This window comes from Pseudomonas sp. GW821-FHT09C10 (genome assembly GCF_059418085.1).
In genome coordinates, this window is sequence record NZ_JBWKPE010000006.1 from 57,672 (window position 1) to 115,342 (window position 57,671).

A 57,671-nucleotide genomic window follows, 5' to 3' on the forward strand; every position below is an offset into this window, starting at 1 on the left:
CCGGGCAGATGCCGAACTGAACGTTGGAACCACCGGTTTCAACGCCGATCTCACGCAATACCGCCAACGAGGCGTTACGCATGATCTGGTATTCCTTGTCCGTCAGGGTCTGCGCCGGAGCAACGGTGATCGAGTCACCAGTGTGCACACCCATCGGGTCGAAGTTTTCGATGGAGCAGACGATGATGCAATTGTCCTTTTTGTCACGGACAACCTCCATCTCATACTCTTTCCAGCCAATCAGGGATTCGTCGATCAGCAGCTCTTTGGTCGGAGACAGGTCCAGGCCACGGGCGCAGATTTCTTCGAACTCTTCACGGTTATAGGCAATGCCACCACCGGTGCCGCCCATGGTGAAGGACGGACGGATGATGCACGGGAAGCCCAGCTTTTCGAGAACTGCGTTGGCCTCCTCCATACTGTGGGCGATACCAGAACGCGGGCAGTCAAGACCGATGGACTTCATGGCCTTGTCAAAGCGCGAACGATCTTCAGCCTTGTCGATGGTGTCGGCGTTGGCGCCGATCATCTCTACGCCGAATTTTTCCAGGACGCCTTCGCGCTCCAGGTCCAGGGCGCAGTTCAGTGCAGTCTGGCCGCCCATGGTCGGCAGCAGTGCGTCCGGACGCTCTTTCTCGATGATCTTGGCAACCGTCTGCCACTTGATCGGCTCGATGTAGGTGGCGTCGGCCATGTCCGGATCGGTCATGATGGTGGCCGGGTTGGAGTTCACCAGGATGACGCGGTAACCCTCTTCGCGCAGGGCTTTACAGGCCTGGGCGCCGGAGTAGTCGAACTCGCAGGCCTGGCCGATAACGATCGGGCCAGCGCCGAGAATCAGGATGCTTTTTATGTCTGTACGTTTTGGCATGGGTTTGTCACTCAAATCCGCAGGTCAGTCGGCAAGCCGTCTTGAACAATCTTCGAAGAGCCTGCGGGGGCCACCAAGGCAGGGGCCGCCCGCAGGCCGCTCAGTCAGCGTCGCTTGGCCATCTCATTGATGAAACGGTCGAACAGCGGCGCTACGTCGTTCGGGCCCGGGCTTGCTTCAGGGTGGCCCTGGAAGCTGAACGCGCTCTTGTCAGTACGTTCGATACCCTGCAGGGAACCGTCGAACAACGACTTGTGAATCGCGCGGACATTGCTCGGCAAGGTCGCTTCATCCACCGCAAAACCGTGGTTCTGGCTGGTGATCATCACAACGCCGGTGTCCAGGTCTTGCACAGGGTGGTTGGCGCCGTGATGACCATGACCCATTTTCAGGGTCTTGGCGCCGGAGGCCAGCGCCAGCAGTTGGTGACCGAGGCAGATACCAAATACCGGAATCTCGGTTTCCAGCACTTCCTTGATGGCCTGGATGGCGTAGTCACAAGGCTCCGGATCACCCGGGCCGTTGGACAGGAACACGCCGTCAGGTTGCAGGGCCAGCACGTCGCTGGCAGGCGTTTGCGCCGGCACCACGGTCACGCGGCACCCACGCTCGACCAGCATACGCAGGATGTTGTACTTGACGCCGTAGTCGTATGCGACCACGTGATACGGCAGGTCAGCCGCTTCGATAGTCTCGTGGCTGTCGGTCTTCAAGTCCCAGACGGTGGAGCGCCACTCGTACTGCTCCTTGGTGCTGACGACTTTCGCCAGGTCCATGCCTTTCAGGCCTGGGAAGCCTTGCGCTGCAGCGATCGCCGCTGCTTCGGAAATATTCTCACCGACCATGATGCAGCCGTTCTGCGAGCCCTTTTCACGCAGGATGCGCGTCAGGCGGCGCGTATCGATACCGGCGATCGCCACAACGTTGTTGGCTTTCAGGTAATCGGACAGCGACATCGTGTTACGCCAGTTGCTCGCAACCAGTGGCAGATCACGAATGACCAGACCTGCCGACCAGACACGATCAGACTCAACGTCTTCCGGCGTAGTACCGGTATTGCCGATGTGCGGATAGGTGAGGGTAACGATCTGTTGGGCGTAGGAAGGATCGGTAAGGATTTCCTGATAGCCGGTCATGGCGGTGTTAAACACCACCTCTCCAACGGTTTGACCGTCGGCTCCAATGGCTTCGCCGCGAAAAATGCTGCCATCAGCAAGGGCGAGTATGGCTGGCTTAGTCAAGAAGACCTCCCGTAAATAAAGCCTGAAAGGGCGATCGCAGGTTGTAAAAAAGCGGAGTGACGTATGGACACGTCACCCCGCTTCTTCACTGAATTATTCTGCGCGCTTTTAGTGGACACACTAAAGCTGTAGCTTACAGAAAAAGGCTTTTTTGGTCCACCGCTAATGAGCCTTAAAGGCAGGAGAATGCGACAGGACGTCGCTTAGCGGGTAAAAACGGGGCCTTAGGATAATCCTGAGGCCCCGTTTTAGCTACTGATTAGTGCAGATCCAACACATCGCGCATGTCGTACAGACCAGGCTCGCGACCTTCCAACCACAACGCGGCACGCACCGCGCCTTTGGCGAATGTCATACGGCTGGAAGCCTTGTGCGTGATTTCCAGGCGCTCACCCTCGGTAGCAAACAATACCGTGTGATCGCCCACCACATCACCGCCGCGGACAGTCGCAAAACCAATGGTGTCACGTGCACGTGCACCGGTATGCCCTTCGCGACCGTAAACCGCCACCTTGGACAGGTCACGCCCCAGCGCGTCGGCAATAGCCTCACCCATGCGCAGTGCGGTACCCGACGGCGCATCGATCTTGTGGCGGTGATGCGTCTCGATAATCTCGATATCCGCCTCTTCCCCCAGCACCCGCGCCGCCATGTCCAGCAACTTGAGCGACAGATTCACGCCGACACTGAAGTTGGCTGCGAAGACGACGGGAATATCCTTACCCGCCTCCTCAAGCAACTGCTTCTGCTGCGCAGTCAACCCCGTAGTGCCGATCACCATCGCCTTGCCCGCCTTGCGGCAGAACGCGAGGTTTTTCAGCATTACCTCCGGCAGGGTGAAGTCGATCAGCACATCGAATTCGTCAGCCACCTGCTCCAGGCTGCCTGACAATGAGACACCGATACGCCCCAGCGAAGCCAACTCACCCGCATCCGCACCGATCAACGTGCTACCGGGACGAACAATCGCTGCGGTCAGCCCAGAGGCCGGGGAGCGCTGCTGCACTGCCTCGACCAGCGTCTTGCCCATGCGCCCGGCAGCGCCCATTACGGCTATACGTCGCATACTCACTTCCTTACAGGTCGCCGAAGAAGCGCTTCACGCCTTCGAAAAAGCCAGTGGTTTTCGGCGAATGCGTGTCATCGCCCTCCAGCGAACTGCGGAATTCCTCAAGCAATTCACGCTGACGGCGCCCCAGATTGACCGGAGTCTCCACGGCCACACGACACATCAAGTCGCCAGCACCGCCACCGCGCACCGGCGCTACGCCCTTGCCACGAATACGGAACTGCTTGCCGGTCTGCGTACCTTCAGGGATCTTGAGCTTGACCCGACCGTCCAAGGTCGGAATCTCCAATTCGCCACCCAGGGCTGCATCGACAAAGCTGATCGGCACTTCACAGAACAAGTGCTTGCCGTCGCGCTGGAAGATCGAGTGCTCGCGCACATTGATCACCACGTACAGGTCGCCCGTAGGACCGCCCTGGGTACCGGCCTCACCCTCACCCGACAGACGAATACGGTCTCCGGTATCGACTCCCGCCGGCACTTTTACCGCCAGGGTCTTGTACTCTTCCACGCGGCCTTCGCCATGGCAGGAATCGCACGGATCGGAAATGATCTTGCCCTGCCCATGGCAACGCGGACAGGTCTGCTGCACCGAGAAGAAACCCTGCTGCATACGGACCTGGCCGATACCGCCGCACGTCGGGCAAGTAATCGGCGCGGAGCCTTTCTTGGCACCCGAACCATCACACGGCTTGCAGTTAACCAGCGTCGGCACGCGGATATTAACGCTGGTGCCGCGCACGGCTTCTTCCAGGTTCAACTCCAGGGTGTAGCGCAAGTCGCTGCCACGCTGGGCGCCGCCACGCTGACCACCACGGCCACCGCCGAAGAAGTCACTGAACACATCGCCGAAAATATCGGAGAAGTTCTGACCGCCAAAACCGGCACCGCCGCCTCCCATGCTCGGATCGACACCGGCATGTCCATACTGGTCGTAGGCCGCACGCTTGTTGGGATCAGACAGGCATTCGTAGGCCTCATTGGCCTCTTTGAACATGTCTTCGGATTCTTTGCTATCCGGATTACGGTCCGGGTGGTGCTTCATTGCCAGGCGACGGTAAGCCTTTTTCAGGTCCGCCTCGCTGGAGCCGCGCTCCACACCCAACACTTCGTAATAGTCACGCTTTGCCATAAGTCTTTGCACTCTTAAGGACGTCCAGCCAGACCCTCCTGAGCCTGGCTAAACTCGTTGAGCCCCAATACAGGCCCGGACCCAACTCACGTCAATTCAACGATCCTGGTCGTTACTACTTTTTAGCCAGGGACCCGGCCAAAAACGCGGTATTCATTGCTCGGAAAGCAGGAGCATCCCCGATCACACCGCCAACATCCGAACGCAGTCGCATGCTGTAAAAATTCGCATACCCCAGACACGCCAACGCGGGAGCAAGCTCCCGCGCGGCGACATCCTACCAGTCACCGCTTGATAGCGGTCAACCGGACGACCAACTTACTTCTTGTCGGTAACTTCTTCGAACTCGGCATCGACAACATCGTCTTTAGCTTCTGGCTCTGCCTGTTGAGCAGCACCGTCAGCCGGCTGAGCCTGTTCGGCGTACATTTTCTGAGCCACTGGCGCGGAAACTTTCGACAACTCTTCAACCTTGGCTTCAATGGCAGCCTTGTCGTCGCCTTTAACAGCGGCTTCCAGGGCAACGACAGCAGCTTCGATCGCGGCCTTCTCTTCAGCGGTCACTTTCTCGCCAGCATCAGCGATCATTTTGCGTGTCGAGTGAACCAGTGCGTCGCCCTGGTTACGGGCACCTGCCAACTCTTCGAACTTCTTGTCAGCTTCAGCATTGGTTTCAGCATCACGGATCATCTGTTGAATTTCTTCATCAGAAAGACCGGAGTTGGCCTTGATGGTGATCTTCTGCTCTTTGCCGGTAGCCTTGTCTTTCGCACCTACGTGCAGAATGCCGTTGGCGTCGATGTCGAAGGTCACTTCAATCTGTGGCACGCCACGCGGTGCTGGTGGAATCTCAGCCAGGTCGAACTTGCCCAGGGATTTGTTCTGAGCAGCCTGCTTACGCTCACCTTGCAGCACGTGAATGGTCACAGCACCCTGGTTGTCATCAGCCGTCGAGAACACCTGGGATTTCTTGGTAGGAATCGTGGTGTTTTTCTCGATCAGCGCAGTCATCACGCCACCCATGGTTTCGATACCCAGGGTCAGCGGGCTTACGTCCAGCAGCAACACGTCTTTCACGTCACCGGCCAATACCGCGCCCTGGATGGCAGCACCCATGGCAACGGCTTCGTCCGGGTTCACATCTTTACGTGCTTCTTTGCCGAAGAACTCGGTAACCAACTTCTGAACCAGTGGCATACGGGTCTGACCGCCTACCAGGATCACGTCGTTGATCGCACCAACATCAATACCGGAGTCTTTCAGCGCAATGCGGCATGGCTCGATAGTGCGTTGAACCAGGTCTTCGACCAGCGCTTCCAACTTGGCGCGAGAAATCTTCACGTTCAAGTGCTTAGGACCGGTGGCGTCTGCGGTGATGTACGGCAGGTTAACGTCGGTCGACTGAGCAGAGGACAGCTCGATCTTGGCTTTTTCAGCAGCCTCTTTCAGGCGCTGCATCGCCAGCGGGTCACCCTTGAGGTTCATGCCGCTTTCTTTCTTGAATTCGTCAACGAGGTAGTCGATCAGACGAATGTCAAAGTCCTCACCACCCAGGAAGGTGTCGCCGTTGGTGGCCAACACTTCGAACTGGTGCTCGCCGTCTACTTCAGCGATCTCGATCACGGAAACGTCGAACGTACCGCCACCCAGGTCATAAACGATCACGGTGTGATCGCCCTTGGCCTTGTCCATACCGTAAGCCAGAGCAGCTGCGGTCGGTTCGTTGATGATACGTTTTACATCCAGGCCCGCGATGCGGCCGGCGTCTTTGGTCGCCTGGCGCTGGCTGTCGTTGAAATAGGCTGGAACGGTGATCACCGCCTCAGTCACTGTCTCACCCAGGTAATCTTCGGCAGTCTTCTTCATCTTCTTCAAGATTTCAGCCGAGATTTGCGGTGGCGACATTTTCTGGCCATTTACTTCAACCCAGGCGTCACCGTTGTCAGCCTTGGCGATCTTGTAAGGGACCATTTTGATGTCTTTCTGTACGACTTCTTCGTCGAACTTGCGACCGATCAGGCGCTTCACCGCGTACAGGGTGTTATGCGGGTTGGTCACAGCCTGGCGCTTGGCCGACTGGCCAACCAGGATTTCACCATCGTTGGCGTAAGCGATGATCGACGGCGTGGTACGCGCGCCTTCGGCGTTTTCGATTACTTTTGCAACGCCGTTTTCCAACACGGAGACGCAGGAGTTGGTGGTCCCCAGGTCAATACCGATAATTTTGCCCATGATTTACTCTCCCGAAACTTGAATTTGGTTGCCGCAGCAGTGGTGGCTAACTGCGGTAGCACTTAAACGCTTGACTTATAGATGGGGGCCTTGCGGCGGATTTCAAGCCTGCTCATCAATAGAAGGTGCAACGGGCGCAGGAGCCTTGCTCACTACCACCATTGCAGGGCGCAACAGGCGACCGTTGAGCTGATAGCCCTTCTGGAACACTTTCAACACACTGTTGGGTTCGAGGTCGTGGCTTTCTTGCATAGCCATGGCCTGGTGAAGCTCAGCGCTGAACGGTTCGCCGCCTTGCGGATCAATGGCTTCCAGCTGATAACGCTTCAGGGTGTCCTGAAACATTTTCAGGGTCAGTTCGATCCCTTCGCGCATCGGGCGGATGTTTTCGTCATCCGGGTTGGACAACTCAAGGCCACGCTCCAGGCTGTCAATAATTGGCAGCAGGTCGCCCGCGAACTTCTCCAACCCGAACTTGTGAGCTTTTTCTACGTCCTGCTCGGCACGGCGGCGGACGTTCTGCAGATCGGCGGCAACACGCAAAGACTGATCCTGCGCAGCGGCCAACTGCTCTTCGAGCACTTGCACACGAGTTGCCAGTTCATCACCGACAGCCGAATTGGCGTCCGGAGTTTGCGTATCCTGCGTCTGTTCGTCAGCCATAGATTTCTCCTTTCAAAATCATGCGCGAACTCAACTCGCGCTTCTGTTCCGGTATATGGGGCCACAATTTCCAGGTTCAAGGGTACAGGCGCTACCAAAAGTCTTTCGCCTGCCCCAGATCAACTTCAGCCTGATCATTCTTCTTTGCACTAAAAAAGCTGAATGACCGAGCAAATTGAGCTAAGCACCAGGATTGTCAGCCCAGAACAAAACACTGTATAAATAACCAGACCTAAAGCCTGGGAGCGGCCGTCATGCTCGTGCACCTGTCTGTACACAACTACGCCATCGTTGAACATCTGGATCTCGAACTGGATCGCGGGATGAGCGTAATCACAGGCGAAACCGGCGCCGGCAAGTCGATCATGCTCGACGCCCTGGGCCTGACCCTGGGCGACCGCGCCGACAGTGGCGTGGTGCGCCCCGGCGCGGACAAGGCCGACATTCTGGCTACCTTCGACCTCGCGGACATCCCCGAAGCCGAAGCCTGGCTGGTCGAGCGCGACCTTAATAACGACGGCCCGTGCATCCTACGCCGAGTCATCACCGCCGAGGGCCGCTCGCGCGGCTATATCAATGGAACCCCCTGCCCCCTTGGCGACCTGAAGGCCCTGGGTGAACTGCTGATTGACATCCATAGCCAGCATGAACACCAATCCCTGCTCAAAACCGACACCCATCGTCGCCTGCTGGACGAATACGCTGGCGCCACCGACCTTGCCCGACAGGTACAACTGGCTGCCCAGCGCTGGCGCCAGACCCGACAGGAGCTGGAGCGACTGTCCAATTCCGGTGACGAGCAACGCGCTCGCCATCAATTGCTCAGCTATCAGCTTGAAGAGCTGGAAAGCCTGGGTCTGGGCGAAACCGAGCTGGAACAACTGGAACAGGAACACAAGAACCTCACCAACGCCGAAACCCTGCTGTCTATCTGCCGCCAGGTGGTGGAGCAATGCAGCGAGAGCGATTCCGGCAATGTGCTCAATGCGCTCACAGCCAGCCTCAACCGACTATCCAGTGTTAACAGCGCCTCAAGCTCACTGAATGAAGCCACCACCCTGCTGACCAGTGCGCAAATCCAGGTAGAAGAAGCCGTCGGCGAACTCAATCGCTTTCTCGATCATTTCGACGCCGACCCGGCGCGGCTGCAGGAAATAGAAGAGCGCCTGGACACCATCTATACGCTGGCGCGCAAACATCGAATCCAGCCCACCGAAGTGGCAACCATGCAGCAGAAACTGCTGGATGAAATCGAGACCCTGAACGCGAATGACGAATCCATTGAGCGACTGGGCGAAGAGCTCGACTCTTTTGCCCGACACTATCAGGAGAAGGCCCGCGAACTGAGCGATCTGCGCCAACAGGCTGCCACCAGCCTCGCTGGCGCCGTCGAGCAGGAAATTCAGCGCCTGGGCATGCCGGGCGGGCGCTTTACCATCGAGTTGCGTACCAACGCCAGCAACGAACTGCAGCCCTACGGCCTGGAGCAGGTAGAGCTACTGGTCAGCGCCAACCCTGGGCAACCGCTCAAGGCGCTGGCAAAAGTGGCGTCTGGTGGTGAGCTGTCGCGAATCAGCCTGGCGATCCAAGTGATTACCGCGCAAACCTCACGGGTACCGACACTGGTGTTCGATGAAGTAGACGTAGGTATCGGTGGCCCCACGGCGGAAATTGTGGGTCAGTTACTGCGCCGCCTGGGGGATCGCGGCCAGGTGCTGACCGTCACTCACTTGCCGCAAGTCGCGGCCCAAGGGCATCAACACTTGTTTGTGCACAAGGTCAGAGGCAGCGAAGCGACACACACGGCAGTATCCAAACTGAACAAGTCGGAGCGCGTGGAAGAAGTGGCACGGATGCTCGGAGGGATAGACCTGACCAAAGAGTCTTTGGCACACGCGAAGAAAATGGTCGTAGCCACCAAGGCCTGAGCCGAGCTTTTCCTTATTATAGAAAGCACGAAGGCGACCCTAGGGTCGCCTTCGATCGTTTCGCAGAGCAATTCTGCGTCGCTTTTTACTTTTTCTTACGGATGTACAACACAAGATTGTGGTCGACCAAATCGAAACCATGCTCCTCAGCAATTTCGTGCTGGAGCTTTTCGATTGCCGGGCTGGTGAACTCGATAACCTCATTGGTATCCAGGTCAACCATGTGGTCGTGATGACCACCGTCAGCCAATTCGAACACAGCATGACCGCCGTCGAAATTATGACGAACCACCAGCCCTGCGGCTTCAAACTGGGTCAGTACACGGTAAACCGTGGCCAGGCCGACGTCCTCGTTAGACTCCATCAGCGCCTTGTAAACATCCTCGGCACTCATGTGGCGCTGCTCAGCAGAATCGAGCATTTGTAGAATCTTGACTCGTGGCAGAGTCACTTTAAGACCGGCTTTGCGTAGTTCGCTATTTTCAACCATGGTTAGCTTTCTCGCGGATGCTGCTTCGCAGCTTCTCTTAATACGGGTATGATCGGCGTTTACGTTGTCCCAGCCAAGATAGTGGAAGTCGCCCACCGATGCAAAACACCAAGCTCTTGCTAACCAGTTTCACCTTTGTGGGACTGCTCGCACTCGCCGGTTGTTCATTCCCCGGGGTTTACAAAATCGACATCCAGCAGGGCAATGTCGTCACGCAGGACATGATAGACCAGTTACGCCCGGGAATGACCCGACGGCAAGTACGGTTTATCATGGGCAACCCCCTGCTGACCGACACTTTCCACGCCGATCGCTGGGATTATCTCTACAGCCTGCAGCCTGGTGGCGGCGAACGCCAACAGGAGCGCGTCAGCGTCATTTTCAATGGCAATGACCAGCTTGTCAGCCTGTCGGGCGACTTCATGCCAGGCGTGAGCCGTGATCAAGCGCTGCTCGGCAACGATAACGGCACCAACGTGACTGCACCTGTGCAGGAAAGCGAGAAGCCGAAGTCCGAAGTACCGGCCAAGCCAGGTTCCTTGCTCGACAAGATCCAGAAAGACGTCGACGGGGTCGAAACGGTCCCTGTCCCGACGCCTCAGCCTCTGGACACCAGCCCGCAGTAACATTGCGGCGCATATAAAAAGCCCGGCATGCCGGGCTTTTTGTTACCTGTCATTCAACCAGCCTATGGATGCTGCCGCTTCGCCAACGCCGCTTTGGCCGCTCGCAGCCTGCGCACTTCTTTAGGGTCCACAAGCAAGGGCCGATAGATTTCAATGCGATCGCCCGATTGTACGGTGCGCACCTCCGCATCCGTGACGACCTTACCGAATACCCCCAAAGGGCAATCAGCCAGATCCAGTTCAGGAAACTGCATAGCCATCCCTGACAACTGCACTGCTGCACGCAGACTGGTTCCCGAAGCCACAGTCAGCGCCAGCAGAACCTGGCGATCCTCGGCGGCATAAACCACCTCGATCTCAACCATGCAATTGCTTGGCTCGCTGGCAGAATGCATCCACCAGGGTATTGGCCGCCTGGTTGAACAACGGCCCCAATGTCGCCCGCACAATCGGCCCAGCGTAATCAAACGACAAATCCAGGCTGATCTTGCAGGCCTTGTCGGTAAGCGCCTTGAAAACCCATACACCATGTAGCTGGGTAAACGGCCCTTCCTGCAGATTCATTTCAATGGACTTGCCCGGCACCAGCGCATTCCGCGTAACAAAGTGCTGACTGAGCCCGCCTTTCGCCACCCCAACACTGGCAACCATATGTTCATCACTGCTTTCCAGCACCTCGGCAGTTGAGCACCAAGGCAGGAATTCCGGGTAACGCGCCACGTCGTTGACCAGGTCATAGAGCGCCTGCGCCGGATAGGGCAACAGGGCCGAACGTTGAATATGCGTCGTCATGTGTGCGTGATTTCCACAGCTGAGCGGCAAACATCGCGAAACAACAGTCCGATCCGCGAAAGAAAAAAACCAAAGAACTGCCGGTATTGTCCGGGATTCGACCAACACGCTCAAGCACGCAGGTTGACCGTAGCCGACACGCTCGCAACTCCCTATAATGCCGCCCCTATGGCTAAACAAAAGAAACACCCCACAGGGACCATCGCGCAAAATAAAAAAGCGCGACACGATTACTTCATCGAACATCGGTTCGAGGCTGGTCTGGTCCTGGCCGGCTGGGAAGTAAAGAGTCTGCGTGCCAGCAAGTTGCAACTGGTCGACAGCTACGTATTGCTCAAGGATGGCGAGGCATGGCTGCTTGGCAGTCATATCACCCCGCTGACAACCGCGAGCACCCACGTGATTGCCGACCCGGTGCGCACGCGCAAACTATTGCTCAATGCCCGTGAACTGGAAAAGCTCGCCGCAGCCGTACAGCAGAAAGGCTACGCCTGCGTCTGCCTGTCCTGGTATTGGAGCAAACACCTGGTCAAGTGCGAGATCGCACTGGGCAAGGGCAAGAAGGAATACGATAAGCGTGATACTGAGCGCGAACGCGATTCCAACCGCGAACTGCATCGCGCGGTGCGCAACAAGGGCAAGGAAGAATAATCCTTGTAACGATGTAGCCTCGGGAGGTCCCCCGGCTACATCCCCTTGCGCCGCTCCGCCCGCGCCACGCGCTGAACCTCCTGACGCACCTCCTCCAACACTTCCTGCACGTATTCCAAGTGACGTGTCGAGACTTCTCGCGCCTGTTCTGCCCGGCCCTCGATAATCGCCATGTACAGCTCCCGGTGCTGACTGATCAGCATGTCGCGCGTCTCCGTACGTTGCTGATACATCCCGCCAATATTGGTCACCACGTTCCGCTTGAGCAGGTCGAACAAGCCGCGAATGGTGTGCAGCAACACCGCGTTATGGCTAGCCTCCGCAATGGCCAGGTGGAACTGTGCATCCGCAGCCCCTTCCTCGACCCGGCTCACTTCATCAACGCGGGCATAGCAATCCTGCAAGGCTTTGAATGCAGCGGTCAGCCGCTCACGGTCGACCTCAGTAGCTCGCAATGCTGCGTAATAAGCACAGGACGCTTCAAGGGTCTGACGAAACTCCAGCAGGTCACGCTGGGCCTCGGGATTGTTTTCCAACAGGTGCAGCAACGGATCGCTGAACGTCGAGCCCAGTGACTCGGCAACATAGTTGCCACCCCCCTGACGGCTCACCAACAAGCCCTTGGCCGCCAGCTTCTGAATCGCCTCCCGCAACGAAGGACGCGACACACCAAACTGTTCAGCCAAAGCACGCTCGGCCGGCAAGCGCTCACCCGACTTCAACGTGCCCTCAAGGATCATCCCCTCAAGCTGCTCGACTATATCGTCAGACAAACGGCGCTGACGCACCTGATCAAACCCCATAACTCACTCCCCACCATCCCGACCACTCGCCGGGCCCTCTATTCTGGCCTATCGCCGCCCTTCCAGCACCTATCAGAACCGCTTCGATTCACCCGATCAAACCACCTCGCCTGCCGGGCTACGACCAAAGTTTCGCAAGCGGCAAATTGACACATACCCCGAAGACTTTTAACCTAGCCTCCAGCGATTGTAAATTGGTATTACCAATTATCCAAGTCGACTATGAAGTGCCTGACCAACAACAATTAGGGGCCACCCCATATGCAAACCTGGCAACAGCTCTACAGCCCGCTCGGCAGCCTCGGCCTGTCCGCACTGGCCGCCGTTATTCCGATCGTGTTCTTCTTCCTGGCTCTGGCCGTGTTTCGCCTCAAAGGTCACGTGGCCGGCAGCATCACCCTGGCACTCTCAATACTGGTGGCGATCTTTGCCTTCCACATGCCGGTGGATATGGCGCTGGCCGCCGCCGGTTACGGTTTTGCCTATGGCCTGTGGCCTATTGCCTGGATCATTGTCGCGGCGGTGTTTCTCTACAAACTCACCGTCAAGAGCGGCCAGTTCGAGATCATCCGCAGCTCTGTCCTGTCGATCACCGATGACCAGCGCCTGCAGGTGCTGTTGATCGGCTTCTGCTTCGGCGCATTCCTGGAAGGTGCTGCCGGTTTCGGCGCCCCCGTAGCGATTACCGCCGCACTGCTGGTAGGCCTGGGCTTCAACCCGCTGTACGCAGCCGGCCTGTGCCTGATTGCCAACACCGCACCCGTCGCCTTTGGCGCCCTGGGAATTCCGATCATCGTTGCCGGGCAAGTGACCGGAATCGATGCATTCAAGATCGGCGCCATGACTGGCCGCCAACTGCCGCTGCTGTCGCTGTTCGTGCCGTTCTGGCTGGTCTTCATGATGGATGGCCTGCGCGGCGTTCGCGAAACCTGGCCAGCTGCGTTGGTCGCGGGCCTGAGCTTCGCCATTACGCAGTACTTCACGTCCAACTTCATCGGCCCGGAACTGCCGGACATCACCTCGGCCCTGGCCAGCCTGATCTCTCTGACCCTGTTCCTGAAAGTCTGGCAACCCAAACGCACTGCGGGCGCGCAGATTACCGGCGCCACGTCCGACGCAGCGATTACCGCCAGCGCCGGCGGCTTCGGCCTGCCGCGCAGCACCGTCGCCTCACCTTACAGCCTGGGGCAGATCTTCAAGGCCTGGTCACCGTTCCTGATCCTCACCGTGCTGGTCACCATCTGGACCCTCAAACCGTTCAAGGCGATGTTCGCCGCAGGCGGCTCGATGTACAGCTGGGTATTCAACTTCGCGATCCCGCACCTGGATCAAATGGTGATCAAGGTTGCACCCATCGTGACCAACCCGACTGCGATCCCAGCGATATTCAAGCTGGACCCGATTTCGGCGACCGGCACCGCGATTTTCTTCTCGGCACTGATCTCGATGCTGGTACTCAAGATCAACATCAAGATTGGTCTTACCACTTTAAAAGAGACTTTCTACGAGTTGCGTTGGCCGATCCTGTCTATCGGCATGGTGCTGGCATTCGCCTTTGTCACCAATTACTCCGGCATGTCTTCGACCATGGCGCTGGTATTGGCCGGCACCGGCGCAGCCTTCCCGTTCTTCTCGCCTTTCCTGGGCTGGCTGGGGGTTTTCCTGACAGGCTCCGACACATCGTCCAACGCCCTGTTCAGCTCGTTGCAAGCCACCACGGCGCACCAGATCGGCGTCAACGACACGCTTCTGGTCGCTGCAAACACCAGCGGCGGCGTGACCGGCAAAATGATCTCGCCGCAATCGATCGCCGTGGCCTGCGCCGCTACCGGACTGGTGGGCAAAGAATCCGACCTGTTCCGCTTCACCCTCAAGCACAGCCTGTTCTTCGCCACGATCGTCGGGCTGATCACCCTGGCCCAGGCTTATTGGTTTACCGGCATGCTGGTGCACTAAAGCCGTAGCAATAGGGTCATAACCGACGCCGGGCTATAACTTCGGCGTCGGCTTTGCGCAATCGTGTCAATACGGCGCCCAGGGGGTGCTGATCCTGGAGGACCAATGAGTCTGCCTGCCGCTTTCCTTGCTGACGTCGCACAGCTGATCCCACAAGATCGACGTTTCGACGACCCACTTTCCACCCTCGCATTCGGCACCGACGCCAGTTTTTACCGATTGATCCCACAACTGGTGATCCGCGTCGAATCGGAAGACGAAGTGGTGGCGCTGCTGCAACTGGCCCAGCGTGAACGTGTGCCGGTAACCTTCCGCGCAGCCGGCACCAGCCTGTCCGGACAAGCGATAAGCGACTCGGTACTGATCGTGCTGGGGGACAATTGGAACGGCCGTGAGATTCGTGGGCAAGGCACTCAGATCCGCCTGCAACCCGGCGTCATCGGCGCACAGGCCAACGCCTGGCTGGCGCCATTCGGGCGCAAGATCGGCCCAGACCCGGCGTCGATCAATGCCTGCAAGATCGGCGGAATCGTCGCCAACAACGCCAGTGGCATGTGCTGCGGTACGGCGCAGAACACCTACCACACCCTGGCCGGAATTCGTCTGGTCCTGGCCGATGGCAGCCGCCTCGATACAGAAGACGCAAGCAGCGTAACGGCGTTTCGTGAACAGCACGGCGCACTGCTCGAGCGCCTGGCGACACTCGGCCGTGAAACGCGGGCAAACGCCGAATTGGCAGCCAAAATACGCCACAAATACCGTCTGAAAAATACCACCGGCCTGTCACTCAACGCCCTGGTGGATTTTGATGAACCGCTGGATATCCTCAGCCATTTATTGGTGGGCTCCGAGGGAACCCTCGGGTTCATCAGCGCAGTCACCTACGACACCGTGATCGATCACCCAAACAAGGCGTCGGCGTTGATCGTGTTTCCGGATGTGGAGACCTGCTGCAACGCAGTCAGCATCCTGAAGACCCAACCGGTGTCGGCCGTCGAGCTGCTGGACCGACGCAGCATGCGCTCGGTGCAGGACAAACCGGGCATGCCCGCATTCGTACAACACTTGTCAGAAAATGCCTGCGCTCTGCTGATTGAATCCCGCGCCGCATCGCCGTCATTGCTGCATGAACAATTGGCGCTGATCATGGCGTCGCTGGCCGGTTTCCCGGTGGAAAAACAGGTCGACTTCACCGAAGACTCGGTGGAAAACGCCCGCCTGTGGGCCATCCGCAAGGACACCTTCCCCGCCGTAGGTGCAGTACGCAAAACCGGCACCACGGTGATCATCGAAGACGTCACCTTCCCGGTCGAGCAACTGGCCATTGGCGTGAACCGTTTGATCGAACTGTTCGACAAGCATCACTACGACGAAGCCATCCTTTTCGGACATGCCTTGGAAGGCAATCTGCACTTTGTGTTCACCCAAGGCTTCAACAGCGCGGAAGAAGTCACACGCTATCAAGCGTTCATGGATGACGTCGCGCAATTGGTGGCCGTGGAGTTCGGCGGTTCGCTGAAAGCCGAACACGGCACCGGCCGCAATATGGCACCCTTCGTGGAGCTGGAATGGGGCAGCGACGCCTATCAATTGATGTGGCAACTCAAACGCCTGCTCGACCCCAACGGCATTCTCAACCCGGACGTGGTGCTCAGCGAAGACCCGCAGATTCACCTCAAGCACCTCAAGCCGCTGCCTGCGGCCGACGAGCTTGTGGATAAGTGCATTGAATGCGGCTTCTGTGAACCGGTATGCCCATCGAAGGGGCTGACGTTGAGCCCGCGCCAGCGCATCGTGATCTGGCGAGATATTCAGGCGAAAAAACGCGCCGGCGTCGACACCACCGAATTGGAGGCGGCCTACCACTACCAGGGCATCGACACGTGCGCCGCCACCGGCCTATGCGCACAGCGCTGCCCAGTAGGAATCAATACCGGCGACCTGGTGAAAAAACTGCGAAGCCGTGACGCCGACCGTACGAAAACCGCCGAATGGCTGGCCACCCATTTCGCCACGGCACTGCAAGGCGCGCGCTTTACCCTGCATGTAGCCAATGGTGCACGCATGCTGCTGGGGGCGCCTCGCCTGGCGAAGCTGTCGGCCACCATGACCAAGTTGTCCAAGGGGCAGATCCCGCAGTGGACCAACGCCATGCCACAACCGGAAAAAGCCATTCGCTTCAGCCCGGCGGTGACGGATGAGCGGCCACGAGTAGTCTACCTGGCGGCCTGCGTCTCACGCGCCATGGGCCCGGCGGCAGGTGATAAAGAGCAGATGTCGTTGTACGAAAAAACCCAGGGCCTGCTGGAAAAAGCCGGTTACCAAGTCGTGTTTCCCGACAACCAGGACAACCTGTGCTGCGGCCAGCCTTTCGCTTCCAAAGGCTACGCCGAACAGGCAGAACACAAACGCCAGGAACTGATCGGCGCCCTGCTCCATGCCAGCCGCGGCGGCCTGGACCCGATCTATTGCGACACCAGCCCCTGCACGCTGCGCCTGGTGCAAGACCTCGGCGAAACGCGCCTGGACCTTTACGACCCCGTACGTTTCATCCGCACGCACCTGATGGACCGTCTCGACTTCACACCGCAGGACGCACCGATCGCCGTACACGTCACCTGCAGCACCCAACACCTGGGAGAAAGCCAGGCCCTGATCGACCTGGCCCGTCGCTGTGCCAAAACCGTGGTGATCCCGGAAGGCATCCACTGCTGCGGGTTTGCCGGCGACAAAGGTTTCACCACGCCGGAACTCAACGCCCACTCGCTTCGCTCCCTCAAGGATGCAGTGCAGTATTGCAGTGAAGGGATCTCCACCAGCCGCACCTGCGAGATCGGCCTGAGCCAGCATGGCGGCATCGACTATCACGGATTGGTGTACCTCGTGGATCGCGTGACCCAGGCCCGCGCCCATTGATCCCGCAAAAAAACAGAACCCCTGCGCGCTGGCGTAGTCATCTGCATAGGCCTCGACGCACGAGGCCCATCTGTGATGTCGCTGGCAGCCCATGAACGCCAGCAGCGTCGAGCCTTTTTTGCGCGAGGAGATACCCTATGAAGCGTTCCGCTCTTGCTGGCTTGTTCATTACCGCTGCGATGTTGGCCTCCCCTGCTTTCGCCGCTGGCGAGCCCGACCTGTGTAAGATCAACCTGGACAAAATCAACAACGGTAAAGCGCTGCTCGCCACCGACACCAGTGGCAAAAGCGGCGAAATCGACACAGCCGTCTCCCAAGCCAAGGCCGCCCACGCCGCCGGTGATGACAAGAAGTGCATCGAAATCACCTCCAAGGCCCTGCAAGACCTGCAGAACCTCGAAAAAGGCGGCCAGTAAACGATAGGGCCAACCTTCGGGTTGGCCTTCCGTGACCGTTTGGCGTACACTGCACAGGCTTGTCACTCACTATGAAACAACGAGTTACAAGCACGGGGCCGTTTAGGATTCGACGCCGGTCGCGAAACTTTAGGTGCATGCCGAGTTGGTAACAGAACTCGTAAATCCACTGTTGCAACTACTTATAGTTGCCAATGACGAAAACTACGGCCAGGAATTCGCTATCGCTGCGTAAGCAGCCTTAGACCTGAGCTTCTGGTACCTTCGGGTCCAGCAATCACCAGGGGATGTCTGTAAACCCAAAGTGATTGTCATATAGAACAGAATCGCCGTGCAGTACGTTGTGGACGAAGCGGCTAAAACTTACACAACTCGCCCAAAGCACCCTGCCCTTCGGGTCGCTGAGGGTTAACTTAATAGAAACGGCTACGCATGTAGTACCGACAGCGGAGTACTGGCGGACGGGGGTTCAAATCCCCCCGGCTCCACCACTTCAACATCTAAAGACGTCCATGGACGTCTTTTTTTGTGCCCGAAATCCAGTAACCACGGGGTTTTCAGCGCTACTGGAGGCTATCCAATTTTTTTGAGTTCCAGGCGGTTTGGTATTCCCAATGGTATTCCCGGCTACCCGGCGCTAATCTTGGGAATACCAAAAGGTGTCATGGAGTACTTCTCATGTGCGCTCAAACCTCCCGCCTCTCCGACCGCCAGCTCAAGGCGGTCAAACCGAAAGACAAGGATTACGTCCTCACCGATGGCGACGGGCTCCAGCTGCGAGTCAGGGTTAATCGCTCGATGCAGTGGAATTTCAACTACCGGCATCCTGTCACCAAGAATCGAATCAACATGGCACTCGGCTCCTATCCCGAGGTTTCTCTTGCGCAAGCCAGGAAGAAAACCGTTGAGGCCAGAGAGCTGCTTGCGCAGGGCATCGACCCCAAAGCTCAGCGCAATGAGCTGCTGGAAACCAAACGGGCTGAAACGGAACACACGTTCGAGAACGTGGCCACCGCCTGGTTCGAATTGAAGAAGGACTCCGTCACACCAGCGTATGCCGAAGACATCTGGCGCTCGCTCACACTGCATGTTTTTCCAAGTATGAAATCAACGCCGTTATCGGAAGTGAATGCCCCGATGGTCATCAAGCTCCTTCGCCCGATTGAGGCCAAAGGCAGCCTCGAGACTGTTAAGCGAGTGAGCCAGCGCCTTAATGAGATCATGACCTACGGCGTCAACTCCGGAATGATCTTTGCCAACCCTCTCAGCGGCATTCGAGCGGTGTTCAAGAAACCCAAGAAAGAGAATATGGCCGCGCTACCACCTGATGAGCTTCCGGAGCTCATGATGGAAATCGCGAACGCCAGCATCAAGCGGACGACCCGCTGCCTGATCGAATGGCAACTTCATACAATGACCCGCCCTGCCGAGGCGGCTACCACTCGATGGGCAGACATCGACTTCGACAAACGCATCTGGACCATCCCTGCGGAGCGAATGAAAAAGCGTCGTCCGCACACCATCCCACTGACCGAACATGCACTCTCGTTATTGGAGACGCTTAAGCCCCAAAGCGGCCACAGGGAATATGTGTTCCCGTCAGATAGAAACCCGCGCACTCACGCGAATAGCCAGACAGCCAACATGGCGTTGAAACGAATGGGCTTTCAGGACCGCTTGGTCAGCCACGGCATGCGCTCCATGGCCAGCACAATCCTCAACGAGCATGGATGGGATCCGGAGCTAATCGAAGTCGCGCTGGCGCATGTCGATAAAGACGAAGTTCGAAGCGCCTACAACCGGGCGGATTACATCGAACGCCGGCGGCCAATGATGGCTTGGTGGAGTGAACATATCCAGAAGGCGGCCACCGGCAGCCTATCGGCATCCGCCATCAATCAAACCAGGGACCGCAACGTCGTGCCGATACGCTGAGAACTCACCGGATGGCGACAACCCGCGTAATCCGTGGCGTGCAGCGTGGCGACAGAAGTGGCGAATGTCGCCAAGCGCTTAGCCAACAACGCTACAACCCCGACGCCAGCGCAAACCGGGCAGCGCCCATGATTGGGTCAGTCACCATCAGGCTGCCGCACTGCGTTTGATTGAGGCGATCACCGAAATGATCGCGTTGGCATCCGCGTCGCCAAACGCACCGTCTAATCCCTCGTGGTGCAGCGCGGTAAAAGGCGGTTCATATAGTTGACCCGCTTCCATCACGCCCTGCCGGGTTAGACGCTCGATGATCATTTCAACAAAACGAATCTGCTGACTGCTGTAGCGGTTCTCGTCGAGGAATAGACCGAAAGCCTCTTTTGCGGCATTGCGATCCAAGCCTACCAATGATCGGATCAACAGTGTCAGCGGTTGGTCAGTGCCGTAGCACTGTTCGAACTGCTCGCGACTCTGAACCGGTTCCGACTCGTAGACAAAATGCTCTAGCTCGCTCAGATCGCTCGGCGTCAGCGGCCGGTTAAACTTGAGCTTGGCGATGGCCACATGGTTCTCATTGCCACGGATATAGGCTTCGACCTTTTTCTTGTACTGCTCCAGGTTGATGCCGGTATTGAAATCTTTCAGGTTTACTACAGTCGCTTCGCCAATCTCGTCGCTCAGCACGCTATAAACGGGGTTGCTCGGGCGGCGTTCGATAAACTTGATCAGCTCACGCATCTTGCGCCGCAGTTGCTCAAGCATTGGCAAGCGGATGTCCTGCCAGTACTCGTCGGTTTGCACGTCCTGAAGCAACGCAAGTTCAGTATGCACTGCCGGAATGCTGTCCATCACTTCTAACTGGCTGGCCAGCTCGACCACCTTGTCACGATACGCCACGAAGTCGCTGGTCGAGCGAAGTAACGCCAGCTGCAAATTCATGCACAGGAGATCGAACAACTTGGCGGTGATGTGCTCAGGAGCGCGCTCACTCGGCAAGCCGGCGACGTGACTGCGCAGATCACCCAGCGCTGCATCATCCAGCGCATTCCAAACTTCACGCTCGGCAAAGCGGATTACGTGCTCAAGTTCGGTACGCACGATGAAGTTGTCCTTATTCATCGCCGCGACTTCGTCGTGCAGCTCGTCGGTCAACTCCGTGCGCAGCTCGACAAAGGCATCGTACCGGCCTCTGGTTTCTGCCAGATCTACAGGTTCGCGAACGTCCCTCGGCGCTAACAACGACAGAAGATCCAGCCTCGCTTTGAACAACCGCTTGCCTAGCGGTTCGGCCGTACCGCCCAAAGCGCCTTTGGGGTTTTCGTTGAAGTATTCGAAGTTGGCGCAGAAATCGAAGATGGCGAACTCGCGCTTGTGCACACCCGGCGCAAACAGGTCCGAGCATAGGCGCGTGCCGCGGCCAATCATCTGCAAGAACTTCACCTTTGAGCGGACGGCCTTGAAGAACACTAAATTCAACACCTGTGGCACGTCGATGCCGGTATCGAGCATATCCACAGAAATGGCGATCTGCGGCTGCTTGTTCAGCTTGCTGCTGAAGTCATCGATCAGGGTCTGCGCATAACTCACCGCATGGGTGATAACCCGGGCAAACTCACCCTTAAAGTGCGGGTAATGATGATTGAAGCGCCGGGCGATAAAATCGGCGTGCTTTTGGTTCACTGCAAAAATAATGGTCTTGCCGAGCTTGTCGCCACCCTCCACTGTCAGGCCATTTTGCATCAAGTGCTTTAGCATCAGGTCAACGGTTGGCTCGTTGAATAGCTGCTTGTTGACCTCAGACGCTAGCACTTCGGTAGGTGCATCACCTTCGGCACTGTAATCGCCCCAATCCAGCGACTCCCAGTGCTCTTTCTCATCATCGCTGAGCTGGTCGTAACGGATGCCTTCGCGAACAAACTTGATCGGCACCGAATAAGCCTTAGGCGGCACCAGATAACCATCATCCACCGCTTCACTCAGGCCGTAGGCATCGGTCGGTACACCGGTTTCCAGACCGAACAGGTGATAGGTATCGCGATCCACTTCGTCACGCGGGGTAGCGGTCAGGCCCACTAGATAACTGTCGAAGTAACGGAAAATCGCGCCGTACTTCTGGTAAACACTGCGGTGCGCCTCGTCGATCACGATCAGGTCGAAATGGCCAACGCCGTACTTGCGACGGTCGCCCTCCATCTGGTCGATCAACCCCATCATGGTCGGATAGGTGCACAGATACACCCGACCTTGGCCATTTTTGTCGGTAACAAGATTGACAGGACTGGAGTCCGGCAGGAACTCCTTGAAGGCATTTGCGGCTTGTTTTACCAGGGCTACCCGGTCAGCCAGAAACAGCACACGTTTGACCCAGTTGCCGCGCATCAACAGCTCGATCAGGGCAATCGACATCCGCGTCTTGCCAGTGCCGGTGGCCATGGTTAGCAAACCGGCGCGGCGGCCCTGACTCAGTGATTCGGTCATCGCTCGAATCGCCCGGTGTTGATACGCCCGCTCAACAATCTCGCTATTGATCGGCAGTTCGCGCAAGTCGGTTTGCAGGCTACGCCGCTGAATCGCCAACTCCAGCTCATCGCGGGTGTAAAAACCCTGAACTTCGCGTGGCGGCGCACGGCGGTCGTCCCACAGCCAGGTGTGGTTACCGTTGCTGTAGAAAATCAGCGGGCGCTGGCCCTTCTCGGCTTCCAGGCAATCGGCGTACAACTTGGCTTGCTGCTGCCCCATGTCCGGGTCTTTCAGGCTGCGCTTGGCTTCCACCACCGCCAACGGTTTGCCGTTGGACCCCCATAGCACGTAATCGACAAAACCCTCGCCTTGCCCATTGGGCATGCCGCTGACTGGCACTTCGGCGTCAGCGTTTTTGCCCAATTCCCAACCAGCCTCCCGCAGCAGCACATCGATAAACAAACGGCGGGTGTCGGCCTCGTCGTAATCATGGTTGTCCGGCACTGCGATATTGGTCGCCTTGGCCTGGGCCAGCGCTGCACGGGTGGCAACCATCTCGGCATCCAGTCGCGCCAGCAACGACTCGCGTTCACTTAGGCTTGCGGCTTGCTCGGCAATCGCCGCCTCTCGGGCTTCGAGGGTGCCGTGCTGGGCCGCAATCTGTTGCTGGAATTTGGCTTCCTGCTTTTTCAGCTCAGCACGAGTAAAGGCTGCCGCCTCGCTAACGCTGACCAACTGCGGCACGCGTTTTTCGTCAAACGCGGCGTCGATGCTTTTTGGTTCGCTGGCGCGAGTATAGGTGCGCGCCAGCCAGAACAGCACATGAAACAGCTCGCGCACCAACTTCATCGCATCGCTGTAGCCAATCGGTTGATTGGAGTGCACCGCCTGATTGCCGAACTTCTGAATCAAGCGCGCCTTCTGATGGATTTGCGGCGGCAACAGGCGCACAAACTCCACCTGAGTCAACAGCAAATTAAGGCCGTTGTCGTAAGGCATGCGCAGGTCACGGTCATGCTCGTACAGCCAATGCACCGTCTGCTCCAGAGCATGCCGGGTACGCATGCAACAGGCACGAGGGTCGGAATACACCAGTTGTTCCGCGCCCTTGGCCGGCTCAAACAGCGCTTTAAATTCGGGGATGAGAAATTCAAAGTTGCTCATATCAACCGGCTGCCTTCTGTGAGTCCATCTCGTCCAGGTGCTGGCGCACGCTGCCTATTGAATCCTGAATCCTGAGGGTAAAGCTGGAAGGGGCGCGATAGGTCATCACCAGCCGATCAATCGCGCGAGTCATGGCCACATACAGCAAACGCGCCTCGTCGACCTCGTCTTCGCCCTTTTTCGGCATGTCACCTAGGCCAGGAATCAGCACCATGCCAAACTCCAAGCCCTTGCTCGAATGCATACTGACGATTTTGACTGCGTCCTCGGCTCCATACAACGTGCTGCGGCCCTTGGCTGACTGGCCCGAGGCGAAGGCGATGCCAGCCTCACTCAAAGCCCGCTCGATGTGTTGGGCCTGGGAGGTGCTTCGGTAGATTACCGCCATGTCATCCAGCGCACGGCCCTGACCTTGCTCATCGCGGATACGCTCGACGATGCAGTTGTATTCTTGCCAATCGGATTCACAACGTAGCAGCTCGGGGAACGCCCCCCGTCGACCAGCGCTTTGAGGCGCGACAATTGGCACGCCATCCTCGGCAGCATCACGGGCGGTAAGCAGCTCGACGGCAAAAGCGCGCGCCACCGACAATACCTCCACGGTATTGCGGTAATTCAACCGAAGGATGGTAGTACGCCCCTGGGCCTGAATACCGACGCTGGCGAAGCTGAAATCCATGCCTTTTTTACTACCCTTGCTGCGATAGATCGACTGTGCATCGTCATATAGCACCAGCAGCGAGTTACTCTCTGGGTCGATCATCTGCACCACCAGCTTGAACCACTCTGGCTGGAAGTCGTGGCCCTCGTCGATCAGCACCGCCGCGTATTGAGCCCGTGGAATTTGCCCTCGGTCGACACCGTCGATGGTGTTCTCAACCATCTGCGCCATCTTCGCGTCGACCGACAAATTCTGCGCCGGACGATCGACGTTAAACGCGGTGAGCATGTCCGAACACCAGGCATGAAAATTACGCACCTTGACCTTATCGCTCAGGCCGCGCTCGGCCAGTACCTGTTGCAAGCGACCTGCCAGGGATTTGTTGTAACAGAGTACCAACACCGGCTTATTCGACACCTGTGCCAGATGCGCACAGCGATACCCGAGGATCATAGTCTTGCCGGAACCTGCCGCGCCGTGAATCACCCGATGACCGTCGCCAAGCGAGCGCGCCAGTTGCTCCTGCTGCAAGTCCATGACCTTGATCAGTGTTGGAAGTGGCGCGTGCTGTTCTGCGAACAAACCGAACTGCCCCGGCAGCATGTTCACTCGTACCTCGGGGTACAGGTGATAGCGCACGCGGTCGATCTGGGGCAGGCTCAACTGGCAAGGGAAGATATGGTGAAACATATTCCACAGCCTTTGCTGGAAGACTTCGGCGTCCACCGTCTCGGTTATTTCGTCTTGAAAAAGTACCTGTTGCGGATTCAGCACCTCGGCCAGATTAGTCCCCTCAAATTGCTTACGGGTAATCGCCGCCATTACCACGCCCCAGCCGAAGGGCATGATCAGGTTGCCAGCATGCGGCGAACCGGCGGGCTGTTTTAGCGCTGGATCCCTCTGCAACATCATCACCACTTCCATGGCATACGCCCGCGCCTGCAGCATGGGGTTCTTAAGAGTTTTCAGCAGCCCGTCGGCATAAATTTTCGCCTGGTCGCGATCCATACCCTGGATGGTGTCGAGCTTCCAGTCCTTGACCTCCAGCACCAGCAGCCCGCGTAACGGATGCAGCAGCACAAAATCCGGCTGCAACGCCTTTGGCCCCACCGGGACATTGAACCAGCACAGGTAGTCGTCTTCGAGCTTCTTCTCCAAGCGCTCCGCCAAGCGGCGTTCGCCGGGCGTTTCGAAGCGGCAGGTGGTGCGGGCGGGGAAAAATTGAGCCATATGGGGTTGCCTGTTCCTTGGCGTGCTGGGAAACACCTGTTGACGACGGGGTTATAGTTTTCCTTCGAATACGTGTTGCTGCAGACCTGCGAACAAAGCTTCTTGTTTTGCTAATGCCGCATCCGCCAATAAACGATGCGTGTGCATTTCAAGAAAAATGCGAGAAAACTCTTTTTGCAGCTCGATTGGTGGTGCGGGCAGCTGAATCCCGCTGAACTTCGATTTGTTCACCATACCTTTCATCCCATTAGTAGATGCGCCTTGTATCAATGGTTTGGAAGTTTTCAGCAAGAAGTAAAGAAACTCCGACGGCGTACTATGCGGTGTGATTGCGTTAATTTGTTGATTGAAGGCAACGCGGCGATCAGCAATGGCAAGGTTGCCAATACAGCTTAAGCTTCCAGCAATGCAGGTCACGAGTATGCTGCCGGACGAGACGACTCTTGCAGTCCTCTCCCCTGCATGACTGAGCTGCTCATCTGCTTGGGTGACGTAATCATGCCGCGTATTGAGATTGTCGGATTTGATCCACTCGATGCCGGGACCGTAATTCTCAGGCAAAGACCGAGGCGGGGTATTCCCAGTAGCAACGGTGCCATACGTGGATAAAGCGACTATTGGCCAGCCCTTCGGATTTGTCACCGAGTCGCCGAACATTTCTAAAAATACGGATTGCAGCAGTTGATCGAGCTTGCTAATGGTTTCGCGACGCTTGGCGCGCAACGCGTCGGCTTTGTCCAGAATCGCCGCGATGCGACGTTGTTCGGGAAGCGGGGGGAGCGGGACAGGTAGCTCGGCAAGCCTGCCAAATGAGATTGCAGCGCGCCGGTGTACTGAACCTTTAGAAAGTGTTGGGTAAGCTGAGAGAGCCTTTGGTGACTTCAGAAAGCGCTCAAGGTAAGTAGCGTCTGCTTTGGTTTCATCGACGCTAAAGACCGTATACATCGGACTTATTAGTGAGAGTTCAGGGCAAACCCCGATAGAACCTTCGTCCAGATGGATGGTTGCATAGGCCAGCTCACCCGCAGCAACCATCTTGTACCCTTTGGTGTCTCGACTGAAAACCTGCTTCTTGAAGTACTCCAGACTTGGAACAAACCCTTGATGCTTAGTGACTGAGTAAACGGGAAGGTTCGCCTCTGAAGGAGCCCTGCGACTTATTTCTTTGGCGAAATCGCCCAGCCGGGTGAAATAGGTTGAGGTCACAGCAACATCCCCTCCAACTCATCCATCCCCCGCATAATCTCCACCTCCAGCTCCTTCAACTCGGCCAGAATTTTATGCGGCGCTTCGTGCTGCACCTGTTCGTACACTACCTCCTTGTAGCGGTTGATTGACAGGTCGTAGTCGTTGCCGACGATTTCCGCCTTGGGTACCAGAAAGCTCTGCTCGGTACGCGCGCGGCCGGTTTCGTCGGCACGGTTATGCCAGCGGGCGATGATGTCGGGTATGTTGTTGCTGTCGTGTTTACTCGTATCCAGCTCGCTGCGTTTATCGTCCAGCGAGTAGCCGTCGGCCTGCATGTTGTAGAACCAGACGTTATCGGTGCCGCCGGAGTTGGTTTTAGTAAATAGCAGAATCGCCGTGGACACTGCGGCATAGGGGCGGAACACGCCGGAGGGCATGGAGACAATACCGTCCAGCTTGTGCTCTTCCACCAGCATCTGGCGCAGGGTTTTGTGCGCCTTGCTGGAGCCGAACAACACGCCGTCTGGGACGATCACCGCTGCGCGGCCTCCGGCTTTCATCAGGCGCAGGAACAGCGCGAGAAACAACAGCTCGGTCTTTTTGGTTTTAACGATCTGCTGCAGATCCTTGGCGCAGCTCTCGTAATCCAGGCTGCCGGCAAACGGCGGGTTAGCCAGAATTAGGCTGAACTGCCCTTCAACACCGGCGTGGCCTTCGCTGAGCGAGTCACGATTTTCAATCGCCGGGTTTTCCACGCCGTGCAACAGCATGTTCATGGAGCCGATGCGAAGCATGGTGCTGTCGAAGTCGAAACCGTGGAAGGTGTCATGGTTAAAGCGTTTGGCGCTGGCGTCGTCTTGGTACAGCTCGTGGCTGTAGTGGATATTGAGGTACTCGGCAGCGGAGACAAGAAAGCCGGCGGTGCCGCAGGCCGGATCACAGATGGTGTCCGACGGTTTGGGCGCCATCATCTCGACCATCATTTTGATGATGTGCCGGGGCGTGCGGAACTGACCGTTCTTCCCAGCACTGGCGATTTTACCGAGCATATATTCGTAGAGGTCGCCCTTGGTGTCGCGATCTTCCATGGGGATGGCATCGAGCATGTCCACCACCTTGGCCAGCAGCGCCGGGTTGGGAATGGTGAAACGCGCATCCTTCATATGCCCGGCGTAGGTGGACTCGCCATCCTCACCGCCCAGCGACTTGATAAAAGGGAATACCTTGTCGGCAATCAGCGCGTACAAACTGGCGGGATCACCCAGCGCCTTGAACGCAGCCCAACGCAAATGCGCCTGGTAGGGACTGAAAATCGGATTATCAATCGGCTGCCCGGTGCGCGCAGCCTTGCGCTCTTTAACCGTCTGCAACTCGTCGAGGCGTTTGATAAACAGCAGGTAGGTCATCTGCTCGATGACTTCCATAGGGTTGGAAATACCGCCGCTCCAGAACGCATTCCAGATCTGGTCAACTTGGGATTTGATAGCGCCTGTGATCACTGCTTATGACTGCCTGAATTGAGTAATAGGTTTACTGCCCAGCGCAGCAACACTGCGTGCAATAAGCCAAGCCGGGAAAACGCCGGCTTGACAAGGTGCACGCAGTGTAACGATTAGCGGGTGAGGCTGTCAGGTACAACCGCGCGGACGACATAGAACGCCGCCGCCCGATGATGGCTTGGTAAAGTGAGCATATCCAGAAGGCTGCCACTGGCAGCCTGCTGGCATCTGCGATCAATCAAACGCAGGACCCCAACGCCGTGCCGATACGCTAAGCACTCAACGGATGGCACCGGTAGACGTAACGCCTCAAACGCAGTGACAGTTCTGTTGGCGACAGCGGCGACACCGGCGACAACCCACGTAATCCATGACCCGCAGCATGGCGACAGAAGTGGCGACTGTCGCCAAACCTCCTGCATGTCTGCGCTCCTCCGGCCAAGCCCCAGCGCATAGGAAGGCTCCGCATTCCCATGCGCTGGGGCTCACATTTAAAAGACGACGAACGGCTCATCGTCCATCCAACGCCACTCACGACCAAGGCATTCCAGCTCCGCTGGTTGGCGCAATCGACTGCGCGCAATCTGGTTGACCCAACTATACGCGGACGATAGAAAGAAGACTCAAAGCGCTGCCGTTGGCAGCTCCCAGGTGACCCGAACCTTTAAGGTCACGCCGCTCTAGCGGTGGTTCAGCCCAAGTGCGATTAGCGCCCGGAGGCTCGCACGGTTACTCGCCAGAGTGATGGATGCCTACTCAACATCTATGCCCACGGCGGCAACCACTTAACGATACCGCCTTGCAGCAGCCATTCTGCTCGGCCAACTTTTTGCGCCAACCGTTCGCCCGTCTCTTTCTCCTGGAAAGAGACGGGCGTCGAAACCACTGCCGCAGCCCTTACCGCACAACGCATTGCGGCTTTTGTCCCAGTGACAATCGGCGTGACAAACCCCGATGTCACCGGCAACAGCGATGCAGATGATGGTGCCGTAGCCAATGGAATGGACTGCACCTGACTGACAGTCAGGAACGCCCCGGTCATCGCCTCACGGCCCCCATCCGACTCAGGATCTCGCGGCGCTGGTCTCGTCAGCCAACGCAGCCTCCACCCGCCCACTTCACCCGAAGTGCTCAGGGGGCCAGATCATGAGATGCCCAAGCTCCCGGCCGTAAGGAGCCGCCCGTCCCGCGTCAGTGGACAACCCTCACAGGCAGCAGGGGCCTTGATCCCTGATAACACTCAACAACCGAGGCGGGAAGAGTGAGGGAAAATCCAGAGCACCAGGAGAATGGCGATGCAACTGTGCGAAGCGCTCGACCTACCACGGCCGCTGCTGGAATATCAGTCCGAACCATTGGCTTACCCGGTCGAAGCGTTGGGACAGATTCTAAGCCCAGCCGTCGAACGAATGGCTGAGGTCATCTGCGTTCCCTGCGCCATGGCTGCGCAATCGGTGTTGGCCACGGCTGCTCTGGTGAGCCAGCCTCACGCCAATGTGCATCTCGATGGCCGCACCTACCCGTTGTCCCTGTACATGCTGACGGTGGCGTCGTCGGGAGATCGCAAAAGCGCGGTGGATCACTTGGCGCTGACAGCCGCGCGGGAATGGGAGCGACATCAATGGACCTTGTATTCGGATCAGCTGAAAACCTATCGCGTAGCTATTCGCGGAAAACCCGAAGCTCGTGAGCTACCCGAACCCGTACCGCCCAGGCTAATCGTCGCCGAGCCCACCATCGAGGCGCTGATCAAAAGCCTGTGCCATGGATTGCCCAGCATGGGGTTATTCAACGATGAAGGTGGCCAGTTCCTGGGCAGCAGCACCATGAGCAAAGAGAACCAACTCAAAGCTATCACCACCCTATCGTCGCTGTGGGATGGCAGCCCAATTGACCGAGCTCGCTCCATGCCTGGGGAAAGCCTGCGGGCCTATGATCGTCGTCTCAGTCTGCATCTTATGCTGCAACCTTACTTGGCCAACCAGCTACTCAAAGATCGAATGTTCAATGGTCAAGGCATCCTCGGCCGCTGCCTGATCAGTTGGCCCGAGCGCCTGGTTGGTCGGCGGCTGTACAAGGCAATCGACCTGACGCGAGATGCAAAGGTCCAGCGCTACCAAGCACGCATCACTGCCCTGCTGGATGAGCCGTTGTCGCGGCATAAGGACGGCTCACTCAACCCAGCCAGACTGGAACTGACACCCAGCGCTCGTAATGCCTGGATTGATATTCACGACACCATCGAATGCCAGTCTGGCGAGTTCGGCGAGCTGGCGGGCATCCAATCCGTCGCGGGAAAAGCGGCGGCCAACGTGCTGCGCATCGCTGGAGTGCTGGCGGTAATTGAGGACGCCAATGTGGTGGGCGAACACCATATTCAACGTGCCTCGACGCTGATGGATTACTACCTGGCTGAGATCCAGCGCCTGACCGAACAAGAACCAATCAACACTTTGCGTGAGGAAGCGGATCGACTGCTGCGCTGGCTGAAGCAAAAAGGCTGGACCCAATTCACCATTCGCGACCTCAATCGGAACGGCCCTCGCTTTGCCCGCAAGAGCAGTCATCACACCGCCACGCTGCTCGTCGAGCTGATCACGCATAACTGGTTGAACAGCCGCGATGCAAAAACTTTCGTGGTGCGCCATGTTCCGCCTCAATGACGCAGTGCGTCGGTATCAGGCGCAGCACCAAACACGACCAGTGTTGCAGTGTGTCGCCACTTCTGTCGCCGACTTGTCGCCATGCGCTAGGCCAGCAACTGCGGGGGTTGTCACCACTGTCGCCGCAGTCGCCACATCCACCCTAGGTCCTGACGACATCAGCTTGCTGATCCAGCAGTTGCGCGAAGAAGGGGTAATGCTGCGGCACCAGCAAAATGCTCTGCTGATTCGACCCACACATTGGCAACAGGTGAACAAAATCAGCGCCCACTGGAAATCCGTGCTGCGTTTTCTGCAAGACAACAAAAACGGTGAAACAGATGGCATTGGTCGGTCGACGTGATGGGCGCAACTTTGGCTACGGTCGCCAGCTCAGCTACGCCGGCCCGAAAGCACTGAAGGATCTGTTTGTCGGCGGCCACTTCGCCACGGTCAAAGCGCATAGCGATCGCTGGCAGGCGTTTGTGAAGTGGTGTCGGTCAGAGGACGGCCCCGGTTACAACGATGCCCGCCAGATAGATCGCAGTACATTGCAAAGTTACGCCGCGTATCTTCGCCAGCAGATCCAACAAGGTGAACTCTGCATCTCTACCGCGCAGAACCGCCTCAGCAGCGTCAACCGCACTCTCGCTGCGCTACGTGGTGATCAGTACGTGAAAATCACCAGTCCGAGCAAGGCACTCGGCATGCAGCGATCAAGCGTACGCAGCCGTGCACCGGATGGCCAAGATCTTCAACAGGTAAAGCGAGTAATTGAAGCGCTTCACGAACGGCAACACGACCGCGTAGCCGCGATTGTCTGTTTGGCCCGAGCAACCGGCATGCGTCTGCGAGAAGCGATTCTGGCTGACCTGCCACGCTTGCAACGTGAAGCACAGCGTCTCGGCCACATCAACATTCAGGACGGCACTAAAGGCGGACGTTCAGGTACATCAGCGCCGCGATGGATCGTCGCTAATGAAGAGGTGAAGGCGGCTTTGCAGGTAGCTCGTCATGCTTCGCCACCCCACAGCCGCAACTTGCTGACCCGAGACGAAAGCTACGCCAAGTTCCTGCAACAGACCGTACGCCCCGCCCGTGAATTACTACAGGAGCAAGGGTTGAAGGGATTCCATGAGTTGCGAGCGGCCTATGCCTGCGAACGTTATACACAGCTCACGGGCCACCCCGCCTCCATCAATGGCGGCCAATGCTATCGCATTGACCGCGACCTTGATCAGCAGGCGCGACGACAAATCAGCCTTGAGCTTGGGCATCACCGAATCGATGTGGTTTCGGGCTACATTGGAGCTCGAGCATGACCAAGCCCTTCGATATGGGGCTGTTCCTCAGCGGTGTCTTAACTGGCTCAAAGGCCACTCAACAACGCCATCTACGGCAAGCCCGAATCATGCAAACGGCCATTCACCAGCGATGGCAACGACATAATCCCTGGGCCTGGCAACTCAAACATGTGCACTGGTTTCTTACTCAGCACCTAAAAGGCCATTCATACGCCACCCGGTATTACTATCAACTCACCGCTCTTATTATCTGGAAGCGAATGAGGAAAAACCCGTTCAAAGTTAATCCCCACCCTAAATGACGCCTTTAAAAAATCAACACCAATCAGCTTGAGTTCTGATAACACGTTAATTTATTAGCAAGATGAATCACGCATCATCAATAAGGCCCTTATCAAACTTATCACTATTTTTCTGAAACCTCTTCACCAAATGATATTTATCGCTGTATGGTGGCGTCGTCAAAATATCTGGAAAATCATTATCGACTACAATTATCTGGCAAGGAATTTGTTTTTCCTCAGCATAATTAACAGCATCTAATAGCTGCTGATAGATTTTCTCATAAACATCTGGATCGGAAACGCTTGCATCCCCATCATCCGCTGAACGCTTTCGACCGATATTCTGCCCAGGAGTATCAATCATAAGAAGCGGAGGCAAATTACTTTTATGATCCAGCGTGTATAAGAAACGCGTCAGATACATCCCAATTGAAGTAACAGTTTTTATACCACCCGAAAGATGATCGTAATAAGAAACACCTCTCAAGCTAGCTGTAAACGTTTTATTATAACTGGCCGCCTGAACATTCTGAACCGCGCTACGGCTCATGTAATTACGAAACATGGCGCCTAATTCAGTTACTACATTATCCAAATCAACCAGACCACCCTCGACGGTAGAAATGGCGTCATTAAGGTTATCAATCACCGCCTGCTTATTTCGAATCTTATCTTTTATTTCGGTATATTTATTATATATTGATAAGTTTCGTTTCAATTGGGAAAGCTCAAGATGAGCTTGTATTTTCGTTTTCTCAGAAGCTTCAATCATCGAGATTAATGGAGAGATGCTAGACAGATTACTCTGATCGAAAATCTGAGTATTTTCGTTGATCAGGCTTTCTATGTGAGCAGCCTCAGTTTTTATACTCTCGATTTTCTCTAAAGAATTCTTGATTGATGCATCTAACCCCGCCAAACGATTTTTAAGAGAACGCTCAAGAGCTGCTATATCTTCCTCAGGGATCACCTCCGTATCGAGCGACAACTCGGAAGTGCACAAAGGACACGCAATTGTCTGACCGGATTGCATACTAAAAATATGAGGTCGTGCCAGCTTGGAGTACTGAAGACTGTCATATTCAAGCCGATAAGTACTTTTCAATTTTGTAAAATTGTCAATTTGCTTTTTTGCAAGATTGATCGCTAAATTTTGAGCGTCAAGCTCCGATTTAAGATTTACTATAGTTTGGCGCAGAGCCAATGAGGCTTGAGTGCTAAAACCCAAGTCATTTTTTAACTCTTGAGTCGCAGCATTTAGCTCTTGGATTTTACTCTTCGCTTCATCAATCTGATCGCCAGCAGAAAATCTATCAAGAGGAATTTTTACATCTTTTAAAAATGCAGAGATTGTTTTTTCGCTTTTTTGGAGTTCATTAAGTATCGTAGATTCTAGACTCCGTTGAGTTTTTAGATTGGAAAGCTGTTCATCATGAACATTAAAAACAAATTTTTGAACATTAACATTCTTAAAAAATACCGACTTATTCTTATAATCTAACAGACCGTCAGAACCGACTTCGGTTTGTTTTAAAAACATTAATTTCATTAGATCACGAAAGCTAAGGCGATCTTCGCCTGCGTTCGGATTCCTAGAGGACTCAGTGATTTTTACACGAGCAATCCCCAAGCTTTCGAGAATGAAGTCTGACAGCCAGCCGTCAGGCATAGAGCCTTGCGAATCAGCGGACATAAATTGAGGAAAAACCTCATCGCGATTATCGTAAGGGCAAGCATAAACTTTGACTGCAGCTTTAGAATCGAGCAATTGGCGCTCGAAAGTAAAAACTTGGCCGTTGAGCGAAACCTGAAGAGATATTATACGAACCTTTGCTCTTACCTCATCATATAGAATTTTCCTATTTGACCCACCGAGGCAATAATTGATCATGTGAAGAATTGTAGATTTTCCAGAGTCCATTGCACCACGAACGATATTCAGTCCTGGCTCAAAAGTAGACTCATAATTCTTGCTTACCCCAGCCAAAACCAATCGCTGGATGATTAAAGACGGTCTATTGCTCATTCGGCACCTAAAATCATTTTCTCGATAATTGCATCCGATTTACTGAGGATGCCTTTTATTGCAACAAGCTGACTCTTGAGGTGAACAAGACTCTCATCTTCACTAATCGGCAACGGTTGCAAGCACTGCAAGTAGTAGTCCTCTTCCTCACGAAAAAAGTTAACTGCTCCGTCTTTGTGAAGGAGAAGAACTTTAGCTAGAAAGTCTTTTTGACGAGCTCTATGGCTTTTATCGACGTGAGTACTATATAGAACATCCCCCACCATTCGGGCAGTTCCTTTCCCGCTCAAAAACTCGCAGGCTCGCCGAAACAAAGATGGGTTTTTCACTATTAAGTCAATGAGCAGAGCCTTATTCAAGGTCAAGACATTGCGCCCCTTACTATTGCGGTCTAATGTCTCAGCAATCGCCCATATTCTGAACATACTCGTATACTGTTCTTCCCGATAATCGAAGAACATGTAGTCGATGCTCATTGAGTCATCCTATGCAATTCGTCAAGATCGGTGTCGTCGTGCCAAACAACGGTAGTGCATAGTTTATTGGCAACCTGATGAAGCAACCCCTTCTTATGCAGGAAGTTTACATACTTAGCACCAACTTCAAGACTTTGTCTGTCTTGCGATAGAAGCTTCTCATGCACTTGTGCAAAGACTACATTTGGTGAATTCTGGATTGCTGTGTAGTGATTGTACGTTTGGCGGTAGAGGGATATAACCTTCGCCCGCAAGTCACGTAACATTTCCTTGTCGGCGTCGTCGGCTGCCTTGGTAATTATTTCCGCATTAAAAAACGACTCCTTCGCATCATCTATCCCCTTTGGCCCAATTTCAGCAAGAATCATTTTTATGACGAAAATCTCTTTATCATATTCAGGGGCAGCTTCGTCATATGAAACATTTAAAGCTGCCTCCATCATTTTCGCTTTAGCGATTTTTGAGATAAATTTAGCAACTGCTTTGAATGATCCATCAGCAGGACCTACCGGCTTGGAAATAGTGTTGTGATCGTGCGCCAATGTAAAGTGCTTGGTATTGAAAGGAAGTGCACTGGTACTAGGCACGTATTGATCATGCTGCCCTACTAAATACAAAGACTCAGGAAGACTACTCTTTTGATCTATCCATCTATTATTTAGCTGATCATTATACTCATTAAGAGGAGTAAACTCTTTGGCGTTAGTGTTCACACCTGAAAGAAGCATTGCATTGAGAGATCCCTTATGCGGAACTGCTACAGACACATAACCAACTATCTCTGGAACCTCTCCTCTCACTTGTGATAAAACCACTTCCTTACAGATTAGTCCGCCCATGCTGTGGCCTATTAATACTATACCTTCATAAGCATCAGCATTAAGCTGGATAAACGTTTGAAGCTCTTGGGCCAACTTGTTAATTGGCCTATTATATCTGACAGCACTACGCCCCAACCCCAAAAAGCCTGCAGCCTTCTGCAAGAGGTTTGTATTAAAGATACTTACTACCTTAGTAAAGTATTCGAACTCTACAAAATCGAACTGTTGGTTGATTTCAGGCTCTGCTGCGAGCAGGCTCTTGAAAGTTAAGCCGCTAGGGTTTTTCCACGTTTCGCTGCCGCCGGTGAAGCCATGCACGAAAACGCCCAGCATGGGCTTTTGATGATTAGTCATGCCATTCTCTTGGTGATGGTATTGGAGAGTGCTGGAGCGCAAACATGGAACGCGCAGCCAAATTCTGGAGCAGAATTGATGCGCTGATCGATACCTAGCGAGTCCATTCTCTATGGCCTTTGGAAAAGATCTGAAATGTTAGCATTCAGAGAGGCAATGAGCCATCAAGGACAGGAAGCAATTGCCGATGATAGCCAGCGGCTTATGTCCTTCAACACGAGACAGTAGCCGTTGAGCCGTTGAGCCGTTGAGCCGTTGAGCCGTTGAGCCGACTGAAGCTTGATGGATTTGGCGAAAAAATATCCGTCGCCAGCCGATACATTTTGAATTCTTTAAATCAGTAGTATTCCAATTGGTATTCCAAAAAAAATAGCTAATTAGAAATAATAAACAAAATCAACGTGATACGCAGACGGTTCAACTTACCCCGGCCCAAATGATCAATCAAAGACGTCCACGGACGTCTTTTTTTGTGCCTGGAATCCAGAAAAACCAAGGGTTCGGAGTTATTGGCTTCCGTATAGGCTTTTTGCGTTCCAGACGCCTTGTTACCCCGGCTACCCAGCACCCGTCTTGGGAAAGCCCCTGCACCTTTGCAGACGACGCCCTCCACACCATCCTCCGAATTCATCTCCAGTAGGAGCACAAGCGGAATACGGTGCTGAACAAGGGTATCGGCGTAATTCACTCTGATGCAGGAGTTCTGCGCAAAGTCCACTTGATGTTCGCCAAATCCTCGCTTCACCCAACGCCACGACCAGGCCTTCGAACTCGAAGGCGCCAACCGTCACACGCTACTGGCCACCCACCAATCGACTGTGCTGGGTGAACTGTTGGTCGAAGGCGTGTTGCTACTCACCGGAGACGCCTGCGCAATCCAGTAACAAAAGTAGTCATACGCGCGCACCCTACGCTTTTCCAACCTGAATCATTCTCAGCTGCAAAAATAGCAAGTTAGCCAACTAACTATTTTCAAACATCCGCCTGAATAGCTACTCATCCGCATCGCTGCTGCTTTAACGATAAACCCCTCGATTATTTTTATTTCACATATATTTTACATTCCCTTACATATGCTAATGTCATTACGACATCAACGCTGTTCCAACCAGAATCAAGGGGTGTGTATGGCAGGTGTAATGGCATCCGTTAACAGCCGTACACAACTGGTCGGTCAGAACAGGCTGGAATTATTGCTATTCCGCTTCAACGACCAACAGCTGTACGGAATCAACGTCTTTAAAGTTCGGGAAGTTATCCGCTGTCCCAAGTTATCTCTACTACCAAAGTCTAATAACAACATTTGTGGCGTTGCCAATATACGCGGCGCTTGCATTCCCATTCTAGACCTCGCGATGGCAACAGGGCTGCCCGGGATCACGGATAAAGAAAGCGCCTTTATTATACTTACGGAGTACAACAACCGCGTTCAGGGTTTCCTGGTGTATGCGGTTGAACACATCGTCAATTTGAACTGGGAAGATATTCATCCGCCCCCCAAGGGCAGCGGCGACAACAATTACCTGACGGCCGTTACCCGTACCGATGATCGTCTGGTCGAAATCATCGACGTGGAAAAGGTGCTGACGGAAATCTCGCCCTCGTCCGAGGAAATATCCGTCGGCGTGGTGGATGACACGGTCACCCGACAGGCCAGGCATCTGCGTGTGTTGACCGTGGACGACTCGATGGTGGCGCGTAAACAGGTGACCCGCTGCCTGGAAACGGTAGGCGTCGAGGTGGTCGCCTTGAACGATGGGCGCCAGGCGCTGGATTACCTTCGGGCCATGCTTGACGAGGGGCGCAACCCGCATGAGGAATTCCTGATGATGATTTCGGACATCGAAATGCCGGAAATGGACGGTTATACCCTGACCGCCGAAATCCGCGGTGACCCGCGCATGGCCAAGTTGCATATCGTGCTGCACACCTCCCTGTCGGGCGGTTTCAACCAGGCCATGGTCAAGAAAGTCGGGGCCGATGACTTCCTGGCGAAGTTTCGCCCGGATGACTTGGCAGGCCGCGTAGTCGCGCGTATCAAGACCGCGAGCCCGACCTGAAAGGCAAGACAACACTGCTCAAGCCAAGGAGGCTGATGAGAAAGGTATAAGAAGAACATCAACAGAGGGCATACCATGTTGAAGTGCAATGAACTCAATCTGCAGGCGCCTGACGGCGAGGCAAAGCCATTCTGGCGGGACGGCGCACCCTCAGAAGGGCCGTGCGCCCTGGGCTGCGGCACTCAGCCAGCCACCCAGGCCCCGACAGCAGCGCCAGCCGTCCCCAGATCCATGCAAGACGAGTTGGTGGCCGCACAGCAAATCTGTAGCCGCGCCAAGACCGCCGTTGTCGAAATGTTCGGCCATGCCCGCATGGGCCGGGCCCTGGAGCTGGAACACATCAGTGCACTGGTGGACGACATTTCGAGCTCCATCGCCCGCCATCCCAACGCCTTTATCAGCCTGGCACGCCTGAAAAGCATCGACGACTACACCTACATGCATTCGGTCGCCGTGTGTGCGTTGATGATTGCCCTGGGTAATCAATTGGGCCTGTCCACCGCACTGATTCGTCGGGTCGGAATGGCCGGGTTGCTGCACGACATCGGCAAAATGGCGATACCGGGCGCCATCCTCAACAAGCCTGGCCGGTTGAGCAATGACGAATTGCAGTTGGTGCGCACCCATCCACTGGAGGGGGAGAAAACCCTGCTGGCGGCCTCGCAGATGTGCGAAATGGTCGTGGATGTGTGCCTGCATCACCACGAAAAAGTCGACGGTACCGGCTACCCCCATCAGTTGGCGGGTGACCAGATCAGCCTGGTAGCCCGGATGGCGGCGGTATGCGATGTCTACGATGCAATCACCTCGGACCGTTCCTACAACCAGGGCTGGGACCCCGCCGTCGCCATCCAGCAGATGTCCACATGGGACGGACACTTTGATGACGAAGTATTTCGTGCATTTTTGAAGTCCGTGGGTATTTACCCGGTCGGTTCTATCGTTCAATTGAAAAGTGGCAGTATCGGTGTCGTCATAGAGCAACATCCCGACTCTTTATTGACGCCAAAAATCAAAGTGTTTTTCCTGCCCGTTCTAAATATCTATGTAACGCCGAAAATAATAGACCTGAGTGATCCCGCACACTCCGACCGAATTGTCGCGAGAGTACCGCCCCAGCGTTACGGTTTTAAAAATACCGAGCATTTATGGCTCGATGAAGAGATGCCAAAAGAGCATTAAGCAAACTCAGCGCTGTACCGCATGCATATGCCTAAGCAGCCAATGATAGAACACTATGCCTTGCGCCAAGAAAGTACCGGAATGTCGACATTCGATGATGTTGGCAACTATTAGCATGGGCAGGAAACATCATGAAATTCAACTCATTGCAGACTCGAATCTGTTTCACGGCCGGGCTCTGCCTGTTTATCTCTTGCGCGAGCCTGGTGTTATATGGCCTGTATTCCTCGAATGCCAACCAGGCTTTTGTAGGTGCTGAAGTTTCAACCCTGATTGAAAGCGCCACTATCCGCGAAGTGCAAAACCTGGCTGAGGCGCGTGCCAATGCCATCCAGGCAAAACTGCAAAACGCCTTGGATTCGGCACGCACAATGGCCAATACCCTGGGAGCGAGTAAAAGTGCCCAGAGCCCGCTGACCCTGGGCCGCGAGCAGATCAATGCGATGCTGCTCAGCGTGCTCAAGGACAACCCTGACTTCAACGGCACCTATTCATGCTGGGAGCCGGATGCGCTGGACGGCCAGGATCAAGCCTTTCGTATCAATGAGAGCGGTAACAACCCGCTGACGGGCCGCTTCACGCCTTACTGGACACGCAGTTCAGACGGCCATATCGCCGTGCAACCGCTGGTTGAGTACGATTCCGATGCCCGCCACCCCAACGGTGTGTTGAAGGGCGGCTGGTATTCCGGCCCGCGGGACACCCAGAAAGAAAGCGTGCTCGACCCGCTTCCCTACGTGGTGCAGGGCAAAAATGTATGGCTGACCACGCTGTCGGTACCGATCATCGCCAATGGCAAGTTCTACGGCGTGGTCGGTGCAGACTTCGACATTTCGTTTATCCAGAAACTCAGCGAGCAAATGTCCGCCGACCTGTATGGCGGCAAAGGCTCGGTGTCGATCCTGAGCAATCAAGGGTTGGTGGTGGCCGACAGTAAACGCCCGGAACTCATCGGCCAGTCACTGAAAGCCTTGCTGCCCGGCACGTGGGAAAAAGTGTTGGCCAATGTGCAGAAGGGCCAGGGAGACAGCCGGCTCAACCCGGACTCCCAGGAAATCGAAGTGCAGATGCCGATCAACCTGGGGCGCACCGGCAAGCCTTGGGCGATCGTGATCCATCTGCCCAAGGCGGTGGTCATGAGCCAGGCCATGGCCCTGGAGCAGGAACTGCAGTCACGCGGTGTCAAAAGCAGCATCTGGCAGGTCTCGGTCGGCGTCGGCATCTCCTTGCTGGCATTGCTGGCGCTGTGGTTGGCCACGGCAAAAATCGTCGGTCCGATTCGTGAAGCCGCGGCCCTGGCCGCCAACATCAGCCTGGGGGATTTCTCGCGTCGGCTGGTGCAAAAATCTGAAGATGAAGTGGGCCAATTGTCCTTTGCCTTGAACGATATGTCGGAAAGCCTGCAACGCCAGGTGCGCGTAGCCGAGCGAATTTCCGAGGGGGACCTGGATCTGGAAGTGCGCCTGTCCTCGCCCAATGACACCCTGGGCAAGTCGTTGGAAAAAATGGTCGGCAACCTGAACACCTTGATTTCCCAGGTGCAGGCCAGCGCCACGCAAATCACCGGCAGTTCCGCGCAGGTCACCGAGTTGAGCCAGTCGCTGTCCGACGGCGCGTCCAACTCTGCATCGTCCATCACTGAAATCAGTGCGGTGATGACCCAGATGGCAGCGCAAACCACCGACAACGCCGCCAATGCGAAAAAGGCCGATGAGCAATCCCAGACCTCCCGCGCCGACGCCGGGGAAAGCGATAAGTTGATGAGTGAATTGATCGCGGCCATGGCGGAGATCGACAACTCGGGCAAAGACATCACGGCCATTATCACCACCATCGACAACATCGCCGCTCAAACCAACCTGCTGGCGCTGAACGCGGCCATCGAGGCCGCGCGTGCCGGCGAACTGGGCCGTGGCTTTGCGGTGGTCGCCGATGAGGTCAGGAGCCTCGCCGCCCGCAGCGCCGAAGCCGCCCAGCAAACCGCCGCGCTGATTGCCGACTCCTCGACCAAGACCCAGCGCGGCATGATCATCGCCGGCCGCACAGCCGACTCGTTGAGAAATATCGTCAGCGGCACCAGCACGGTGTCCAGCCTGGTGTCGTTGATCTACCAAGCCTCCAGTGAACAGGCTTCCGGCCTGCAGCAGGCGAGCATCGGCCTGGAGCAGATCGACGAAGTCACCCAGCAGAATCAGGTCAACTCCCAACAATGCGCGGTGGCGGCCAAGAACCTCTCGGAACGAGCCAACGCCATGCAACAGGGCCTGAGCCGCTTCAAAGTCAAAGCCTCGTAATGCCTCACGCAAAGCCAGGGGGTACATCAACCTCCTGGCCCAGCGATATAAACCCACTCCCATTCATGAAATATTAAGAATCGTCTCCCTATACTCACCGATTGCGAGCCGTTCCCCCGAACGGCCTTCTGCCTCGGTAGCCAGACTCCATGACGCGCCCCGCCCCCCTGCTGCTCCTGCTTGCTGCTCTGTTGTTTTTCTTTGCCCTGGGTAACCACGAACTGCAAGGCTCCACCGAGGCCCGCGTCGCGGGGATCGCCATGGCCATGCACCTGGACAATGACTGGGTCGTGCCGCAACTGTTTCGTGAACCCTTCCTGGAAAAACCGCCCTTGAGCCTGTGGCTGGACGCCGGAGCGATTCGCCTGTTCGGCGGCACGCCTGGGGCGGTCCGTCTGGCCTCGGCATTTGCCGGTCTGTTCAGCGTGATGCTGTTCTATGGAATGCTGCGCCGGTTCGGGCGCCCGAAAACATTGGCCTTCAGTGCGGCGCTGATCCTGGCGACCATGGCCAGCTACTGGAGCAATGTGCGCGGCGTGGGTGAAGACTCACTGCTCAGCCTCGGCGTGACCACCGCACTGCTGGCGTTCTACCAGGCAATGCGGCCTGAGTCCGAGCGCCAAGGCTCCACGACCTGGGCCTGGGCGCTGTTTACCGCCGGCATGGTGATCGCCACCTTGAGCAAAGGCGTACTGGGCCTGGCGATGCCGGGCATCGTGATCTTTGTGTACCTGGCCAGCACCAGCCTGATGGACAAGCGCCTGCGCCTCGCCGACTGGCTCAAGCCGGCGCTGTTCACCCTGTTGGCATTGGTGCCGCTGATGATCTGGTTGTGCTTCCTGTTCCAGCGCGGCGGGATGCAGGCCGTGGGCGAAGTGCTGTGGACCAACAGCGTCGGGCGCTTCAGCGGCTCGTTCGTGGAGGCCGGGCATTACGAACCGTTCTATTACTACATCGCCAAGCTGCCCGAGGCCTTCCTGCCGTGGAACATCCTGGTGTACCTGGGGCTGTGGCATTTCCGTAAAAGCCTGGTGCGCAACCGTTACCACCTGTTCTTCAGCGTGTGGCTGGTGGCGCAGTTCACCCTGCTGACGCTGGCCTCAAGCAAGCGCACGGTTTACCTGATGGCCCTGACACCGGCCGCCGCTGTACTGGCTGCGGAATATGTGCGGGTGCTGCTGAAATGGCTGAAGGATCACAAGCCGGCGTTGTACGCCTATCACCGCCGCGTGATTGGCGGCGTTTTCACCCTGGCAGTGGCTTGCTACCTGATCGCTGCTTTCTGGTTCGCGCCCAAAGCCGACGTGCGCCAGTCGTTCGTGCCGTTGATCAGTCAGATCCAGGCACTGCAAGCCGAAGGCAAGGAGGTGGTGTTGTTTCAGCCCAATGAGCGGATCGCCGGCGCCAGCGTGTTCTACACCCAGGCCTACCTCCCGATCCTGCAGACCGAAGCCGAGCTTCAGCGCTTTTTGACCGCCAAGCCCGGCAACGTTGCGCTGCTGGACCATACCAACGACTTGACCACCAAGGTCACAGTGATCAAGGAGATGGCCATCAACCGCCAGCCCTACTACTTCATCGAGCAGTAAGGCCAGCGCGGGGCATCAGTGCTTGGTGACCTTGTCCAGGTAACCCATGGCGAACGCCGAGATCACGAAGGTCATGTGAATGATCACGTACCACATCAGGTGTTGCGGATCGACGTTCTTGGCGTCCATGAAGATGCGCAGCAAATGGATGGAGGAAATCGCCACGATGGAGGCCGCCACTTTCATCTTCAGCGATGAAGAGTCCATGGTGCCCAGCCAATTGAGCTTTTCCTTGCTTTCATCGATGTCCAGCTGCGAGACGAAGTTCTCGTAGCCGGAAATCATCACCATCACCAGCAAGCCGCCGACCAGGGCCATGTCGATCAACGACAGCAGCACCAGGATCAGCTCGGACTCGGCCATCGAGAACACGCTCGGCAGCAGGTGAATCACTTCCTGGAAGAATTTCAGCGCCAGCGCCAGCAACCCGAGGGACAGGCCGAAATAGATAGGCGCCAGCAGCCAGCGCGAGGCGTACATAGCATTTTCGATAAAGCGTTCCATTGGATCTCACACAGCATGGCTAGAAATGGCGGCGAGTATACCAGCCGCTATAAGACACCTGTAACCACGAGAAAACTGACCTGGGCGGCATCTGTAAGAGAATTTTTCTGCTAGTGTCGAGCCCAATAACTCGGCTCGATGACGTCGGACAGGAAAAACTCAGATGATGGATGTGCGATCCCCTTTGGCCAGCGTTGGCCTGTGCGCCGCCTTGTTGCTGGCCGGCGGCTGTTCCCCAAGCGATGAGCAGAAACAGGCCACCCTCGAAGAGAAAACCGCGAAGTTCGAGCAGTCCCTCGACAGCATCCAGGATCCGAAACTGCGCGACGCCATTGCCGACCTCGGCGGCTCGCTGCTGCTGCTGGAACGGGCGCGGGTCAAGCTCGCCACCAAGCCCATCGAGGCCGAATACGGCGAGGACACCCTCGCGCTGCTCAAGCACTACCCCACGCCGCAAGGGCTGGTGGACACCTACATCAATGGCTTGTTCGTACTGCGCAAAGCCTCACATTCCGACTACCTGACCGATCTGCAGCCGGTCTTCCCGTTCAACTTCAATGTGCCGGACCAGTTCCCCTTCCCCCACGGCCTGGAATGGCAGTCCGTCACCTTGAGCAACAACAAGGTCGTGCCGTTCCAGCCGGAATGGTCGGAAACCGATCCCGGCATCCAGTTGAGCCCCAGCAGCTCCAACCTGACCAACCCGGATGACCTGACGGTCACCTATCCGTTCATCGATGGCATCGAGACGGAAAACAAAAGCCAGCCGCAACCCGTTCGCCTCAAAGGCGCAGTGGAAGTGATCGCACCGGGCAAAGTGCTGACCTTCGACTTGTCGAAAAAGGACGTCGGCCACAAACGCACCGAAGGCAATATCACCGTCAACCTGCTGCTCCTGGAAAAGAACTACGCCGAAATCGAACTGACCAACAGCCAACCACTGGCACCCGAAGTGGGTGACGAATCGCCCAACCCCTTGCTGGTACAGGCGCAGGACAGCACCGGGCAATTCCTCACACGCTCGGGTTCGATCAACGAAAGCAGCGCGCAAGTCGAGTTCTACCAGAAGCAGTTGGCCGAGATGCAAAAACAGAAGGCCTGGTCCGAGGCATTTGAAAAGCAACTGCTCGATGAGCAGAAAGCCTTCGAGCACAAGCAGAGCAGCCATTACGCCAAGGTCTATTTCAATGGCCTGATCGACACCCTGCAGATCAATGTGCTGGATTTCTCCACGGCCACGGTCACCCGCAAGGACCTCGACCTGCCGGTCCTGCGCTTCGACAAGAACAGCCTGGAAAAAACCGTACAAGCCTTGCCCATGCCGGTCACCGTGTACGACGACGGCGCCGCCAGCTGGCTCAAGGACGCTTCGTTGACCGAGGAGCAACTGAAGAACAGCGTCACCATCAGCCAGTCCGTCGAAGACGCCAGCGCCGCCCATATCGTGTTCGACCACCCATTCACCTTCAATGACGACCTGGTGGGCAGCGAGCGCAACAGCAGCGAATCACCGGTGACGTTCTTCACTGCCGATGAGAAAGGTGAACGCGGCGAGCCCATCGAATTGCCGACCGAGGCGTATGAATTGAACCCGGCCCGCGGCACCCTCACCTACGATCTCAACCTGTTCCCGGAAAACCCGGCGTTTGTGGTGGGTTCGATCCCGCTGTTCCTGGCGACTATCGAGAAAGGCGACATCGATGCGGCCAAGCTGCCCAAGGGTTTATCACTCAAGGACAACGCACTGATCGTCGACCAAAAGGAGTTCCCCGCCGACAGCTGGCGCTTCTACGCCAAGGACGCCAGCGGCAACTACCTCAAGGAAATCCTCGGCGTCAGCCATCGCGCCGAGGAATACGGCACGGCCTTGTTTGACGTGCATTACTTCTACGGCCAGCCGACAGCACTGGAAAGCTACCAGCGCACCGACCTCAGTACCGTGCAATACGGCTTTGAGGTCAAGCTGGACAAAACCGAGAGCAAATAACCGCGCCTACAGCGCCAGTTGCTCATGGCTGCCATTGAGCTGCCGCAGATGGGCCTGCATGTGCAGGCACCAGATCTGCGGGTCACCCGCCAGCTCATAGCCATGCAGGGTCAGGCTGTCGACGATCGATTGCAGCATGCTTTCTGCCACGAAGGGCCCATGAAACGGGCCCTGGGACTTGATTGTGGAAGGCTGCTCACCCGTCATTCCGGCGGCAAACAACAAGGTCCACATCCCGTTATCCCCCGCGAGCGGGCGAACGGAACATTCGATTCGGGTAACCAGGCCGAAGCACTGGCGGGTAAGGCAAAGGTTGCGCGGCATGGCGGCGACCCTCGGTAGATCGGTGTTCAGCCTCAACCTATGGCGAGGCTGTTTCTATCCAGCGACTCCTGTGGATATCCCTAAGGCTCAGAATAGAATAAAAACATGACAAACCAAGGCTGTAGGGACCAACGGACGTTGGCCCCTCGGAAGGACGTCAATTTAGTGACGTAACCAGATCCAAATGTGTGGGGGCTTGCTCCCGATGCCGTGTGTCAGTCGACATCTACATGACTGACCTATCGCAATCGGGAGCAAGCCCCCTTCCACATGTTTGATCCGGCCTGGCCTCAGAACTCAGGTGGGCTTGGCTTCGGCCAGCGCCTGCTGCGCCAGCTCCTTCTCCGCTTCCTTCAGGTCTTCCTCGCTGATCATCTCGGCAATCGCGCGCAAGCGCTCGACCACGCGGGCATTGACCGTGCCTTCCGGGAACTGCCCCTCGGCGTCCGGCTCACCGGCATCCTCGCCCACCAGCAGGCTCAATGCCTCGTCGGCCTGACGCACCGCATAGATGTGGAATTGCCCGGCGCGCACGGCCTGCAACACCTTTTCATCCAGCATCAACGTGGCCACGTTGGCCTGGGGAATGATCGCCCCTTGCTCGCCGGTCAAACCGCGGGCTTCGCACAGGCGGAAGAAGCCTTCGATCTTCTCGTTGACCCCGCCCACAGCCTGCACTTCACCAAACTGGTTGATCGAACCGGTGATCGCAAAGCACTGCTTGAGCGGCGTCTTCGACAAGGCCGAGATCAAGGTACAGGCCTCGCCCAGGGACGCGCTGTCACCATCCACGTAACCGTAGGACTGCTCCAGCGCGATACTCGCCGAGATCGCCAGCGGAAATTCCTGGGCATAGCGGCTGCCCAGGTAACCGGTGAGGATCATCACGCCTTTGGAGTGAATCGGCTGTCCAAGGTTAACTTCACGCTCGATGTCGACGATTCCGCTGCCGCCCGGGTACACCGTGGCGGAAATCCGCGCCGGCACCCCGAACGCCGAGTCGCCGACCTCCAGCACCGTCAGCCCGTTGCACTTGCCGACCGCCGCGCCGGCGGTGTCGATCAGGATCACCCCGGCGAGCATATCGTCGAGAATCCGCGCCGACACACGCCCGGTGCGCGTGGCCTTGGCCTTCAGCGCACGCTCGATATGGCCCGCATCGGTCATCTCATCGCCCGCCAGGTGCCGGATAAAGTCCGCTTCGCTGACCAGTTGGAACAAATCCCCAATACGCGCCGACAAACGGCCCTGGTGCTCCGCCAGCCGTGCGCTGTAGGTGGCCAGGCGCGCCACCGCGTCAGAGGTCAGCGGCGCCATGCCTTCTTCCGAAGTACGGGTCTTGAGCAACTGGGCGAACTGCTCCAGGCTCTCGTCCACCATCGGGATGTCTTCGTCGAAATCCACCAGCACCCGGAACATCTCCTGGAAGTCCGGATCGGCGTCCTGCAGCGCGTAATACAACTGGCGAGAACCGATGATGATGACCTTGACCTGCAACGGGATCATCTGCGGGTTAAGGGTCACGGTGGCCAGGCGGCCCAGTTCGCCCAGGGGCGATTCCATCTTCAGCTTGCGCGACTGCAGGGAACGCTTGAGGGCGTCCCACACAAACGGCTCGCTGAGCATCTTCTCGGCTTCAAGAATCAGAAAACCGCCGTTGGCACGGTGCAACGCACCTGGGCGTAACTGGCGATAGGTGGTGTACAGCGCACCCTGGTCGGTGCTGTATTCGATACGGCCGAACAGGTTGTCGTAGGTCGGGTGCGGTTCAAACACCACCGGCGCGCCACCGTTGACCGCATGGCCCACCACCAGGCTCGGGCAGTATTGCTCTTCGAGCAGCTTGCGGGCCTGGGCGTCGGTCTTGGCGTCGTCCACCAGTTGCTCGACCACGGTTTTCAGCAGGTACACCTGCATGGCCTGCAGGTAACCGCAGACACCGGCGTTTTCGGCGTACTTTTCCGACAGCGGTGCGAGCAAAGGCTGCAAGGCCAGGGTGATGGTTTCTTCGTTGAACTGACGCAGTTGGTTATTGGACTCGCGCTTCCACTGAGGCAGGCTGGCCAATTCCTCGTTGAGGCGTTCTTCCAGCTCGGAAATATCCGTGTGGAAACGCTCGCGATCCACTTCCGGCAGCTGGGAGAACTCGGCCTCATCCAGGGCCTTGCCGTCGAGCATCGGGGTGAAGGCGATATTTGAGCTGTCGCGGTACAGCGCCACGTCCTTTTCCAGGGCCAGGCGCTCGATCACGTCCAGGGCCTTGTCATAGCGCTGGTTGAAGGCGCGGTCGATGGCACTCTTGCGCTGCTGATAAGTCGGGTGTTCGAACACCGCCGGGAAGGTCGCGACGAGGTTGTCGACCAGGCCATTGATATCGGCAATGAACGCCGCCGCACCGCCGCCTGGCAATTCCAGGGCGCGGGGTTCGCGAGGTTCGTCAAAATTGTTCACATAGACCCAATCCGCCGGGGTCTGCAGGCGCTTGCCCTCGGCTTTCAGGTAGCGTTTGACGAACGAAAAGCGGCCGGTGCCCGGCTCGCCCATGACAAATACGTTGTAACCGGGGCGCGGCATGGCCACACCGAACTGCAACGCTTCAACCGCACGTTCCTGGCCAAGCACACCGCGAAAGGGCTCCAAATCATTGGTGGTCGAGAAGCTGAACTGTTCAGCGGAGAAAGGGCGAGTCAGCGCTTCGGGCGCTAGACGCAAGCTGGCAGCAACAGGATCAGGCATCGGGCTTCCTTACATCAGGCGGGGCAGATGACGGCATTCTGGCTCCCTGTTGCGCGCTCTGGCAAGGCGCGCCGTTGGGAAACCCTGGACACGGGAGGCACCCTGCAAAAAAATCGCGACATTGCCGCTTGTTTTATAAAAACACACGGAACCCTTGGAACGTGCCTAAACTCCAAACTGCGCGGGTTGGACTAATAACCGATCCCTAGGGCGCTATGAAGTGCCTGAACCCTTGTCCATTGGTTTGCACACAAAGAGAACAAAGCTATGAAACGGATCCTTCTCGGTACTCTCTTCACCGTCGTCTCCCTCAATGCAATGGCTGAAGCACCAGGTGGCCCGAACTGCGGTTGGGGCAACATGTTGTTCGAAGGCCAGCGCGGTACTCCAGCTCACTTCCTGGCTTCCACCACCAACGGTACTTCGGGTAACGCCACCTTCGGCATGACCTCGGGCACCAACGGTTGCAGCACCAACAGCGCGCTGACCTACGGCGGCAAGTCCTGGATTGCCATGAATGGCATGATGAACGAGCTGTCCGAAGACATGGCCAAGGGTAATGGCGAAGCACTGACCACCTACGCCGTGGTACTGGGCGTTGCTCCGGAAGATCGCGAGCACTTCGCTGCCGTGGCTCACGAACACTTCCAGCAAATCTTCAGCAAGGCCGATGTGACCGCTGAAGACGTGCACAACAACACCCTGGCTGTACTGAAAGGCGATGCCCGTCTGGCGAAATACGCTACCCAGGCTTAAGCTCGTCCTGCCCGCGCCTACCCAGGCGCGGGTTTTATTTTTGGACCCGCCTCTCCTTGGGTCTCTCTAATTTCCGACTTAAGTTGCCCCTATGCTCAAACGCTTTGCCTGGATGGCACTCTTTGCCTGCGCCCCGCTGTACGCGGCACCGCATCTTGATGATCAACGTTTGCAGCAACTGGCCAATGATCCGTTCTGGCTTTCTCTGGGCCATTACGAAGCCGGCAAAGTCAGTGGCTGGCGCAGCTATGTCAGTGAAAAGAAATTCTTCCTCGCCGCCGATGGCGCCCACCACCCGGATGCAGAACTCAAGGCCACCGTTGAAGCGCTTTACGCTCCGGCCAGCCTGGGTGAAAAACACGCCCAATGCGTTTACCCCGCACGTACCCGCTGGCTCAAGGATCAGTTGCACCTCACTGACCTGCCCGCCGTGGACTGCAAGGAATTCAAGCAATGGTTCAAGGACGTCGCGCCCCATAGCGCGGTGATGATCTTCCCGGCGGCCTACCTCAACAGCCCGTCGTCGATGTTCGGTCACACCCTGCTGCGTATCGACCAGGCCGACGTGCAGAGCAACAAGACTGCGCTGCTCAGCTACGCGATCAACTTCGGCGCCTATATCGAAGGCTCGGACAACAGCATCCTGTACGCCTGGAAAGGCCTGATGGGCGGCTACCCCGGCCTGTTCGCCCTGGTGCCCTACCAGGAAAAACTCTCCGAATACCGCAGCCTCGAAAACCGCGACTTGTGGGAATACCGCCTCAACCTCACCCAGGTCGAGACCGAGCGCATGGTCGAGCACGTGTGGGAGCTCAAGCAGATCCAGTTCGACTACTTCTTCTTCGATGAAAACTGCTCCTATCGCCTGCTGGAACTGCTGCAAGTGGCCCGGCCCGGCCTGCGCCTGACCGAGCAATTCCCGCTCACCGCGATCCCCACCGACACGGTCAAGGCCGTGAAGGACGCGGGCCTGGTGGAAAAGATCGACTACCGTCCCTCCCGCGAGCGCGAGTTGCTGGAGCGTGCCAAGCCGCTCGACAGCGACGAACAGCAATGGGTACTGAAAGTCAGCGACGACCAGCAGCAATTGCAGGCGCCAGCCTTCAAAGCATTGCCTCGCGACCGCCAGGCGCTGATCATCGACGCCGCCTACCGCCTGGGCCGCTACCGTGCCAATGGCCTCGAGCGCGACACCGCGCGCTCCCAACGCAGCTTCGAACTGCTGCGCGCGATCAACCAGAACCCCGCGCCCGACCTGACGATCACACCCCCCGGCCTGCCCGAAAACGGCCATGAATCGCGCACCTGGCAAGCCGGCCTCGGCACCCGTGGCGACAAGGCCTTCGGCGAATACGGCCTGCGCATGGCCTACCACGACCTAAACGACAACGCCGAAGGCTTCCCCCTCGGCGCCCAGATCGAAATCCTGCAGATGAAACTGCGCCAGTACGAAGGCAACCACTGGCAACTGCAGCAACTGGATCTGGCCACCATCCGCTCCCTGACCCCGCGCAACGCCTTGCTGCAGCCGTGGTCCTGGCAAGTTACCGGCGGCCTGGAGCGGGTACCCGGTAAACACGACGACGAAACCCTGGTCGCCCACGTCAACGGCGGCGCCGGCGGCACCTGGCAACTGCGCGACGACATGCTCGGCTTCGCCCTCGGCACCGTGCGCGTGGAACACAACAACGACTTCAACGAAGCCATCTCCCCCGCGGCCGGGTTCAATACCGGCGTGCTATGGAAAAACCCCCTGGGCAACTTGAGCCTGGAGGCTAAAGGGGACTTCTTCACCAATGGCGAGGTACGTCGTAGCCTCAGCCTGAACCAGCAGTGGGAACTGTCCCGCAACCTGGGCCTGCGCCTGAGTGCACAGCGCGAGTACAGCCACTTGTCGACGCCGGTGAATGAAGTGATGCTTGAGGTGAAGTGGTATCACTACTGACTAACACCTTTTGTCAGCATTGCCCGCACCATCAGGAGTTCATTCGACATGGCCGTTACCTGCACCACCCTTGAAGAAGTTCGAAACAACATCGACCGCCTCGACCAGCAAATCGTCACCCTGCTGGCCGAACGCGGCCGCTACGTCTCCCAGGCGGCACGCTTCAAAAAAGACACCGATGGCGTCAAGGCCCCGCAGCGGGTCGAGCAGGTGATCGCCAAGGTGCGGGATCTGGCGCAGACCGTGGGCGCCAACCCCGAGGTGACCGAGCAGGTCTATCGCGCAATGATCGAGGCGTTTATCCAGCAGGAATTGGCGGATCATGCGGCCCTGGCGACCAACCAGGCGACATAGGCCCTTGTGGTGAGGGCGCCAACGGCTTCGGCGCCCACCGCTCGATCTCATCGTACTCCACACCTTTCTCACACCCCTTTCACACCTCCCCGACAAATCCCTATCTAGACTTCTCCTATCAGCCGTGAAACGGCCAGGGAGCAAGCAATGTGGCGGTATGCAGTAATGCTGTGTGCGGTGGTATGGCTATCGGGTTGCCAGTCAACCCATCAGGAATTGCTGGCCCGGGGCTATCCGCCCGCCTTTGCCGACGGTTTTGACGATGGGTGCAGCAGCGGTCGCCAGGCGGCGGGGGTGATCACCGGGGTGTTTCGCAAAAACGTGCCGCGTTACCTGAAAGACCGGGTCTATGCCGAAGGCTGGGAGGATGGTTTTCGCCAGTGCAAGGCCATGCGTGAGAACGAGGAACTGCGCGACTACAAGGACAATCACTGGGATGATCGTGAACGCGCCTGGCAACAGGAGAAAAACCGGGATGCTGCGCGGGCCTATCGCTCGCAATAGGTCGCTTTCAGACATTCATCGAAACTAAAGCGCGGCGAACATGGCCCAAGCTCCATAGAGGGAGAACGTCATGAGCCGAGCTTTTGTAAATGAGGACAACGCCGCCGCCCAGGCCGATCAGCCGGTGGAGCGCCAGGTCAGTGAGCAGCCCAATCGCCTGACCGCGCAAGGGTTGGCGCAATTGCAGGCCAAGGTTGCGCAGCTACAGGTCGCGCACAGCGCCGAGTCCGCCAAGGGCGAACAGGCCGATAAGCAGCGCCAGGCCGACCTTGAGCGGGATTTGCGCTACTTCAACCAGCGCGTGCAGAGCGCCCAGGTGGTGGCGCCCGCTACGTCTACCGACAAGGTGCAGATCGGCAGCTGGGTGACGTTCGCCAATGAGCATGACGAGCAGCAGCGCATTCAATTGGTCGGGGAAGACCAGGCCGACGCCAGCGCCGGCCTGATCAACTGGGGCTCGCCCCTGGGCCGTGCCTTGCTGGGCGCCCAGGAGGGTGACGAGGTGCTGTGGAAGCGCCCCGTCGGCGACCAGTTGATCGAGGTGCTGCGCATCGAGGCCGAGGCTTAGACGATGCCCTGGGCCAGCATCGCGTCGGCAACCTTGACGAAGCCCGCAATGTTCGCGCCCTTCACGTAGTTGATCCGACCGTTCTCTTCACCGTAGTGCACACAGGCATGGTGGATCGACTGCATGATGTTGTGCAGCTTGCTGTCCACTTCACCGGCGGTCCACAACAGGCGCATGGCGTTCTGCGACATCTCCAGGCCGCTCACGGCGACGCCGCCGGCATTCGATGCCTTGCCCGGCGCAAACAGGGTGCCCGCCTCGATAAAGATATCCACAGCCTCAAGGGTGGTCGGCATGTTGGCGCCTTCGGCCACGCAGATGCAGCCGTTGCGCAGCAGCGTGCGGGCCGCTTCGGCGTCGAGTTCGTTCTGGGTAGCGCATGGCAGGGCAATGTCGCAGGCCAGCTCCCAAGGGGTCTTACCGGCGCGGAACTCCAGGCCGTAACGGCCGGCCAGTTCGCTGATGCGCCCGCGCTGCACGTTTTTCAGCTCCAGCAGCGCCGACCATTGTTCCTCGGTCAAGCCGCTTTCGGCGTAGAGCGTGCCTTCGGAGTCGGACAGGGAAATCACCTTGCCGCCCAGGTCCATGACCTTGCGCGCCGCGTATTGGGCGACGTTGCCGGAGCCGGAGACCGCCACGCGCTTGCCTTCCACTCGCAGACCGTCGCGCTTGAGCATTTCTTCGGCGAAGTACACACACCCGAACCCGGTGGCTTCCGGGCGGATCAGGCTGCCGCCGTAGGTCATGCCCTTGCCGGTGAGCACGGAGGTGAATTGGTTGCTCAGGCGCTTGTACTGGCCGAACAGGAAGCCAATTTCACGGGCGCCCACGCCGATGTCGCCGGCCGGCACGTCCACGTCTGCGCCAATATGGCGGTACAGTTCGCTCATGAACGCCTGGCAGAAGCGCATGACTTCGGCATCGCTCTTGCCTTTGGGATCAAAATCCGAGCCGCCCTTGCCGCCGCCCATGGGCAGCGAGGTCAGGGAATTCTTGAAGGTCTGCTCGAAGGCGAGGAACTTCAGCACCCCCAGGTTTACCGACGGATGGAAACGCAGGCCGCCCTTGTAGGGGCCGATGGCGCTGTTCATCTGGATACGAAAGCCGCGGTTGACCTGGACCTTGCCGTGATCATCCACCCACGACACCCGAAAGGTAATTGCACGCTCCGGCTCGCAGATACGCTCCAGAATGCCCGAAGCCAGGTAGTGGGGATTGGCTTCAAGAAACGGCCACAGGCTGCGTAGGACTTCTTCTACGGCCTGGTGGAATTCCGGCTGGTCAGGGTCGCGTTTTTTCCGGCGGGCAAGGAAGGATTCGACGGATTCGATCATGAGAAGTCTCGGCAAATTGATTGTTTTTAAATGAGATTGAGCCGGACTTTATCAATTCATGCCGCACCGCGACAGGGCAAAATGTCGCTTTTGTGAATTTAAATGGTGCATTTGATATAAATAAACCCCGGAAAAAGGGATTTATCGCACTTAAAAGGGGATTGCCAAGGCAGGTTATGCACCAGCAGGGAAAAAGCTATCGGGGGCAAGCCCCCTCCCACATTTGATCGGTGAGGGTCAGGAAAAATGTACAAAAAAAACGGAGCCCGAGGGCTCCGTTTTTTCACACCAGCCGGATCAGGCCAGTTTTTTGTGGCGCACACGGTGCGGCTGGGCAGCCACTTCGCCCAGGCGCTTTTTACGGTCCGCTTCGTACTCGGTGTAGTTGCCTTCGAAGAACACCGCTTGCGAGTCGTCTTCGTACGCCAGGATGTGGGTCGCGACGCGGTCAAGGAACCACCGATCGTGAGAGATCACAATGGCGGCGCCCGGGAAGTCCAGCAGGGCTTCTTCCAGGGAACGCAGGGTTTCAACGTCGAGGTCGTTGGACGGTTCGTCGAGCAGCAGGACGTTGCCGCCCTCTTTCAGGGTCAGGGCCAGGTGCAAGCGACCGCGCTCACCACCGGACAGGTCCTTGACGAACTTCTGCTGGTCGCCGCCCTTGAAGTTGAAACGTCCGACGTAGGTGCGCGACGGGATTTCATAGTTGCCGATGCGGATCTGGTCGGAACCGTCGGAAATTTGCTGGAACACAGTCTTGCTGCCGTCCAGGTCTTCGCGGCTCTGGTCCACACAGGCCAGTTGCACGGTTTCGCCGATTTCGATGCTGCCCGAATCCGGCGTTTCCTTGCCCATCAGCATGCGGAACAGGGTGGACTTACCCGCACCGTTACCACCAATGACGCCGACGATCGCGCCTTTTGGCATGGAGAACGACAGGTTGTCGATCAGCACGCGGTCGCCATAGCCTTTGCACACGTTCTTGAACTCGATGACCTTGTCACCCAGACGCGGGCCGGCCGGGATGTAGATCTCGTTGGTTTCGCTGCGCTTCTGGAATTCCTGCGACTGCATTTCTTCGAAGCGTTGCAGACGTGCCTTGGATTTGGACTGGCGAGCCTTGGCGCCTTTGCGCACCCACTCCAGTTCTTCCTTCATGGCTTTTTCGTGGGCCGATTGCTGCTTGGATTCGGCGGCCAGACGGTCGGACTTGGCTTCCAGCCAACCGGAGTAGTTGCCCTCGTAAGGGATACCGGCGCCACGGTCGAGCTCGAGGATCCAGCCGGCAACGTTGTCGAGGAAGTAGCGGTCGTGCGTGATCGCAACCACGGTGCCGGGGAAATCGTGCAGGAAGTGCTCCAGCCAGGCGACGGAGTCGGCGTCCAGGTGGTTGGTCGGTTCGTCGAGCAGCAGCATGTCGGGCGCCGACAGCAGCAGGCGGCACAGGGCCACGCGGCGTTTTTCACCACCGGACAGGAACTCGACCTTGGCGTCCCACGCCGGCAGGCGCAGTGCATCGGCGGCGACTTCCAGCTGGCGCTCCAGGTTGTGACCGTCGCCGGCCTGCAGAATGGCTTCGAGCTTGGCTTGTTCAGCGGCCAGCTTGTCGAAGTCGGCGTCCGGTTCGGCGTAGGCGGCGTAGACCTCGTCCAGGCGAGCCTGGGCGTCCTTGATCACGCTGACGGCTTCTTCGACCACTTCACGCACGGTCTTGGTCGGGTCCAGGATCGGCTCCTGGGGCAGGTAACCGATGTTCAGTTCCGGCATCGGGCGGGCTTCGCCTTCGAACTCGGTGTCGACGCCGGCCATGATTTTCAGCAGCGTGGACTTACCCGAACCGTTGAGGCCGAGCACGCCGATCTTGGCGCCGGGGAAGAAGGACAGCGAAATGTTTTTCAGGATTTCCCGCTTCGGAGGGACAACTTTTCCCAGCCGATGCATGGTGAAGACGTATTGAGCCATGGTGAACCTAGCGTCAGTGACTGATGAATTAAGCGGGCGAAGCCCGTGCCAGGCCATGCGCCGCGCGGGCCGTTGACTATCATCAATGCCAGCGAGCGGAAAAAGCCTGAATGTCTGGGGCTGGAACGCCCCCGCGTAACCGGCAAAGCTACCTGAATGCGCTTGGTCAGTCCAGCCAAGCGGGGCTGGCACTTTGCCACAAGTCAAGGCATGCTAGCCGCCCTTCGGGCGTCCGGCTTATAGTGCACGTCGCGCGCCAGTCCAGCCAAACCGCAGGATCACAGCTTGTCCAAAGTCACGCCGCCAACGCCCTTGCGCGCCGCTCATGTAGCGCCGGGAACGCCCCTGCACGGCACCCTCAAAGGCGCATTGGCGACGCTCGTCCTCCTGCTGCTCGCATTATTGTTCTGGCAACTGCTGGACCAGTTGCAGCAAAACCAGAAAAACCAACAGCAATACACCATCGACTACAGTGCCGACCTGGCTGAACAGATCAGCCTGAACATGGCCCTGAGCGCAAAAATTGCCCTGAACCTGCTACCGATGGTCGAGCCGCCGCGCGACATCGAACAGCAGCAGGCCTTGACGCGCACGTTACAGCGCTCGCTGCCGGAACTGCGCAGTATCGCCCTGCTGGCGCCCAGCGGCGCGATGATCAGCGACAGCGCCAATGACAGCCAGGACAGCGCCTGGCTGGAAGAGTTGGTGCAGCGCAGCCACGGCCAACCCTACTACCTGAGCAATAACAACGACGGCACCCTTATCTATCTGTTGCTGCACCAGCCCAGCGGCGGCTCAAGAATGTACTGGGCGCTGCGCCTGGCACCCGAGTACCTGGTCAACCTGACCCGCCAGGACAGCCAGGGCCAACGGCCGATGTGGGCCATCGAGAACCGCCTGAACCACCGGGTGGTCAGCCGTGACAGCGGTATGCCGGCGCAATGGGCCGGCGCCCTGACCCCGGATGACCTGAATAAAAGCGTGCTGGTCACGCCCCTGAGCAAAAGCGACTGGCAGTTGCGCGGGATGTTCGACCGCGCAGCCGTGCTGGAACAACTGCTGCCGGCGTTTATCGGTAAATGCCTGCTGGGCCTGGCCTTCTCGCTGATCCCCGTGATCGTGTTGCTGAATATGCGTCGCCGCCAGCGCCAGGTGCATGAAGGCCGGCGTCGGTATCAGGATATTTTCGAAGGCACCGGCGTCGCCCTGTGCGTACTTGACCTGTCGGGCCTGAATGCATTCTTTGGCAAGGTGCACTTGCAGACCCGCGAGCGACTGCACGCCTGGCTGCAAAGCTCCCCCGAGGAATGCCGGCAGTTGCTCACCGAACTGCGCATCACCGAGATCAACCAGGTGGCGGTGAGCCTGCTCAGAGTGGGCTCCTGCGAGGAGGCGTGGGAGCGGTTGATCGATGATTGCCCGCGCAATACCACGTCCATCGGGTATCAGATACTCGAAGCGGTCCTGACCCAACAGAATCAGCTTGAGTTGGAAATCCAGCTCAAGGATGTGGCCGGCAACGAACAGTACCTTTGGATGGTGATGCGCCTGCCGGAGCAGCAGGACGACTTCAAGGCGGTGATCCTCAGCATCAGCGACATCACCAGCCGCAAGCTGATCGAACTGTCGCTGGTGGAACGCGAAAGCTTCTGGTCGGACGTGGTGCGTACCGTGCCCGACCACTTGTATGTGCAGGACGTGATCAGCCAGCGGATGATCTTCAGCAACCACCATCTGGGCCA

At 57.2% G+C, this 57,671-nt stretch carries 44 protein-coding genes, 1 other RNA gene and 2 pseudogenes (2 of these 47 cut by a window edge); 25 read left to right on the forward strand and 22 right to left on the reverse strand.

Annotated elements, in window-relative coordinates; genetic code table 11:
- The 6 genes from carB to grpE form a co-directional block, all read right to left on the reverse strand.
- Positions 1–871, reverse strand: partial view of a carbamoyl-phosphate synthase large subunit gene (gene carB / locus AC07OT_RS13665; RefSeq protein ID WP_065938282.1) — the beginning only. 2,351 nt of this gene lie to the left of the window's left edge; 871 of the gene's 3,222 nt are visible here — the first part of the coding sequence; its start codon is at positions 869–871; its stop codon lies beyond the left edge, outside the window.
- A 104-nt stretch (positions 872–975) separates the two neighbouring features.
- Positions 976–2,112: a glutamine-hydrolyzing carbamoyl-phosphate synthase small subunit gene (carA, locus tag AC07OT_RS13670; RefSeq protein ID WP_092488546.1), complete on the reverse strand. Its 1,137-nt coding sequence runs from the start codon at positions 2,110–2,112 to the stop codon at positions 976–978.
- Between the two features lie 259 nt (positions 2,113–2,371).
- Positions 2,372–3,178 carry a 4-hydroxy-tetrahydrodipicolinate reductase gene (gene dapB / locus AC07OT_RS13675; RefSeq protein ID WP_495102451.1) on the reverse strand — a complete coding sequence of 269 codons (807 nt, stop codon included), beginning with the start codon at positions 3,176–3,178 and terminating at the stop codon, positions 2,372–2,374.
- A 10-nt stretch (positions 3,179–3,188) separates the two neighbouring features.
- Positions 3,189–4,313: a molecular chaperone DnaJ gene (dnaJ, locus tag AC07OT_RS13680; RefSeq protein WP_065925314.1), complete on the reverse strand. Its 1,125-nt coding sequence runs from the start codon at positions 4,311–4,313 to the stop codon at positions 3,189–3,191.
- 318 nt (positions 4,314–4,631) lie between these two features.
- The gene (gene dnaK / locus AC07OT_RS13685) at positions 4,632–6,545 is read right to left on the reverse strand and encodes a molecular chaperone DnaK (RefSeq protein ID WP_027605358.1); all 1,914 of its coding nucleotides are present in this window, start codon (positions 6,543–6,545) and stop codon (positions 4,632–4,634) included.
- A gap of 102 nt (positions 6,546–6,647) precedes the next feature.
- Positions 6,648–7,208, reverse strand: a complete 561-nt coding sequence (gene grpE, locus AC07OT_RS13690) for a nucleotide exchange factor GrpE (RefSeq protein WP_027605357.1) — start codon at positions 7,206–7,208, stop codon at positions 6,648–6,650.
- Positions 7,209–7,462: 254 nt separating this feature from the next.
- On the opposite strand from grpE, the gene recN reads away from it, so the two are divergent.
- Positions 7,463–9,136 (forward strand): DNA repair protein RecN, encoded by a 1,674-nt coding sequence (gene recN / locus AC07OT_RS13695; RefSeq protein WP_495108290.1) that lies wholly within the window; start codon positions 7,463–7,465, stop codon positions 9,134–9,136.
- 85 nt (positions 9,137–9,221) lie between these two features.
- Here the strand turns inward: recN and fur are convergent, their stop codons facing one another.
- Positions 9,222–9,626: a ferric iron uptake transcriptional regulator gene (fur, locus tag AC07OT_RS13700; RefSeq protein ID WP_010562662.1), complete on the reverse strand. Its 405-nt coding sequence runs from the start codon at positions 9,624–9,626 to the stop codon at positions 9,222–9,224.
- A 98-nt stretch (positions 9,627–9,724) separates the two neighbouring features.
- Here fur and AC07OT_RS13705 point away from each other — a divergent pair, with 98 nt between their 5' ends.
- Complete coding sequence (locus AC07OT_RS13705) at positions 9,725–10,252, forward strand: outer membrane protein assembly factor BamE (protein ID WP_027605355.1); 528 nt, start codon at positions 9,725–9,727, stop codon at positions 10,250–10,252.
- Positions 10,253–10,314: 62 nt separating this feature from the next.
- On the opposite strand, the gene AC07OT_RS13710 is transcribed toward AC07OT_RS13705, so the two are convergent.
- Together AC07OT_RS13710 and AC07OT_RS13715 are read right to left on the reverse strand one after the other, a co-directional pair.
- Positions 10,315–10,617: an RnfH family protein gene (locus AC07OT_RS13710; RefSeq protein ID WP_495108291.1), complete on the reverse strand. Its 303-nt coding sequence runs from the start codon at positions 10,615–10,617 to the stop codon at positions 10,315–10,317.
- The gene (locus tag AC07OT_RS13715; protein ID WP_027605353.1) at positions 10,610–11,044 is read right to left on the reverse strand and encodes a type II toxin-antitoxin system RatA family toxin; all 435 of its coding nucleotides are present in this window, start codon (positions 11,042–11,044) and stop codon (positions 10,610–10,612) included. Before AC07OT_RS13715 ends, AC07OT_RS13710 begins: the two co-directional genes overlap by 8 nt.
- A gap of 168 nt (positions 11,045–11,212) precedes the next feature.
- On the opposite strand from AC07OT_RS13715, the gene smpB reads away from it, so the two are divergent.
- The gene (gene smpB, locus AC07OT_RS13720) at positions 11,213–11,695 is read left to right on the forward strand and encodes an SsrA-binding protein SmpB (RefSeq protein WP_014719962.1); all 483 of its coding nucleotides are present in this window, start codon (positions 11,213–11,215) and stop codon (positions 11,693–11,695) included.
- 35 nt (positions 11,696–11,730) lie between these two features.
- Here the strand turns inward: smpB and AC07OT_RS13725 are convergent, their stop codons facing one another.
- Entirely contained in the window at positions 11,731–12,498 is a 768-nt protein-coding gene (locus AC07OT_RS13725; protein WP_495108292.1) for an FCD domain-containing protein, read from the reverse strand.
- Between the two features lie 261 nt (positions 12,499–12,759).
- Between AC07OT_RS13725 and AC07OT_RS13730 the strand changes: the two genes are divergently transcribed.
- The 5 genes from AC07OT_RS13730 to AC07OT_RS13750 all read left to right on the forward strand — a co-directional run bounded on the left by AC07OT_RS13730 (position 12,760) and on the right by AC07OT_RS13750 (position 19,721).
- Positions 12,760–14,454, forward strand: a complete 1,695-nt coding sequence (locus AC07OT_RS13730; protein WP_495108293.1) for a lactate permease LctP family transporter — start codon at positions 12,760–12,762, stop codon at positions 14,452–14,454.
- A gap of 105 nt (positions 14,455–14,559) precedes the next feature.
- On the forward strand, positions 14,560–17,370 hold the full coding sequence (locus AC07OT_RS13735; RefSeq protein ID WP_495108294.1) for an FAD-binding and (Fe-S)-binding domain-containing protein: 2,811 nt from the start codon (positions 14,560–14,562) through the stop codon (positions 17,368–17,370).
- A 137-nt stretch (positions 17,371–17,507) separates the two neighbouring features.
- Complete coding sequence (locus AC07OT_RS13740; RefSeq protein WP_065938289.1) at positions 17,508–17,786, forward strand: PA2433 domain-containing protein; 279 nt, start codon at positions 17,508–17,510, stop codon at positions 17,784–17,786.
- Positions 17,787–17,880: 94 nt separating this feature from the next.
- Positions 17,881–18,277: a transfer-messenger RNA gene (gene ssrA, locus AC07OT_RS13745) on the forward strand.
- A gap of 187 nt (positions 18,278–18,464) precedes the next feature.
- Complete coding sequence (locus AC07OT_RS13750) at positions 18,465–19,721, forward strand: integrase domain-containing protein (RefSeq protein WP_495108295.1); 1,257 nt, start codon at positions 18,465–18,467, stop codon at positions 19,719–19,721.
- 147 nt (positions 19,722–19,868) lie between these two features.
- Here AC07OT_RS13750 and AC07OT_RS13755 read toward each other — a convergent pair whose 3' ends face one another.
- Genes AC07OT_RS13755 through AC07OT_RS13770 form a run of 4 tightly spaced genes read right to left on the reverse strand, consistent with a single transcriptional unit; the run spans position 19,869 to position 27,923 of the window.
- A complete protein-coding gene (locus AC07OT_RS13755) occupies positions 19,869–23,345 on the reverse strand; it encodes a DEAD/DEAH box helicase family protein (protein ID WP_495108296.1) in 3,477 nt (1,158 codons plus the stop codon).
- A gap of 1 nt (position 23,346) precedes the next feature.
- Positions 23,347–25,236: a DEAD/DEAH box helicase gene (locus tag AC07OT_RS13760; protein ID WP_495108297.1), complete on the reverse strand. Its 1,890-nt coding sequence runs from the start codon at positions 25,234–25,236 to the stop codon at positions 23,347–23,349.
- A 51-nt stretch (positions 25,237–25,287) separates the two neighbouring features.
- Entirely contained in the window at positions 25,288–26,442 is a 1,155-nt protein-coding gene (locus AC07OT_RS13765; protein ID WP_495108298.1) for a restriction endonuclease subunit S, read from the reverse strand.
- Positions 26,439–27,923 carry a type I restriction-modification system subunit M gene (locus AC07OT_RS13770; protein ID WP_495108299.1) on the reverse strand — a complete coding sequence of 495 codons (1,485 nt, stop codon included), beginning with the start codon at positions 27,921–27,923 and terminating at the stop codon, positions 26,439–26,441. Before AC07OT_RS13770 ends, AC07OT_RS13765 begins: the two co-directional genes overlap by 4 nt.
- A 134-nt stretch (positions 27,924–28,057) precedes the next feature.
- On the opposite strand from AC07OT_RS13770, the pseudogene AC07OT_RS13775 reads away from it, so the two are divergent.
- The 5 genes and pseudogenes from AC07OT_RS13775 to AC07OT_RS13795 all read left to right on the forward strand — a co-directional run.
- Positions 28,058–28,198, forward strand: a pseudogene (locus AC07OT_RS13775) (integrase); the annotation flags it as partial.
- A 1,020-nt stretch (positions 28,199–29,218) separates the two neighbouring features.
- Positions 29,219–30,586: a YfjI family protein gene (locus AC07OT_RS13780; protein ID WP_495108300.1), complete on the forward strand. Its 1,368-nt coding sequence runs from the start codon at positions 29,219–29,221 to the stop codon at positions 30,584–30,586.
- Positions 30,570–30,929, forward strand: a complete 360-nt coding sequence (locus tag AC07OT_RS13785) for a hypothetical protein (RefSeq protein WP_495108301.1) — start codon at positions 30,570–30,572, stop codon at positions 30,927–30,929. Before AC07OT_RS13780 ends, AC07OT_RS13785 begins: the two co-directional genes overlap by 17 nt.
- Complete coding sequence (locus AC07OT_RS13790) at positions 30,907–31,887, forward strand: integrase domain-containing protein (protein WP_495108302.1); 981 nt, start codon at positions 30,907–30,909, stop codon at positions 31,885–31,887. Before AC07OT_RS13785 ends, AC07OT_RS13790 begins: the two co-directional genes overlap by 23 nt.
- Positions 31,884–32,171: a hypothetical protein gene (locus AC07OT_RS13795; protein ID WP_495108303.1), complete on the forward strand. Its 288-nt coding sequence runs from the start codon at positions 31,884–31,886 to the stop codon at positions 32,169–32,171. The genes AC07OT_RS13790 and AC07OT_RS13795 overlap by 4 nt, the downstream gene beginning before the upstream one ends.
- A 67-nt stretch (positions 32,172–32,238) precedes the next feature.
- Here AC07OT_RS13795 and AC07OT_RS13800 read toward each other — a convergent pair whose 3' ends face one another.
- Genes AC07OT_RS13800 through AC07OT_RS13810 form a run of 3 tightly spaced genes read right to left on the reverse strand, consistent with a single transcriptional unit; the run spans position 32,239 to position 35,830 of the window.
- Positions 32,239–34,179 carry an AAA family ATPase gene (locus tag AC07OT_RS13800; protein WP_495108304.1) on the reverse strand — a complete coding sequence of 647 codons (1,941 nt, stop codon included), beginning with the start codon at positions 34,177–34,179 and terminating at the stop codon, positions 32,239–32,241.
- Entirely contained in the window at positions 34,176–34,655 is a 480-nt protein-coding gene (locus AC07OT_RS13805; RefSeq protein WP_495108305.1) for a hypothetical protein, read from the reverse strand. Before AC07OT_RS13805 ends, AC07OT_RS13800 begins: the two co-directional genes overlap by 4 nt.
- Complete coding sequence (locus tag AC07OT_RS13810; RefSeq protein ID WP_210042710.1) at positions 34,652–35,830, reverse strand: ABC-three component system protein; 1,179 nt, start codon at positions 35,828–35,830, stop codon at positions 34,652–34,654. The genes AC07OT_RS13805 and AC07OT_RS13810 overlap by 4 nt, the downstream gene beginning before the upstream one ends.
- Before the next feature lie 1,127 nt (positions 35,831–36,957).
- Here AC07OT_RS13810 and AC07OT_RS13815 point away from each other — a divergent pair.
- The 5 genes and pseudogenes from AC07OT_RS13815 (at position 36,958) to AC07OT_RS13835 (ending at position 42,955) form a co-directional block, all read left to right on the forward strand.
- Positions 36,958–37,890, forward strand: a complete 933-nt coding sequence (locus AC07OT_RS13815) for a chemotaxis protein CheV (RefSeq protein WP_495108306.1) — start codon at positions 36,958–36,960, stop codon at positions 37,888–37,890.
- Positions 37,891–38,136: 246 nt separating this feature from the next.
- Positions 38,137–39,072 carry an HD-GYP domain-containing protein gene (locus tag AC07OT_RS13820; RefSeq protein ID WP_495108307.1) on the forward strand — a complete coding sequence of 312 codons (936 nt, stop codon included), beginning with the start codon at positions 38,137–38,139 and terminating at the stop codon, positions 39,070–39,072.
- A gap of 131 nt (positions 39,073–39,203) precedes the next feature.
- Positions 39,204–40,466 (forward strand): annotated as a pseudogene (locus AC07OT_RS13825) (cache domain-containing protein); the annotation flags it as partial.
- Positions 40,467–40,577: 111 nt separating this feature from the next.
- Positions 40,578–41,366 (forward strand): methyl-accepting chemotaxis protein, encoded by a 789-nt coding sequence (locus AC07OT_RS13830; protein WP_495108378.1) that lies wholly within the window; start codon positions 40,578–40,580, stop codon positions 41,364–41,366.
- A gap of 149 nt (positions 41,367–41,515) precedes the next feature.
- On the forward strand, positions 41,516–42,955 hold the full coding sequence (locus AC07OT_RS13835) for an ArnT family glycosyltransferase (RefSeq protein WP_495108308.1): 1,440 nt from the start codon (positions 41,516–41,518) through the stop codon (positions 42,953–42,955).
- Positions 42,956–42,970: 15 nt separating this feature from the next.
- Here the strand turns inward: AC07OT_RS13835 and AC07OT_RS13840 are convergent, their stop codons facing one another.
- Positions 42,971–43,459 carry a TIGR00645 family protein gene (locus AC07OT_RS13840; RefSeq protein WP_016976786.1) on the reverse strand — a complete coding sequence of 163 codons (489 nt, stop codon included), beginning with the start codon at positions 43,457–43,459 and terminating at the stop codon, positions 42,971–42,973.
- Positions 43,460–43,622: 163 nt separating this feature from the next.
- On the opposite strand from AC07OT_RS13840, the gene AC07OT_RS13845 reads away from it, so the two are divergent.
- Complete coding sequence (locus AC07OT_RS13845; protein ID WP_495108309.1) at positions 43,623–45,446, forward strand: hypothetical protein; 1,824 nt, start codon at positions 43,623–43,625, stop codon at positions 45,444–45,446.
- Between the two features lie 6 nt (positions 45,447–45,452).
- Here the strand turns inward: AC07OT_RS13845 and AC07OT_RS13850 are convergent, their stop codons facing one another.
- Both AC07OT_RS13850 and AC07OT_RS13855 read right to left on the reverse strand, forming a co-directional pair.
- Positions 45,453–45,770 (reverse strand): PA4575 family protein, encoded by a 318-nt coding sequence (locus AC07OT_RS13850; protein ID WP_027605329.1) that lies wholly within the window; start codon positions 45,768–45,770, stop codon positions 45,453–45,455.
- Positions 45,771–46,067: 297 nt separating this feature from the next.
- Positions 46,068–48,506: a Lon protease family protein gene (locus AC07OT_RS13855; protein ID WP_065938302.1), complete on the reverse strand. Its 2,439-nt coding sequence runs from the start codon at positions 48,504–48,506 to the stop codon at positions 46,068–46,070.
- Between the two features lie 267 nt (positions 48,507–48,773).
- On the opposite strand from AC07OT_RS13855, the gene AC07OT_RS13860 reads away from it, so the two are divergent.
- The 5 genes from AC07OT_RS13860 to AC07OT_RS13880 all read left to right on the forward strand — a co-directional run bounded on the left by AC07OT_RS13860 (position 48,774) and on the right by AC07OT_RS13880 (position 52,633).
- The gene (locus AC07OT_RS13860; RefSeq protein WP_027605327.1) at positions 48,774–49,262 is read left to right on the forward strand and encodes a DUF3015 domain-containing protein; all 489 of its coding nucleotides are present in this window, start codon (positions 48,774–48,776) and stop codon (positions 49,260–49,262) included.
- Between the two features lie 91 nt (positions 49,263–49,353).
- Positions 49,354–51,207: an Lnb N-terminal periplasmic domain-containing protein gene (locus tag AC07OT_RS13865; protein WP_405126414.1), complete on the forward strand. Its 1,854-nt coding sequence runs from the start codon at positions 49,354–49,356 to the stop codon at positions 51,205–51,207.
- Between the two features lie 48 nt (positions 51,208–51,255).
- Positions 51,256–51,561, forward strand: coding sequence for a chorismate mutase (locus AC07OT_RS13870; RefSeq protein ID WP_495102429.1), 306 nt, complete (start codon positions 51,256–51,258; stop codon positions 51,559–51,561).
- A 147-nt stretch (positions 51,562–51,708) separates the two neighbouring features.
- The gene (locus tag AC07OT_RS13875; RefSeq protein WP_065938304.1) at positions 51,709–52,065 is read left to right on the forward strand and encodes a hypothetical protein; all 357 of its coding nucleotides are present in this window, start codon (positions 51,709–51,711) and stop codon (positions 52,063–52,065) included.
- A 70-nt stretch (positions 52,066–52,135) separates the two neighbouring features.
- Positions 52,136–52,633 (forward strand): GreA/GreB family elongation factor, encoded by a 498-nt coding sequence (locus tag AC07OT_RS13880; protein WP_495102427.1) that lies wholly within the window; start codon positions 52,136–52,138, stop codon positions 52,631–52,633.
- Here AC07OT_RS13880 and gdhA read toward each other — a convergent pair.
- Positions 52,630–53,967 carry an NADP-specific glutamate dehydrogenase gene (gene gdhA / locus AC07OT_RS13885; RefSeq protein ID WP_495108310.1) on the reverse strand — a complete coding sequence of 446 codons (1,338 nt, stop codon included), beginning with the start codon at positions 53,965–53,967 and terminating at the stop codon, positions 52,630–52,632. The two genes, AC07OT_RS13880 and gdhA, sit on opposite strands and share 4 nt — an antisense overlap.
- A gap of 297 nt (positions 53,968–54,264) precedes the next feature.
- Positions 54,265–55,929, reverse strand: a complete 1,665-nt coding sequence (gene ettA / locus AC07OT_RS13890) for an energy-dependent translational throttle protein EttA (protein ID WP_495108311.1) — start codon at positions 55,927–55,929, stop codon at positions 54,265–54,267.
- A 285-nt stretch (positions 55,930–56,214) separates the two neighbouring features.
- Between ettA and AC07OT_RS13895 the strand changes: the two genes are divergently transcribed.
- Positions 56,215–57,671, forward strand: partial view of a sensor domain-containing protein gene (locus tag AC07OT_RS13895; RefSeq protein ID WP_495108312.1) — the start only. Its footprint extends 2,395 nt past the window's final position; only the first 1,457 of its 3,852 coding nucleotides appear in the window; the start codon lies at positions 56,215–56,217; its stop codon lies off the right edge, out of view.

Bases quoted from the DNA above. Each gene is read 5' to 3' on its own strand.
- AC07OT_RS13855 (WP_065938302.1), bottom strand. From the start codon at position 48,506: ATGCCTGATCCTGTTGCTGCCAGCTTGCGTCTAGCGCCCGAAGCGCTG.
- AC07OT_RS13730 (WP_495108293.1), top strand. From the start codon at position 12,760: ATGCAAACCTGGCAACAGCTCTACAGCCCGCTCGGCAGCCTCGGCCTG.
- AC07OT_RS13760 (WP_495108297.1), bottom strand. From the start codon at position 25,236: ATGGCTCAATTTTTCCCCGCCCGCACCACCTGCCGCTTCGAAACGCCC.
- AC07OT_RS13785 (WP_495108301.1), top strand. From the start codon at position 30,570: ATGTTCCGCCTCAATGACGCAGTGCGTCGGTATCAGGCGCAGCACCAA.
- AC07OT_RS13790 (WP_495108302.1), top strand. From the start codon at position 30,907: ATGGCATTGGTCGGTCGACGTGATGGGCGCAACTTTGGCTACGGTCGC.
- AC07OT_RS13705 (WP_027605355.1), top strand. From the start codon at position 9,725: ATGCAAAACACCAAGCTCTTGCTAACCAGTTTCACCTTTGTGGGACTG.
- AC07OT_RS13860 (WP_027605327.1), top strand. From the start codon at position 48,774: ATGAAACGGATCCTTCTCGGTACTCTCTTCACCGTCGTCTCCCTCAAT.
- dapB (WP_495102451.1), bottom strand. From the start codon at position 3,178: ATGCGACGTATAGCCGTAATGGGCGCTGCCGGGCGCATGGGCAAGACG.
- AC07OT_RS13725 (WP_495108292.1), bottom strand. From the start codon at position 12,498: ATGGGGTTTGATCAGGTGCGTCAGCGCCGTTTGTCTGACGATATAGTC.
- AC07OT_RS13750 (WP_495108295.1), top strand. From the start codon at position 18,465: ATGTGCGCTCAAACCTCCCGCCTCTCCGACCGCCAGCTCAAGGCGGTC.
- AC07OT_RS13735 (WP_495108294.1), top strand. From the start codon at position 14,560: ATGAGTCTGCCTGCCGCTTTCCTTGCTGACGTCGCACAGCTGATCCCA.
- AC07OT_RS13880 (WP_495102427.1), top strand. From the start codon at position 52,136: ATGAGCCGAGCTTTTGTAAATGAGGACAACGCCGCCGCCCAGGCCGAT.
- smpB (WP_014719962.1), top strand. From the start codon at position 11,213: ATGGCTAAACAAAAGAAACACCCCACAGGGACCATCGCGCAAAATAAA.
- fur (WP_010562662.1), bottom strand. From the start codon at position 9,626: ATGGTTGAAAATAGCGAACTACGCAAAGCCGGTCTTAAAGTGACTCTG.
- AC07OT_RS13850 (WP_027605329.1), bottom strand. From the start codon at position 45,770: ATGCCGCGCAACCTTTGCCTTACCCGCCAGTGCTTCGGCCTGGTTACC.
- AC07OT_RS13710 (WP_495108291.1), bottom strand. From the start codon at position 10,617: ATGGTTGAGATCGAGGTGGTTTATGCCGCCGAGGATCGCCAGGTTCTG.
- recN (WP_495108290.1), top strand. From the start codon at position 7,463: ATGCTCGTGCACCTGTCTGTACACAACTACGCCATCGTTGAACATCTG.
- ettA (WP_495108311.1), bottom strand. From the start codon at position 55,929: ATGGCTCAATACGTCTTCACCATGCATCGGCTGGGAAAAGTTGTCCCT.
- AC07OT_RS13835 (WP_495108308.1), top strand. From the start codon at position 41,516: ATGACGCGCCCCGCCCCCCTGCTGCTCCTGCTTGCTGCTCTGTTGTTT.
- dnaK (WP_027605358.1), bottom strand. From the start codon at position 6,545: ATGGGCAAAATTATCGGTATTGACCTGGGGACCACCAACTCCTGCGTC.
- dnaJ (WP_065925314.1), bottom strand. From the start codon at position 4,313: ATGGCAAAGCGTGACTATTACGAAGTGTTGGGTGTGGAGCGCGGCTCC.
- AC07OT_RS13780 (WP_495108300.1), top strand. From the start codon at position 29,219: ATGCAACTGTGCGAAGCGCTCGACCTACCACGGCCGCTGCTGGAATAT.
- gdhA (WP_495108310.1), bottom strand. From the start codon at position 53,967: ATGATCGAATCCGTCGAATCCTTCCTTGCCCGCCGGAAAAAACGCGAC.
- AC07OT_RS13755 (WP_495108296.1), bottom strand. From the start codon at position 23,345: ATGAGCAACTTTGAATTTCTCATCCCCGAATTTAAAGCGCTGTTTGAG.
- AC07OT_RS13715 (WP_027605353.1), bottom strand. From the start codon at position 11,044: ATGACGACGCATATTCAACGTTCGGCCCTGTTGCCCTATCCGGCGCAG.
- AC07OT_RS13865 (WP_405126414.1), top strand. From the start codon at position 49,354: ATGCTCAAACGCTTTGCCTGGATGGCACTCTTTGCCTGCGCCCCGCTG.
- AC07OT_RS13870 (WP_495102429.1), top strand. From the start codon at position 51,256: ATGGCCGTTACCTGCACCACCCTTGAAGAAGTTCGAAACAACATCGAC.
- AC07OT_RS13845 (WP_495108309.1), top strand. From the start codon at position 43,623: ATGATGGATGTGCGATCCCCTTTGGCCAGCGTTGGCCTGTGCGCCGCC.
- AC07OT_RS13840 (WP_016976786.1), bottom strand. From the start codon at position 43,459: ATGGAACGCTTTATCGAAAATGCTATGTACGCCTCGCGCTGGCTGCTG.
- grpE (WP_027605357.1), bottom strand. From the start codon at position 7,208: ATGGCTGACGAACAGACGCAGGATACGCAAACTCCGGACGCCAATTCG.
- AC07OT_RS13830 (WP_495108378.1), top strand. From the start codon at position 40,578: ATGGTCGGCAACCTGAACACCTTGATTTCCCAGGTGCAGGCCAGCGCC.
- AC07OT_RS13815 (WP_495108306.1), top strand. From the start codon at position 36,958: ATGGCAGGTGTAATGGCATCCGTTAACAGCCGTACACAACTGGTCGGT.
- AC07OT_RS13875 (WP_065938304.1), top strand. From the start codon at position 51,709: ATGTGGCGGTATGCAGTAATGCTGTGTGCGGTGGTATGGCTATCGGGT.
- AC07OT_RS13800 (WP_495108304.1), bottom strand. From the start codon at position 34,179: ATGAGCAATAGACCGTCTTTAATCATCCAGCGATTGGTTTTGGCTGGG.
- AC07OT_RS13810 (WP_210042710.1), bottom strand. From the start codon at position 35,830: ATGACTAATCATCAAAAGCCCATGCTGGGCGTTTTCGTGCATGGCTTC.
- AC07OT_RS13795 (WP_495108303.1), top strand. From the start codon at position 31,884: ATGACCAAGCCCTTCGATATGGGGCTGTTCCTCAGCGGTGTCTTAACT.
- AC07OT_RS13740 (WP_065938289.1), top strand. From the start codon at position 17,508: ATGAAGCGTTCCGCTCTTGCTGGCTTGTTCATTACCGCTGCGATGTTG.
- AC07OT_RS13805 (WP_495108305.1), bottom strand. From the start codon at position 34,655: ATGAGCATCGACTACATGTTCTTCGATTATCGGGAAGAACAGTATACG.